Consider the following 47,536-nt stretch of genomic DNA (forward strand, 5'->3'; position numbering starts at 1 on the left):
TTCTGAGATCGGGCGATTTGTATTGAAAAACGGTTTATTATTAGGTGCTTACGTTTAAACTGCTTAGTATATTTAGTCATAGTAAAACCCCCGATATTGGATTCTGGTCCAATACCGGGGGTTCACTTCAAGCTTTAAAATTAGCGCTCTAATTTTTGTAGTTTTTGATTTTCATCTAGTTGGGAAACGCCACCTAAATGAATTTGTTGCAAGATCCGCATCGTCCACCATAACAGCACTAAGCTGACAACTAAAATACCAAGCAACACAGCTGCCGAGCTCCAAACTTGCCCGTTACCTAAGCCTGAAGTAATGGCTTGTCGGAACCCAAGAATTGAATAGGTCATCGGAATATACGGATGGATCGCATTATAAAATGAATTTGTGACTTCCATCGGGAACGTCCCACCAGAACCACCAAGTTGTAGCATTAGCAAGACCATCGCCACAAAACGACCTGGATTATCGAAGGCCATCGACAACAGCATGACTAAGAACATCGATGCTAAGGCAAAAATGATTGCAATCAGGTAGAACGACCCAATATGATCAACTTGCAAGCCGAATAATAACATCAGGCTAGCTTCCAAAACGGCCATCATGATGGCAACAACGCCACCAACGGAAATTTTGCTAAAGAACCAAGCCGTTGCTGACTGGCCCTTCGTTGAAATTTTGCGAATTGGGTAAGAAAAGTTGAAGACAATTGCCCCAACATATAACGCTAATGATAAAACGTACGGTGCTAATGCATGACCATAATTTGGTACATAGCTATAACTCTTATGACTTAACTTCGTTGGACTAGCAAACATATCGGCCGTCTTAGCAGTCGTTTGAATCCCGTTTACTTTCTTACCGCCAGCGGTTAAAGCCACAGCTAAAGTACTGGATCCAGCATTCAATTTATCACCACCAGAGGTCAGCTCTGTTGATTTGCCATTTAACTGACTTGTACCATCAGCTAACTTCGCTACACCTGCCGTCAATGTTGGCACTTGTGCATTCAGTGTCGTTAAACCAGTAGACAATTGCGTTGCGCCTGAATTTAACGTTCCAGAATTAGCATTTAATGTCTGTGAGCCTGTGTATAATTGGCCGACACCTGAAACCAGCGTTGGCACTTGGCTGTTCATTGTGTTCAAGCCTGTCGCTAATTGACCAGTACCATTAGTGTATTGGCCGACACCTGTTGCCAACTGACTAGAGCCAGTTGCAAGTTGGCTGACACCACTAGTTAGGGTTGGAATTTGACTGTTAAGTGTTGTTAAACCACCAGCTAATGTTGAAGCACCAGCAGTTAGGGCTCTGGAATTAGTGGCTAATTTATTAGAGCCTGATGCTGCTGTGTTTACACCACCAACATATTGCTGCAAACCAGCCGATACTTGGTTAATCTGGGATAACATACTTGATTGATCAATTGTAGCTGCTATTGTTTCTTGATCAGTTGTAACGACCCCAGCACCATTCACCTGTGTATTCAACTGATTAGCATAGTCAGTAACTTTATCGGAATTAGTAGTTAATTGTTGAATACCTGTACTTAGTTTGTTCATTTTAGTAATCAAGCCACTCAACTCTGTTTGCGTTTCAGGACTCGTTATATCGCTACTTTCACTTAACAAGCTCTGTGCTGAATCAATCATAGTAGGTAAGCCAGTCATTAATTGTTGTGCAGTTGCAATTGTAGATGCACTTGGCATAGCGTCCATTAATTCATTGATTGAAGTTAAATCAATACCACTCAAAGCTGTATTCAAGGTTGTCCCCACTCCTGCTACAGCTGTTGCATTATTTTTTGCAGAAGTAGCATTGGATCCTGTCGATTGAATTGCCGCATTTAGCTTAGTTTTGTCCGCATCACTTAATTTACTTTGATCGATACTTTGTAGTTGTTGTGCGGTTGTTGAACTACTTTGTGCAATTTGACCATCTGTTGTTGCGATACCGGTCAAGGTTGTTGTTAATTGGCCCTGTAATTTACTCAAATTAGTAATTTGTGTTTTCATATTGGTAATCGTATCTTGTGAATTTGCCAATTTCTGCAGCGTTGGTGCTAATTCTTGCAGTGCGGGTAACGCAGCACTTAATGTGTCCATTTGTGTTGCTACCGACTGTGATTGCTGATTAATTGACTTCATTTGATCGATCTGTGTAGATAGCTTTGATAAGTCAGTTGACTGCAAGCCAGCTTGAACTTCTTGGAGACCTGCATTAATACCCTTGTTGTAGGCATAAATACCAGCAGCAACCATTGGTAATTGTTTTGTACCCGCTACTAATTGATTCACACCACTTGTAATTTGATTTGATTTATCAGATAACGTACCTAAGCCTGTATTCAAATCACTAACACCAGTAGTGTATTGCGCAACACCGTTTTGTAATGTAGATGAGCCCGTCGTTAATTGCCCGACGCCACTGGCTAATGGGCCGACACTACTTTGTAAGGTCGAGATTCCCCCGGCAACCTGAGTAGCGCCGCTGTTTAATTTACTAGACTGCGCGGTTAGCTGGTTACCACCAGTCGCTAACTGCTGCACACCACTTGCCAATGGGCCGACACTGCTTTGTAAGGTACCAATACCGTTAGCTAAGGTGCCGACACCATTTGTATATGCGTTGACACCAGTGGCTAGTTGTGTGCCCCCAGTTGTTAATTGTTGCACGCCACTTGCCAATGGTTTCACACTAACATTCAAGGTTTGGACCCCATCATTGACCTGTGAAACTGCGACTGTATATTGGCCTAAGCCGTCATTTAGCGTAACCAACCCATTATCCAATTGGGTTGCGCCATTAGCTGCCGTGGTCATCCCTTTGCCGACCACATGCAATTGATCAAACATAGCGCTGGCATACGCATTAGTAACTGCTGCACGAATTTCTTTATCCAATGCGGTGGTTCCGACTTGACTGATGACTTCACCGATATAGTTTAGCGAATCATTGGTTTTATAGGATAACTGCATTTTCTTTGGATTCTTATTCAATGCGGTCGTTGCGTGGGCCGAGAAGTTTTTCGGCAATGTGATCACCGTGTAATACTTCTTATCCTTCAACCCCTGCTGAGCCTGCTTTGCGGAAACAAAACGCCAGCCCAATTGATTATTTTTTTTCAATTTCTGCACTGTTTGTTTACCAACATTCAAGGTTTCGCCGTTATATTTAACCGGCTGATCTTGATTGACTACGGCAACTGGTAATTCCTTGGTTTCACCATACGGATCCCAAACTGATTTTAAGAAGAACACGCTATATAGAAACGGAATCAGCGTCATGACGATCACTGATAGGAGAATCAATCGGTTGTGCCGGATGAACCGCCACTCGTTCTTAACCATTTTCATTATTTAAATCCCTTCCCACCTAAAAATTAACTTAAAATGAACCGCTACTTTTAATATCCATAAATTGCTCTAGAGAACATTTTACAAATAAATGAGCAATTTGTAGCCGGACACTTTAATACAAATGTCCGGCTACGTTTAAAAAGCGTTTTCATTTTCAGTTAACACCCAAAACATTTTCCCCCAATAACTTAAATCAAATCGGCCATATAAAGTTGCCCAAATAGCGACATCCGTTCACGTTTACGTTCCTTTTGCGGAATAAACACACCTACTTTTTCCAAATTAAAGCCGGTGATCAAACTATGTTCATCAAAAACAATTGGGTTCTTTAAAATTTGCGGGTGCGCTTGCACCAAATCGACTAATTCGTTGAAAGTTAAATCATCGTTTAACGCTAAGGCTTGAGTTGCTTTGGCCCGCTGCGCTAATAAATCGTCGGTGCCATTATCGGACATCAAAAATAATTTTGTGATTTCGCTTTTGTCCAACGGTTTTTGTAAAATATTACGAATCTGCAAACCGATATGTTGGCGTTTAAACCACCGTACCATTTTATTTTTAGCTGGGTCGCTGGTATGAAAATACATATTGATCATAAGTCTAGCCTCGCTCTCTTTTATATTAATATACGGGAATTATTGAGCAGTTAAATTGATTCAAGTCAAGTAATGCAAAAAACCGTGCAGCCTTTGCACGGTGGCGAAAATAATAACCAAAAACGTGTAGGTTACCAAGTATTCTACAACTAAGCTATGCTAAACGTAACTAAATTGTTCTTTTAATTTATTTTTCATAACATCCTGTAACCAATGCGCACAAAGACGACCAAAAAGTAGGCCGTTATCCATTTAAAAAAAGACAATTGTTGTTAACACACTAGTTTGGCATAATTATTGCCATTAAAGCGTAGAGGATCACCATCGGAAAGCCAATGGTCAAAACGGTCAACGCGGCAAAAATAACTCGTAAAACGGTGGCGTCAATACCATAACGTTCTGCAAAGCCGCCGAGAACTCCGGACACCATGCGGTTAGTCGTTGATTTGCGTAATTTAGTCATTTTTAAGCTCCTTTTTCTTACTTGACTGGTTAAGTTTATTATACGGGCCACAACGTTAACTGGCATCATGCTTTCGACCTAGTTTCATCCAGCGCTACAGGCTGAACTTCTACGAAAAAAGATTTACCTGACGCTAATTTAATGGTAAATTTGAAATGAGGCCTGCTTACCTCGTTTCTTAAGATGATGTGCCTGCTACCTGTAGTGGGCATTTTTTTATCCGTTTTTGCTGAAAAGTTGACCCTAATTAGACTATAATAGTAGTGTTAACTATATTACGAAAGCGGGGGAAGTATGATGTTACAAGAATATCGCAACATTTTAGTGCCCATGGACGGTTCTGACGAAGCTGAATTAGCCTTAGAAAAGGCAATTTCGGTGGCCAAACGAAATCAAGCTCACATTGATTTATTAAATATTCTCGATACTAAGCAATACAGCTATAATTATTCTGGCTTGATCGATGGCGATGTTATCTACAAAATGTCCGAAGATGCCCAAAAATATTTAGAGGATGTTGTCAAAAAGGTTAAGGAAACTGACAACTTTGAAGATATCGCGATTCACGTTCGTTTTGGCAGTCCTAAAACAGTTATTTCACAAGATTTTCCAGCTGAACATCACAATGATTTGATCATGATCGGTGCAACTGGTTTGAACGCTGTTGAGCGTGTGTTAGTCGGTTCAGTAACCGAATACGTTAACCGCCATGCATTACCTGATGTGTTAGTGGTCAAAACTAAGCTAGATAACCACACTGCATTAGAAAAATAATTTACGGGTGCGCAAAAAAGCAAGCCGCTAGCTGCTAAACAGCTGACGACTTGCTTTTTGTATTATTTGCTTTAATTACGTCGAATATTCGACTCGATTACGCCGAAAACGTAAGAGATGATCGCCAAAACGATGCTAGCTAGTAGCAAAGTTGTGACCATGCCGAGTATCGTTATTGCCCAAGCTATCTGCAATGCCGCCAGAAACCCAAGCAAAATGATCAACCCAACACTGGTCACCAGTGCGATCTTCCATTTTGTCTTCATCAGTTAGTTAAGCCACCTTTGCCTTTTTAACGGGCTATCCTGTCACCCCAAAACACCTGCTATCTTAGCATACTCCCTAACTTCTTGCAAAATCATCCTCATTTTCCCCACAGAAATGCGATCAGCGCGCCATCAACTACTGGATTATTTTGGTGTAAGCGACTGTGCTCAGCATTAGGACCAGTAACTTTTTGTGTTTGATAGCTGGCAGCACGCTTTGCGACTAGATAACGCAGTGACGTCGCAGAAACGACGGTCACTACTTTATCCGAAGCGGTGCCGTCTTTTAGATCGCCGTAAATATTCAAGACTTTGGCTTGATGCGGAAATTGGCGCCGCAAGTGTTCTAACCGCAAATATTCCGAGTGCACGATCAGCGGCTCACCACTTGCTTGCAAATGATTTTTGTGCGGTCGATCAGTCCACGTGGTGCCATCTTTGGGGTGTGTTGCTGATTGCTGGCCGACAATCCCATCAAAGGGGCCCGCGATAGCGACTAACTTATTAAGCCGTGGAAAAGCTGGCTGCTTCCCAGCTTGCATAGCATAGGCCACCACGGCGTAAGCGCCCATCGAATGGCCAACTAAATTAATCGCCTTGACGTCATAGCGCTGTTTCAAATCGCGCATTAACTTAACCAACCATTTGGTGTACTGCACCTCGCCAGCATAATTGTTGCTGAAAATTACTTGAATGATTGGATTGCGTTGCCCTTTACGCCAGTAGCCACTATAAATCAACTTTCCCTGTGGACTGACTGTCACCGTCAACACTTTTTTAGCCGCCCCAGCTTCCTCAGCGGCAGTGATCATTTGGTCAGTCGAATGAGCGGTGCCACGCCAACCATGGACGAACACTGTTGCTGTAGTGCTACTCAAATAACGCGAATTTTGTCGCTGCTGATACCACGTTAACAATAGTGCGGCTACACAAAACGTGCCAAATAAGCCGATCACCCAGCGTCGCCACTTTTTCATTGCTCGATCACACCTGTTCTTGCGTATTTAGCGTTACTTCATTGCAGACGTGGTGTCAGCCAGAACAAGCGCTGCTGACTTTCCCTTAACCGCTCGTGTAGCACCATCACCATCAATGGTACCATAATTCCGGCAACAGCCAAAAGTAACCACGAACCATCAGTCAATTGCTGAAAAATAGCAAAAACTAATTTGTGTAAGTACATGATGATCATCGTGTGTTTGCCGATAAACGTTAAGCCATCCACCAGCGGCGTATGCTGTAACCAATAAGCCAGCATAAAAATGGCACTACACAATATTAGCGGCAAGATCAGCGCTAATGATCGACTCGTGATTTCGTGGGACTTTAGATACAAACGCAAATCAAACACACCTGATTGTTGCGCCATGATGCCAACACTACTTAAGCCAATCACCACACCGAGCCACCACTTAGAGTGTAATCGCTGGCGTTGATACCGGAACAATTCACGACCAGCGTACATGTAAAATAGTGCGCACAGTGTCACATCAGCATCCCCTGGCAAGGAAAAGCCGAATAAAGCTGGTGCATTCGAATAGGCCGTTCCGAGCAGAAAAGCTGCAGTAACGATCACCCAGCGCAACCAATTTTGCGGCACAAAAGAGATAATGACCGTCAGTAGGACAAGCGCTAAAATGTAAACGGTCATATACCAAAATGCGCTGAGCACCCCATTTAAATGTGTACCGCCATAAATTAAATCAGCGAGCCCTTGTCCTAAGCCTTGCCAGCGATTCGGCGTAACCCACGCACTGATCAGCGTCAAAAATAAGCCGAAACCAAAATATTCGCGCAACAAGGGAATCAATTTATGCTGAGCAAACGTTTTAAACTGACCCAGTTGTAATGGGCGCAAGAAGAAGCCGCCAATCATAAAAAACAATGGCATGTGCCACCAATATAAAACTTTATAAAAAGTATCATGCTCAGGATAAGCGTGACCAACCACAACGGCAATGATGCCAATTGCTTTAGCAATATCGATCCACGCGATCCGGCGTTTTCCAGCCATTAAGTAACCTCCTCCATACCACAAAATCAGTTGATTCGCACAACTGACTAATTAAACGGCGGCAGTGCTTAGTCGCTATCTATTTTGCTAAGTTGCATATTAAAACTTATCATTTCTATTACTTAATAGTGTAGTGCAAAAATTTGAATGAAGTATGAAAAAAGTACCGTGATTTCCAGACGTTTTTGCTATGGTCGTTACCTCACCAAGTTAAATTATAAAAAGTAATTGACAAACGATAAATTTTAGAATAAACTAACAATCATTAAAAATAAATGAAAATCAAATGTGAATTCAATTGAGGAGTCCCCGTTAGGTAATGTCACCAGAAAGTATCGTTGCTGAGAAGATACCTTGCCTAACGTCAAAAGTCATTGAACATGTATCCCATACGAGGAATACTGGTTTAGCCACCACTATCAAGCATAAGCGTTGTGCAATAACGCTTAGTGAGCAATGTCATGTAAGTGATGTTGATAAGTCAGGTGGTACCGCGTTGATCGCCCTGAGGAGTTACGACTCCCCAGGGCTTTTTTTCATTTAAAATTAATCTTGTCAATAGAAAAGGAGATCTTTGTTATGCATTATGGAATTATTGGTGCCGGCGCCATGGGTTATCGGTTTGGTGTTTTATTACAGGAAAATGCAGGGATCAAAGTTGACTTTATTGATACTTGGCAACCCAATGTAGAAAAGGTTCGCGAACAAGGTGGCGTTTATGCCGCTCGTAACCACGAAAATCGCCATTTAGTCCCAATTGATATTTTCTATCCAGAAGAATACAAAGGTACGCCTGACGTTTGGATCATTTTCGTCAAACAAATGCAATTAGCTGATGTTTTAAAGCGTTGTGCTCCGCTATTTAACGACCAACAAGTCGCCTTTTCCGCGATGAACGGCATGGGGCACATTGACAAAATTCGCCAATACTTCGCCGACGATAAAGTCATCGGTGGTACAGCGATGATCGCCACCGTGTTAAACGGCCCTGGGGATGTGGACTTTATTGGTGAAGCTGGCGCTGGTGAAATGCATATGGCCAACTATACTGAAGAAATCAATCCACAAATTAATGCTGTTGCAGCCGACTTTAAAGCCGCTAATTTGAATCCAATTGTTACCGATAACTTCATGGGGACATTAATGGCAAAAGTCGTTTTCAACGCGGTGGTCAATACGTTGTGCACAATGTTCGAATTAACGATGGGCCAATTTATCGAATATCCTGGTGCTAAGGATATGGCGACCCAATTGATGAACGAGTCCTATGACGCTTGCGAACGAGCTGGTATTCAAATGATTTCTACTCGGCAAGAAGAAATCGACTCTGTTGACTACGTTAGCCGTGTTGGTAATCCTTTACATTACCCATCCATGTATCAAGATTTCTCCAAAGGCCGACCAACCGAAGTTGATTACATCAACGGCTACATTGCTAAATTAGGCCGCGAACACGACTACGTTTGCCGCACGCACGAATTTATCACTCATGAAGTCCATTTAGCAGAAATGATGCGCAAATATAAGAAAGCTTAACCTAGCCACGCTACTATTTTAGTTAGTTAATTAGAAAAACCGTCTCACGCTGTATCTCGCGTAAGACGGTTTTTCGTATACTCAATTTAGTTGCTGCGCCGCTTTTTCCGGCACTTTGGTCACCGCTTGCCAACTAAGCACACGATCCTTACCGCGGACTTTCAGTTCCAAGTACGCATGACGCTTCAGCGGCCGTTCCTTATTGCCGGTAAACTCTAAAACCTGTTTGACACCAGCCTTGTTATACGCGGCTAATTTGTAACGATAATCGACAACCTCACTGCCATCATCTGCCTTTTGTACAATACGTTCACCTTTAGTTGTGATTTCAGTATAGTATAACTGGCTGCCAAACTCGTGCTGGTACAAGCCGTAGCCAGCACCTAAAATCACCAAACCCACTAAAAAATATAGCCATTTACGCATCATGTATAACCTCCCACACTTTTTCATCAGTATACAAAGGCAAGTACAAAATAACCACTAACAATTTTGTAAGCTTAGTGTTCCGACCAGGCTGCTTTCAACATGCTGGCAATCCCCAGACCCAAGCCCAGTAGGATTCCAAGCGCGAGCAGTAACCAAAATAACCAGCCCAGTGCACGATCAGCGTAACGGCTTTCCGCCAGAACACCAAGCATCGCGCCAACAACTGTCCCAATCAACAGCCGGCTGCCAAAAGTAAGCCACAATAATTTAAATGTAACTTGCTCCAATTGAGCGTAATACGTTTGCCACTGCCGATATTCTGGATTGATCACCAATGGATTTTCGGCTGAATCAACTAAGAAAACGATCTCCGCCTGGGCCAACGCAGCAGCTTCATCCATGTCATCCTCCGCTTCACGCGCCTGAATATAATCGATCATATAACCGGCTAACTCATCGGCTTCGACCAAATGTGTTTTCGGTGTAAACCGTAAAATACCGTGATAATGAATATCACGCCCCACCCGCGCACCTAACTGTTCAAAGTAGGTACGTTCATTTTTGACTAAGCGTAACCGTGTCTGTACCCGCGCAAAGTGCTGCAGTTCCGCTTGTGTCGTTTTACTGATCGCCAATTTTACCCATCCCCTTCTCGTAACTATTTAGCTTCCGGCGCATCGGTTTGATACAAACTAGTCGTCGATTGATCTTTATCTTCAGAGTATAAACTAGTCGACCGTTGCCCTAACTTAGTCCGTAACTGAGCCAGCTTGGTGAAACCATCAGTATAATCATAATTTTGTGGCTTGATTGGCGTGAACCCTTTTGGCGTATAGAAACGCAACAAATTACCATTATTCAACTTATCTGATAACCGCAATGCCGTGGTCACTTTATTCTGATTCGTATTGACCTGTGTTTTTTGCTGTTTAGTTAATTTGGTCAACTCTTGACCCGTTTTTTGATCATACACTTTACCATCTGCCTTGGTGTACTGCGGACTGACCCAGTCACCGTCACGAAACGGTACAACTTGATCATGTTGTGGCGAGAAAACATCCGTCCCAAATTGGAGATATTTCTTCGTCTTGATTCCTAACAAATGCTCTAGCGTCGGTAAAACATCAACTTCGCCGGCATATTGCTGCTGGATGCCACCACTTTTTATCCCTGGAATGTGGATCATAAATGGTACCCGCTGCATTTGGGCGTTATCATAGCTATCCCAATCGTCCGCTGATTTACCTAGCAACGGCGCTAAATCAGTATTGCGCGAATTAGAAATACCATAGTGATCGCCATATAAAACGATGATCGACTTTTGATACAAGCCCGATGCCTTCAAATATGCGAAAAACTCTTGCACTGATTGATCCAAATAATGGGCCGACTGGAAATAATTATTGACCGACGCATCAGCTGTGTTAGCCTTCGGAAAATCAGTATCTTCACTATCCATCTCAAACGGAAAATGATTAGTAACGGTAATGAATTTTGCGTAAAATGGCTGCTGCATTTGTTCCAAATATTTAACCGAATCCTTAAATAGCAGCTTATCCTTCAACCCATAACCAATGCTCCGGTCACCGGCAGCGTCAAAATAACTTTTGTCAAAGAAATTCTGATAGCCCATGCTTTTATAAACATTATTCCGATTCCAGAAGCTGGCAACATCACCATGAAAAACCGCTGACGAATAGCCTTGTGTTTGTTGCAGAATTGCTGGTGCTGCTTGGAACGTATTATCACTGCCTAATTGCGTGAACAATGATCCTTCCGGTAACCCGTAAGTGCTGGTTTCCAACAAGTTTTCTGCGTCACTGGTTTTACCTTGTCCAACTTGATGGAAGAAGTTAGCAAACGAATAAGTTTGCTTATCATGATACAAACTATTCAAAAATGGCGTAACTTCCTTGCCGTCTACCTTATCATCGATCAAAAATTGCTCGAAGCTTTCCAAATGAATGACGATCACATTACGGCCCTTAGCTAAACCAAACATTTGTGGATCTGCGGCTGCATAGTGTTGCTTGATATATTGCTGGACACTGGCTAGATCAGAAGTGCTAGCAGCCGCGCGCGTTTGGTCATTGCGTGCTGTTTTTACCGCGTCATTGACGGTGTAAGCATCGATCCCTAAATATTTAACAATGTAATTACGATCAAAGGTCCGCGTCAATAATTGTGGCCGGTCAATTTCACCAAGCGTTAAATTAGCCGCAAATAAAACAACACTCAACGAGGTCAACGCCAACGGCAAGTGCCGCGGTAATGGTTTTTTATCAACTTTGATCAATCTTGCTAACAATAATACAATCAAAATAACGATATCTAGCCAATACAGCACATCATGCGGCTTGGTTAGTGCTAATGAACTACCACTGATTCCGTTGGAGACCTTGGAAAAACCAGTCATCGTGTTGATCGTCATAAAGTCGGTAAATTCCCGGTAATAAATGATATTGAAGTACAACAACGCGGTATTAGCGGTGTGCAAAACTAGCAAAAATAAGTACGACCACCATGGTTTTTTTATGTACAAGGCCAAGCCAAAAAACAATAACGTCGTCGCCAACGGATTAATAATCAAAATAAAATATTGATAAATTCCACTGACGCCTAAAGAAAAATCAAACGTATAGGCTAAAAGTGTCTTTAACCAGAATAAAATCAAAACTAGACTGAAAAAGCCTAATCGACTATTCACGCGTTGCCTAATCACTTTTAACAAAGTATGCCAACTCTCTTAATTAATTGTTTTCAAGGAAACTAAAAACTTGATTCAAAATTATATTTAATCCGCTTTAACTGATTCAGACCGAATAAACTCACTTGACAAAATAAATTTTACCAGTAAACTAAGTTAAGTATTCTGAAAAAGCATCTGCTTACCTTTTAGTATAGCAAATTGGCTCGTTCGAACGCCAAGTATTCCAATAATATTACACTTTTTTAAGGAGAACTGATTGATGATGAAGCAACGCAAACTTTTGACTAGCATCACTTTGCTGGCCAGCCTGTTATTGCTCCTTGTTGGCTGCACAACCAAACCCGCTACTAAAAAAGCTGGCATCACAGTGGTTAGTTCACTGAATTTCTATGGCGAAGTTGCCAAGGCCGTTCTCGGTGATCACGGCACGGTCACGTCGATCATCACCAGCCCAAATACTGATCCTCATGATTTTGAACCGACAACAAAGACGGCACGCACCGTCGCTGAAGCCGATGTTGTCATCGCGAATGGCGTTGGCTATGATGGCTGGATGCAGAAACTGATCAATGCCAATGGAAATGATGCGGTCACTAGTATTCGTGTTGGCGAGGATTTGATGCACACCAAAACTGGTGAGAACGAACACCTTTGGTACAATAAAAATACAATGCCTACTCTAGCACGACACCTAGCTAAAGTTTACGCCAAACGTGACCCTAAGCATAAGGCAGCTTACCAGCATAATGCCGAAAAATACATTAAGTCACTGCAGCCGATCAATACTAAACTTGCACAATTAAAACAAACAAGCAAACATCAAAAAGTTGCCGTCAGTGAGCCAGTTTTTAATTATGCTTTAGCTGAATTAGGCTACAAAATCAGTGATCAACACTTTGCTAACTCGATTGAAGAAGGCACTGACCCATCACCCAGTGATATCAAAGCGTTGCAAAATGTTATTCGCAAGCGTAAAATTGCCTTTTTCGTCCAAAATAGCCAAGCCACTGATAAAGTAGTCGCTAACCTGGTCACCTTGGCGCATAAACACAATGTACCCGTAATCAAGGTCACTGAAACCAAGCCGCACAATTTAACCTATCGGCAATGGATGCTGAAACAATACGAACAGTTAAGCAAAATACAAAGTGCCGCTGAATGAAGCCCGGTAGTACTTAGAGTATGTTTTCAATAGAAGTAGATTAAACGTGTTTGGAAAAGCAGATTCCTGCGCCTAACAAAATTGATTAAACGTGTTAAATAAGACAGATTATTGCATATAGCTACGCTAGGTGAACGAGCCACTGCGTGTCTCTTATCACCTAGCTAGGCTATACTCCATAATCTTAGCGTCTTTTTTAACACTCTCTATAAAAAAAAGGATGGTCCTCATGTCGCAATCACCTCTTTTAGCAGTTGAGCATTTGGCGGTCAATTTTCCTGATCACCAGGTTTTTCAAGATTTAAACTTTACACTCCAGCGTGGTCGTTTTTTGAGTATTGTTGGTGAGAACGGTGCGGGTAAAACGACGCTGATCCGCACGTTATTGCATCAATTGAAGCCTAGTGCTGGTGCAATCCGTTTTTTTCCTGATCGTAAAGCCACACGAATTGGTTATGTGCCACAATTTCGTAACCTAGATGAAGAATACCCGCTATCGATTCGTGATTTTATCAGTTTAAACTTAAGCGGCATTCATTTGCCTTGGCTATCGCGCAAGGAACGGGCCGCTGTAAAGGAAGCTTTGCGCAGTACTAATTTAACTGCGCTAGCCAAACGGCCACTAGGGATGGCTTCCGGCGGCGAGAAGCAACGTGCTTATTTAGCACAAGCTTTAGTTGAGCAACCAAATTTATTAATTTTAGATGAATCAACTGCCAGCCTCGATAATATGATGAAATACGAACTGTTGGACCTAGTTAAAAAATTCAACCATGAACAGAACTTAACCGTAATTTTCGTCACCCATGACCTGCCATTAGCTAAGCAATATGCTGATGAGTATTTGTTATTACGCCGCGATGGCTATGAATTAGGACCAATTGCTGAATTACCAGAGGACGCTTTGATCAGTGAACGAGGAGGTGCCGCCGCGCATGCTTAGTCTACCTTTTATGCAAAATGCCTTCTTGGCCAGTACTTTCATTGCAATTATTAGTGGCGTTGTCGGCGTTTTTGTCATTGCTCGCAACATGTCATTTCTCACCCATACCTTATCTGAAATCGGCTTTGCTGGTGCCGCTTTTGGAATTTTCGCCGGCTGGGCACCGTTGAACGGGATGCTATTGTTCACTATGGTCAGTTCGGTAATTGTTGGTCAAATGAGTGTCAAAGCTTCGCGGCGTGAGGCCTCGATCAGCGCCATCTCTAGTCTATTTATCGGTCTTGGTATTTTGTTCCTTTCCCTGGCCAATAAAACTTCCAGCTATGCCACCAATATTTTATTTGGTAGTATCATTGGTATTAGCCGCGCCAACGTTTTACAAGTTATTTTACTGTCAGCGGTGGTGTTGCTAGTTGTTTTATTCATCTACCGTGACTTGAAATTTGATTCTTTCGATCACATTGGCGCCCGGGTCAAAGGCTTATGGACCAATGTGCTATCAATCGTCTTTCTCGTTTTACTAGCGTTATCAGTCAGCGTTGCGGCGCAAATTGTTGGTTCACTGCTGATTTTCGTTTTACTGACCTTACCCGCCGCTAGCGCCCGCTACTTTGCCCATACGGTCAGTGGCATGATGCTAGTGGCCATCGGTATGTCGTTGATCGGCGTTTGGGGCGGCTTATATCTAGGCTACATCACTAATTGGCCGGTAACGTTCTTCATCGCCTCAATTGAGTGCTTGTTTTACCTAAGCGCCTTAGGGTATAATCATTGGCGGCAGGGATAAACCAAGTGGCTTTTCCAAAGCGCTTTTAAGTAGGATTAAATACGAATTAGACCGCGTTAGCACAAAACTAACGACGGTCTAATTTTTTTGAATTATTTCAACGTAAGGCAAGACTAGTTCAGGAGGACAAGTTTATGAGTAAACGACGGGAATTGTGGTTATTAGTTTTATTGGGAACATTAAGTGCCTTCGGGCCGTTATCGATGGATATGTATTTACCAGCGTTGCCACAGTTGCAGCAGCAATTACACACCAGCGCTTCGCTAACACAATTATCGATCACAACTTGCTTGATTGGCTTAGCAGTTGGCCAAATTTTCATCGGTCCTTGGAGTGATCGCGTAGGTCGTAAGTTGCCAACCTTACTGGGCATGGTCGGCTTCACAGTAGCATCAGTCTTAGCCGGTTTAGCAACCAACGTTTGGTGGCTAATTTTTCTACGCGCAATTCAAGGCTTAGCCGGTGCGGCTGGATTAGTTACTTCACGAGCAATTGCCACCGACTTATTTAGCGGCAAAAAATTGACCAAATTTTACGCACTATTAATGGGCGTCAATGGTATTTTTCCCGTAATCGCACCAATTATTGGCGGTTTCGTACTGACCTTCACAACTTGGCATGGTATTTTTTATATTTTAGCTGGTATCGGCGCCTTACTATTGCTTAGCGTCTGGCTAGGCCTGCCAGAAACGCATCCAACGCAAACTACTGCCGCAGAAAAACCTGTCGCAATACTGATCACTTTACTGCATGATCGTGTCTTCATGGGTTACACCTTAGTCACTGGTCTAGTTTCTGGTGGTTTATTCGCCTATATCTCCGGTTCATCATTTATGCTACAAAATATTTTTGGCCTATCATCACAAGGATTCAGCCTAGTTTATGCACTAAATGGCCTTGGCATCGTCATTATGTCACAACTAGCCGGTTATTTAGCTACTCACTTTAATGAATACCGCGTTCTACAAGGCGGCGTGCTCGTTGCTTTAGCTGGCGCACTAGCACTGTTTGTAACACTCTTTTTACCACACAATCTGATTGCCGTCCTGGTGCCGTTATTTTTAATTGTTTCAATGGTCGGTATCGTCAGTACTGTCGCCGCCTCAATGGCCATACAGCATGCCCACGTTAATGCCGGTAGCGCCTCAGCATTACTCGGGTTAACGCAAAATTTGATTGGTGGAATTCTATCCCCTTTTGTCGGTCTCATGGGGCAAAACTCGTATTTACCAATGGCATTGCTGATTTTAGGCTGTGAAATTGCGGCCTTAGTGGTTTACCAACGTAGCTTAGCCCCGCTCCGCCACTAAAGTACGACTGGCCGCGTGATCTTTTGACTACCCGCAATCACTAAGCCAAAATCCTGATCCGTTAGCGGCTTATCCACACGCAGACCATTTTGCGCCAAAATCGTAAACGGATAATCCATTGCCACCGCTACTTTTAAATAGCGATTGATCAAGGTTTTACCCATCCGTCCGTTAATATAGATCCGCATCCCCGGATAACGCGCCAAAACGTCACGCACCAAACTTTCGGCTTTTGCCGTGCGCAATTGCTTAATTGTTAACGCCAACGCTACCCGCTCACGGAAGTTACCCAGAAACGAACGCTTCTCATCCGGCTTCAATTGCGGCTGCCCGAATACGTGATTTTTTAAATAAGCTTGAATATCATCTGACATTTTCGTAACCTTCCTTCACTGATTTTGTTCTACTGCCATGGTACAATAGACTCATTACAAATCAACCGAATGTTGGCGCCGTCACAAATTTAATCCCAACATTCACAGTTGCACGGCTTTCATCTAAGCGGCACAACTGTAAAGGAGTCTTCATTATGATTATAAAAAAAGCATTACCCAATAATTAATCATAACTCAAGTCAAAGTGGCCGCTATTTGCCACTCATGGAGGAAATATGCAAGAAATCGAATTAACTAAAGTATTGATCGGCGGCGTCAGCCAGAACCAAGCTTACTTTGAAAGCGATATGACTGAATTAGCCGAGTTAGTCAAAGCAAACAAAATGACCGTGGTCGGTGATATTCGGCAAAATTTAGAGCGTTCAGTGGCAGCTACTTATTTTGGTAGCGGCAAGTTGCTGGATATTCGCCAACTAGCTGAAGAAAACGATGCCCACACCTTAGTGGTCAACGACGAACTCAGCCCGTCACAGATTCGTAATCTAGAACAAGAATTAAAAATGACGTTACTGGATCGCACTGGCTTGATTTTAGCAATTTTCGCTAACCGGGCCCAAAGCCGTGAAGCCAAGGCGCAAGTTCAAATCGCGCGTCTGCAATACGAATTACCGCGCTTACGGGTCGGCGAACAAGCCAACTTGATGCAACAAGGCGGCGGCCCTGGCTTCGCCAATCGTGGTAGTGGTGAAACTAAGCTGGAAATGAGCCAACGAACGATCAAAAATAAAATCAGCCAGCTGCGCCATGAATTAAAAACGTTGGAAGTTGCGCAACAAACTAAGCGTGCACAGCGTGAACGGGCTGAAATTCCAACGGTAGCGCTAGTTGGCTACACCAACGCTGGCAAGTCCACAACGATGAACGGACTATTGCGCTTGTTTAACGCTGATACCACCAAAACAGTTTTCGAAAAGGACATGTTGTTTGCGACTTTAGATACTAGTGTCCGCGAGATCCTGTTGCCAGATAATAAGAAATTCCTGCTTAGCGACACAGTTGGTTTTATCAATAAATTACCAACGCAACTGGTCAAAGCTTTCCGTTCGACCTTGGCCGAAGCCGCTAACGCTGACCTTTTGATCCAGGTAATTGACTTTTCTGATCCTAATTATGAAGAGATGATCAAGGTCACCGAAAAAACATTACACGCGATGGGTATCGACGATGTGCCGATGATTTATGCTTATAACAAGGCTGATCGTAAACCAGATACTGAATTTCCAGTGGAAACCAGTGATCACGACTTGGTTTACGCCGCAACTGATTCCGCTTCGCTGCAATTACTGACCCAGATGATCACCAAGGAATTATTTGCAGATCTGACTAAGGTCACTTTCTCGATTCCGTTTGCCGCTGGTAAGTGGGTCGATTACCTCAATGAACGCACTAATGTATTAAAACAAGATTACACCGCTGATGGCACTCAGATCACAGCCGAAGTCGGTCCTGAAGATCGCCAACGCTTGGCCGATTACATCACGACGGTTTAACTGCTAATGCAACGACACTATTCATTTAATGTCGCTGCATTTTTATTTAGTCCACACACGACATCACTTATAATGAGGGTAAAGTATTCGCTGGGGGTGCAGTATAATGGCACTTAAATATTATTTACTACTCATCATCTGTATTGCTATCATTGCCCTAGAAATCTGGTTCAGCACTTGGTTTAGTGTCTGGTGGCTAGTACTACTAGTTCCAACGCTATTAGTCAGCTTGATCAAACTTCACCGACGCAGGTAAAAGAAGTGCTACTGTTAACGCCATGATTCAGCGGGTAACGGTAGCACTTCTTTCATTTGACTAAATTTAGTTCAGGTGTAGTCGCTTTACCGAATAAGACGCGATACCGTAGGCTGATGCCGATGGAAACGATGAAACCTAAGGCCGCGATGATCACATCGACGAGCATGATGCCGTGCATATTAGTTTGCGCTAATGCGCCGGTAATCAGCGGAATCGAAAATGATGCCAGCGCGCCGGCAGTATAGAAGATACCCGTGACCAGCCCTTTGCCGATTGGAAAAAACTTCGCCATTGTGGTTAGGCCTAATTGCATCACACCTCCTGCTGCAAAGAACCCAACACTAAAGCCACCAATACTGAGTACAATTGGCGTAGGAAATTGCCACATTGCAACGATTGCCAATAACGCCATGAACGTGTAGCCCACTTGAATCGTCAGCGGTTTGACTAAGCGATTGACCATCACTGCTGTCAAAATTACACTAGCAATCGAACCGATACTGTAATAACTCAACAAAGCGTGCGCAGCTAAACTACCCATTCCCGCCACAGATGCACCATATTTGGTCAGCCATTGCGCAATCAGATAGAAGGTAGCCATTGATAAGTAGCCGTACATAACGAACAGTACGCCGTCGAGGTACCATTTAGCCGGTGTTTTTTGTGCTGCTTGTTCACTGGCACTTAGCTGTTTAACTGCCGCTTGACTAGGAAAATCTGCGCCCCAAAGCAGGAACGCATTTAACAGGATCACGGCAACGACAAACAGCATTGACCAGCCATACCATAAATGGCCAACTGTTAACAAGCCAATGATCAGCGGAATAAATAATTCGCCTAAGGACATGAAGGCCTTAAGCATCACTGTGGCCGCTCCATCGCGCTGTGGGAACAAATCAATCAGCGTTGGATAAGTTCCCGTATCCAAACAAGAATTGGCGATCCCCGATAAAACACTGAAGCCAAAAGCAATGTAAATATTAGGACTAAGTAAGATGCCAGCGTAGAAAACAACGAAGGCCCCCATTCCCAGCATGACAAATGGTCGCCGCCCAAAGCGGTCAGATAGGAAGCCCGATAATAGATAAACCAATAACCGGCCAACCCCTAACGCCGAGATAACAAAGGCCACGCCAGCAGTTGTTGTGTGCCAGTGTAGCCGTAGAGCATCCATATTTTGCGCTAAAATAATTTGGCTGATCCCAAGTACAAAATAATTTAAATATAGTCCTAGAATAAGTCGCTTAGATTGCATAATGTGACACTTCCTGACCGATTAATTGTTGGATTTGTTGACTTACTTCTTCTGGTGTCCGCGCATCCGTGGTGACCGTATGCGTTGCGACTGATTGATACAGTGGTGCCCGCCGTTGCCATAGCTCACGTAAACCAGACTCACCCAACTGTTGTACTAACGGTCGACCGTCGTCACCTTTAAGCCGCGTAAAAATTGCCGCTGGTTCCGTTTGTAAATAAATCACTGGAATCGTGGTGGTTTGCAACAATTGGCGATTAGCCGCTGATTCAACCACACCGCCACCAGTTGATAAGATGCCGCTTTTAGCAAAGGCCTGCTGCAATACTTGTGTTTCCAACTGACGAAAGGCAGTTTCACCTGCATCCGCAAAAATTTGTTTGATCGACTTGCCAGCACTGGCAATAATTTCATCATCTAAATCAATTTGCGGGCGCTTAAAGTTAGCCGCTAGTACCTCCCCAACTGTTGTTTTGCCGGTGCCCATGAAGCCAACTAAAATCACATCTAACATTCTTTTACGCCCTCCTTAAAATATTGATTTGTTGTGCTGCCAGCAGTTGTTGTGCTTGTTGTTGTGCTGCTTCGCTAGCAAAAGTTATCTGTAAAATACCATTTAATTCTTCCCGTGTCTCCAGCACTTGAATATTGACTAACTGAATTTCCGCCTGCGCCAAAATCGTAGTCACTTCAGCAATAGCGCCAGTTCGATCAGGAATATCAACAAAAACATCGAAGAAACCTGGAATAGCACCCGCTTTTTGCGGGTTGATTGCGTCGCGGGTCACCTTTGCTTGATTAAAAAAGTCTAACAACGCGGTTTGATCACGGGCAGTCATTGCCTGCTCTAAATCAGTTAAGTCCCCAATGTAACGGTGTAAAATTTGCTGAATTGGTGCCGTATTAGTCAGCAGAATATCGGCCCACATTTGTGGATCCGAGGAAGCAATTCGCGTCATGTCACGAAAGCCCCCCGCAGCTAAACGCAAAGCAGTCGGTGAATCTTTAAATTGTTGTGTTGTTTCATTAACTAAGGTGGCGGCTAGCATATGCGGAACATGACTGAGCATACCAACAATATGGTCATGCTCAGTCGGTTCAACCTGCAAGAATTTAGCATTGGTACCAGCTAATAAACGTTGTAACCGCGCAACTTGTAGTGGTGCTGTCTGTTGTCCCGGCACCAAAAAGTAGTAAGCACTCCGAAAAAGATCAGCGTTAGCGGCGTGAACGCCTGATTTGTGTGAACCAGCCATCGGATGACCACCAATCACCGTTACACCCTGCGTCAGTAATGGTGCTGCAGCGGCCATTACAACCTGCTTAGTGCTGCCAGTATCAGTAATGATCACATTTGGTTTTAAAGTTAACGTGGCTAATAATCGTAATGAAGCGGCAATTTTTTCGACCGGCGTGGCTAAAATAATAACGTCTGCTTGTGGCGCAACAGCCGCCAAACCAGTTCCGATTTCATCAATAATGCCTGCTTGTTTAGCAAAACGCAGACTACTTAAATTTTGATCTAAACCAATCAGATAAGTGTCAGCCACCTCCTGTTTAAGCGCAAGCGCGAGTGAACCGCCGATCAAACCCAAGCCTTCAATAATCACTGTTGTCATAACTGACACCTCCTGTTTCGTTTTATTTTATGAAAACATAGTTACCAAGGCCTACTTTTTTATAAAAAAAGGTCCCTGCTGTCTTGTCGACAACAGGGACGATTTACCGTGGTACCACCCAGCTTCAGAATTAATTCTGCACTCATAATTAGATAATGGCTAAGTCCATCGGCGCCACAAAATAATTCATGCTGTTACCCTGCTTGGCTTGCACCGACCGCCAATTCTCTGTTCACTGAGGTAATACACTACTTTTGTCATTGTGGTGACAAAATCGATTATTAAATTATTATGAGAATAGCACATAGAATGAAAACCGTCAAATTATTTTTCAAAACAGTTACGATCAAGCGCGCTTGATAACGCGCTTAATCCTTATTCAGCTTGCTTAGCGCCATATTGATGGTTTTATTTTTATCAGTGACAATCACGATTGTTCCTTGGCCTAGGAAATCAGTTGATCCATTATAATTTAATGTGACTTCTTCAGCCACATCACCATTTTCCTGCATGACTAAAACATAGATATGTTCGGCATCATGGTCATCGCTAAAGGCCATTGCCAGTGGCGATGAAACAATTTTCTTTTTAGTGCGAAAATCACTTACTGTTTGCCATAATAAACTAATGACAGTTGCTGGTACACGTTCTTTTACTTCATCTGCAGTTTGACGCTTTTTTGTTGGTTCAAACATGTCGCTACCTCTTTTTTAGAATTTTTTATACTTCACCACTAAGGCGCGTAGTTGCAAAGTCCGCAACTGCATTTCCTCAACTTAACCCGTTTCGGTCACCGCAAGAAACATGGCTCTACTCCATTAACAGGTTGATTATTAGCTAAGCCCGCTAATAATCTTTGATATTCCGGGCGACGTCCATTCTTGTGGCCAAAATCATGCCGCAAGAAACATGGCTCTACTATACCAAACTTTCACAATTTCTTAAACTAAATCGTCGCCAAAAATGACCAGTTAGGGGTACAATAGACCTATAGAAGCAAATCGCACAGAAAGTGGTGGTGACCATGATGATCCAAGTAAGTATTCTGATGATTCTGTTAATGGCTGGTTTGATCGGTGTTAATTTACGGCAACGGCAAACCGTTAAAGTTCGCGTTGAACGGCCAATGAACCGAGCAATGTTAGCTCGTGAATATGCCGCCGGCCGCTTAACAACCGCTGAATATCAACGGGCCTTACGCCAATATCGTTAATAGATGAACATAGTAAGGGAATTACTTTTGCTATGTTTCCACTAGTTCAGTGATAAGTTTCCGTTAATAATGAGGAGTTGTGCCAAATTATTTTGGTAACAGCTCTATTTTTTTGCCTAAACTTAGTCAGCTTAGGTATAATGAGATTAAATTAAATTCTGGAGGCTATGTTATGACACATGTAACAATTCTCGGCAGTATCAATGTCGATACGATTCTCCAAATTCCCCGCTTACCTAAACCAGGTGAAACGTTGGCCATGAGCGGTAAGCAAGTTGCTGGCGGTGGCAAAGGGGCTAACCAAGCAATCGCTGCGGCGCGCGCAAACGCAGAAACAGCTTTTATCGGTAAAGTTGGCGACGACGCTAACGGTAAGTTGATGTTAAAGGCCTTGAAAACAGCCAATATCGACGTTACCCAAATCAGTACTAGCAACTACGCTGACACCGGTGAAGCGTTTATTTTACTCGATGATAACGGTCAAAACAGTATTCTCGTTGATGGTGGCACCAATCAGGAAATCAAAATTGGGGATATCGAAACGGCGCAAGCAACGATTGAAGCAGCTGATTTCTTAATTGCTCAATTTGAAACGCCGTTGACTACTACCTTAGCTGCTTTCCGTTATGCTAAATCAGTCGGTGTTACGACAATTTTAAACCCGGCGCCGGCCAAAACTAATCTCGACCCAGAATTGTTAGCCTTAACTGATTTAATCGTGCCCAACGAAACTGAAAGTGAGACATTAACTGGTATTAAGGTGACAGATGAAGCTAGCATGACCGCTGCCGCAACAGCCTTACTCAAGCAAGGCGTTAAGGCCGTTATTATTACCGTTGGCGCTAAAGGTGCCTACTATCAGACAAATGCCAACAAAGGCTTTGTGGACGCCTTTAAGGTCACTGCTGTCGATACCACGGCGGCTGGCGATACCTTTATCGGTGCCCTCAGCTCACAACTTGAACCTGATCTGAGTAACTTAGCGGCTGCCGTTCTTTTCGCCAATAAAGCCTCTTCACTGACTGTGCAAAAACTCGGCGCACAGCCTTCGATTCCGTACTTGAATGAAGTTTTAGCTGATGGTGATGTTAAAAAAGCGTGATTCCACGGAATCACGCTTTTTTTCGACGCCAACGTTCCCACCAATCACGGACCTTGCCCGGAATTGGTTGAATTTCACCATAAAAATGTTCCTCAACCAGTCTGTTTATAAAGGCGCTGAGTAGTAAAATCTGTGCAATAAAGACCAGCCAAAACATAATCACAATAAAAGTCCCAATTGCCCCGTAACTACTGACGGAACGGGCAAAGTAGCGCACGTACAAAGCAAAAAATTGCGCCAGCACTAGCCAGCCACTTGCCGTTAGTAACGTTCCAGGTATGACGCAACGTAAATGGAGACGGACGTTAGGTAGAAAATAAAAGAGTAACAGTAAGATAACCAGTAACCCTAGACCAGTAACTGGCAGTTTAAATTGGGCAAAGACACGCGCAATCACAGTTGGCAGATCTAGACGTGGCACGATGTAATTTAAAATATCTTGGCCAAAACCGAACACTAAAACTAATAAGGCCATGATCAATACAAAAAAGAAAGTTAAAACTAACGATAAAATTCGTGTCAATAAGGCATTTTGTGGGGTTTTGATTCCGTAGGCTTGATTAACACTATCGCGTAAACTAACAATACCACGACTAGCCGACCACAGTGTGATCACCGCCCCAATCGATAACAGACTGCCGCTTCCTTGTGTTAAAAAGCCTTTTATTTGAGGGGCTAAGGCCGTATAAATCGAAGTTGGCACCAGCGCTTGAATATAGGACATAACTTCCTTAACCGGAATATTCAAAAACGGCAACAAGTTACCTAGAAAAATCAGCAACGGAAAAATCGATAACAACGCATAGTAAGCTACCACCACCGCATTTTTGCTGATATTGGCTGCTTGATAGGCGTCAACTAACGGTTTACTTTTCTGTTGCCAAATCGATAACTGCTGCCGGATTTTTTTCATCTATGGTGACCTCGCTTTCTAATTTTAGTATAACAAGTTCACCATTAAAAAAGAAAAATCGTGCTAGATTGCTAGCTGGCTCACGAAGGTTGCAAAGTCAGGTGCCACAGTCGTCTGTTGTTGTTGATCGCCACGAACAACACTCGGCGCGCCTGCTTGCGCATAAGAAAAAGCTAAGTAACGTTGTTCACTAGCAGCAAAAATTAGTAACGTTTCAGCTTGCACTGCAGTTAAAAAATCCTGACGGGCAGCTTGATTTAAATAAATTAAGTCAGCGGCAACATTATCCTGACTGATTCCAGCAAAGAAATAGCCAAAGCCTTGTAGTACACCAAGTTCACGCAACATCTGTTGGTACCCACGTGGTAGTGGCAAAGGTAATTCAGTAGCTAAATCAGCTAATTGATCGGTTGTTAGGCGACTGTCTGGCAAAGCGCGCAACTTTTGTTGTGCAATTAATCCCCGCAAGGTAGCTAACAAATCTGGGTGGTGCGCGACTGATACATTTTCAACATCAAGCGGCGTTTCAAGCGCGCTTGAACTTGGCTCATCGTCTGACAACAGCGCTAGATTTTGTGCTAAAGCACTAGTTTGACGCGGTTCTTGCTTAACTAAGCGTTGCTGTCGCTCTTGGGTGGCTCGCTGTAAGTTTTTCAATTTATTTTTCAATTGTTTTTGCCGCTTAACCATAAACTATCGCTCCCTTCAATCGAGTCTGAGGATTTCCCGTTTCTTCGCTTCGAATTCCGCTGCCGTTAACAAGCCTTTTTCCTTCATATCCAAATATTCCATGATCAACTGACCATTAGCAACGAAGTCAGCTTCGCCCCATTCACTATTCTTATCGATCTGCCGTTCTAAAGTCTGCTGTAGCTCCTTAATAAATGGCGCATCTGAATAACCAAACCAGAAATCGACTATTTGCTCTGGCGCCTTTTTATCTAATTGATAAGACAGTTGAAAATGGCCATCATCTTCTTCGGTCGGCAAGTGCATCTCCATCCCAACCAACGCAGTGCGCGGAACAGAAGTGGTCATTGATGTCCGTCTTAAGCCGTGCTTAATTGTTTGCTCAATTACCAACTGTCGTTCGTCCAAAGTCACTTTGACCGCACTAGGCTGCTTCACTTTAATTTCCATCGGCTAGGCTCCCTTAAAACTATTTACCCTAAGTTTACCCTGCTAACCGTTGAAGTACAATAATCACGGCGTAAGTATTTCAAGACAAAAAAACGCCACCAGTCATTGGTGACGTTACATCATGCTTATTGAACTGAATAGTTTGGCGCTTCCTTAGTGATCTGAACATCATGGGGATGCGATTCACGTAATCCTGCTCCGGAAATGCGAACAAATTGTGCGTCGTCAGCTAAACTTTGTAAGTTAGCGGCGCCGACGTAACCCATCCCAGAACGCAAGCCACCGACCATTTGGTAAACGATATCGGCTAAGCTACCTTTGTATGCGACACGACCTTCAATACCTTCTGGCACCAACTTGTTGGCCTCGTTAACACCACTCTGGAAGTAACGATCAGAAGAGCCATGTGAGCTGTCCATTGCGGCCATACTACCCATACCACGGTAAGTCTTAAAGCGGCGGCCTTGATAAATTTCAAATTCGCCAGGTGCTTCATCAGTCCCAGCCAACATTGAGCCCAGCATAACGGCGTTACCACCAGCAGCTAAAGCTTTTACAATATCGCCAGAATACTTGATTCCACCATCAGCAATGATTGTTTTACCATATTCACGGGCAACACTTGCTGCATCATAAATGGCCGTTAACTGCGGTACGCCAACTCCGGCAACGATACGAGTGGTACAAATTGAGCCAGGTCCAATACCGACCTTCACGACATCAACACCAACATCGTATAAAGCGCGCGTTGCGGCGGCTGTAGCGACGTTACCAGCAATCAAAGTTGCTTCTGGGAAGCGGGCACGAATTTCACCGATTTTACGGATCACACCAGCTGAATGGCCATGAGCAGTATCGATAATAATTGCATCTGCACCAGCTTCAAGTAAAGCTTCAGCGCGCTCGGCAGTATCGCTGGTCACGCCAACAGCGGCAGCAACTAACAAACGACCTTGATCGTCTTTGGCAGCGTTAGGAAATTCAACGGCTTTTTCAATATCCTTGATTGTAACCAAGCCACTCAAACGGCCGTCAGCGTCAATCAATGGTAATTTTTCAATTTTATGTTGTTGTAAAATTTGCTCTGCTTTGTCTAAAGGTGTTCCTTCAGGTGCTGTTACTAGCGGTTCCTTAGTCATTACTGTATCAATTGCTACCGTATAATCACTGACAAAACGAATGTCGCGGAAAGTGATGATACCGACTAATAAGCGATTAGACAGTGAATCAACGATTGGTACCCCACTGATGTGATAGCGTTTCATCAAGTCTTCAGCTTCTTGAATCGAATGTTCTGGAGTTAAATAGAATGGATCAACGATAACGCCACTTTCAGAACGTTTAACTTTGCGTACCTCATCGGCCTGTTGTTTGATCGTCATGTTCTTATGGATCACGCCGAGCCCACCTTGGCGCGCCATCGCAATCGCCATTTCTGATTCCGTGACCGTATCCATACTAGCACTCATGATTGGTATGTTCAGATGCAAATTTTTAGCAAGCTGCACACTGACATCAACATCGTGCGGCAAAACATGACTTTCAGCAGGAACTAACAATACATCATCAAACGTGTAACCTTGTTTCGCAAATTTCGTGTCCCAATTAGACATGGCGATTATCCACTCCTTCAGTAGTTGAGTTAAATTTTTGACTAAAATCAAAGCCTAGACCGGTAACTTTTGCACCAAATAAACGCTGTTATCGGTTGTTAAATTGATTTAAGTTTACCGACTAACTTACCAGAGATAAGTAGTATCGTCAAGACTTTTTAATCGTTTTTTCATAAACAAAAAATCACAAATATTATTTTATGTTCGGTTTTTACACATAATAATATTTGTGGTTATATAATTGTTCGTAAATAAAAATGTGGCGACACTGAGGTCGACCACGCTTTTATTTAAAAGACTGTATTTTTAATGTTAAATTTACTCTTGAGATAAATACGAATCCCTAGTGCAGCGGCACCGATAACGATATAAACTACTGCTGGTAAGTTAGCATTCAACGGCCCAGGAATCATCATGACTAACGTATAGGTCCCCGTTAATACGATGAAGAACAGGACACCATAAATTAGCATCCGCCAAATTGGTATTTTGCGTTTACCACCACGTGCCAGAGTCGTTTGCATCATCATGATACCGTAACCAGCTACGATAGCCAGAATAAGTTCTGACAGAATCCCAGCTTGGCCCGTCTGAACTTTCGAACTCTTAGTGAAGAAGAACATGATACCGTACATCAAGTTGAAGACCATGAAGACCATTAATGAGCTGTCCAACATCAACAACCATTTATTTTGGCCGGCATTCGGATCAGCTCTAGGGCCAGCAATAACTGCCGCTACATGCTCTGTGACGGTGCCAAATAACTGCCGCGCCGTTTGGCCTTGTTTTTGACCGGCGATCATTTTTGCAATTGTTTCATCGATTGCCTTTTGCTGCTTTTCCGAACTTAGCTTAGTTTCTGCCAAGGCTTTTTTTAAATGATACAAGTAATCTTGATTCTTTTTGGTTAATTCATCAGGTAAATCGCTGGCTGGACTTTGCTTTTGATGCTGCTGCACGCCAGCATTACGCGCCTGCTTATCTTCGCTCATTTTTTCTCCTCCAAATTAAACGTTGAATCTAAATTCAATGATATCGCCGTCTTGTACGATATATTCCTTACCTTCTGAGCGTAATCGACCAGCTTCCTTGACTTTTTGCATATTGCCAAACTTGTCTAGGTCTGCAAACGATACTGTTTCAGCGCGGATAAATCCACGTTCAAAATCAGAATGGATAATGCCAGCTGCTTGTGGTGCCTTGATACCGCGTTTAAACGTCCACGCCTTGGTTTCTTTGCCGCCAGCAGTGAAGAATGTCCCTAAGCCTAGCAAATGGTATGACGCACGAATCAAGCGATTTAAGCCAGGTTCCTCAACGCCTTCTGCTTCAAGAAAATCAGCCTTATCAGCATCATCTAACTCGGCAATTTCTTCTTCAGTTTCAGCACAGACAGCAATTGTTTCTGCGCCTTCCTTAGCCGCGTAATCAGTGATTTGTTGCACGTAAGGGGACTTCTCAGGTTCAGCCATATCGTCTTCAGCAATGTTAGCCACGTATAAAATTGGTTTTGCCGTCAACAAGAACAAGCCCTTAACGATGGGTTGTTCATCTTCATCGAATTCAATGGAGCGAACGGAACCACCATTTTCCAAAACAGGTTGGATCTTTTCCAAAACTGCTAATTCAGCTAACGCATCCTTATCGCGTGACTTAGCTTCTCGTTCGACTTTGGCCAAACGCTTGTTAACACTATCTAGATCAGCCAAGCCTAATTCAAGATTAATCGTTTCAATATCATCTAATGGCGCAACTTTACCAGTTACGTGGGTAATATTATCGTCATCAAATGCGCGCACAACGTGAACAATAGCGTCGACGCGGCGAATATTTTCCAAGAACTTGTTGCCAAGGCCCTCACCCTTACTAGCACCCTTAACGATACCGGCAATATCAGTAAACTCAAAGGTCGTGGGCACAATTTTCTTAGCGGGAATGATCTCATCGATCCGTGCCAGACGTGCATCTGGTACTTCAACCATGCCGACGTTAGGATCGATAGTGGCAAAAGGATAGTTCGCCATCTCCGCGCCTGCCTTTGTAATTGCGTTAAATAATGTTGATTTGCCGACATTAGGAAGCCCGACAATACCTGCAGTTAAAGCCATTTTATAAACCACTCACTTTCACAAATTTTGAGAGTGTTGCAAAAGGCACCCAGCTATTCAGTATCGCTGGCCTTTTCTAACACTTTTTTCATTTTACGCGTAAAATCACGCCGTGACATCATCACAATGTGTTGACATTGGGTGCATTGAATCTTGATATCCGCACCAACGCGGATGATTTGCCAACGATTAGCGCCACAAGCATGCGGCTTTTTCATTTCAACAATATCATTTAAATCGAACAACGCTATTCCTCCTCTGCCACACCTAGTAGATCTAAAATACGATTCAAATCTGCGGTGGATAAGTAATTGATCTCGATTTTACCCTTGTCACCATGGGTTGCAATATTAACTTTAGTCCCAAAATGCTGCTGTAGTTGCGTTTCGCTAGCAGTTAAATAAGGCGATTTAGCTGGCTGTGGCGCAGGCTTGGTGGGCTTGACAGCATTTAACTGACTAACCAAGCGTTCCAGCTCCCGCACGGTCAATTGTTCCTTGATCGTTTTGTTGGCCACCGCGACCATTTTGCTCTTATCCTTCAGCCCTAACAAGGTCCGCGCTTGGCCCATGGACAACGCACCGGCTTCAACAAAGTTCTTCACTGCATTGGGCAGCGTCAATAACCGCAAATAGTTAGCGATGTATGGTCGACTTTTGCCTAAGCGTTGCGCGACTTGTTCCTGAGTTAAATGGAGCTTCTTCATCAGCATATCATAGGCAGCCGCCTCTTCCAATGGATTCAGGTCTTCGCGCTGTAAATTTTCTAGCACCGCAATTTCCATCATCAATGGCTCGTCAACTTCGCGGACCAACGCCGGAATCTCCGTTTTACTAGCTAGCTTAGACGCCCGAAAGCGTCGCTCACCTGCAATCAATTCGTAACCGTTGATACTTTTGCGCACGATCACGGGCTGAAAAACACCATTTTCCTTGATCGACGCTGCTAATTCTTGCAACGCTGTTTCGTCAAATTGGCGCCGTGGCTGGTATGGATTAGGCCGAATTTCACTTAATGCAATCATGGTCACTTGCTCACTGGCTTGCGGCGTGGTGAAATCATCAAAATTGCTAAATAACGCATCCATGCCGCGACCTAAGCTTTTATTTTGCTTACTCATGGGCAGCTAACACTTCCTTTGCCAATAAATCGTAGACTTCTGCCCCTTTAGACCGTGCATCATAATCAATTACCGGTAGCCCATGGCTGGGCGCTTCTGACAAGCGCACATTCCGGGGAATAATCGTTTGGTAAACCTGTTTTGGAAAATATTTACGCACTTCGGCCACGACTTCAGCACCTAAGTTAGTTCGTGCATCAAACATCGTCAACAAAACACCTTCAATACGCAGATCCGGATTAAAATGTTTCTGAACTAATTTGATTGTGTGCAATAACTGACTTAACCCTTCCAGCGCATAGTATTCGCTTTGTACTGGAATTAGAATGCTATCACTAGCAGTGAAGGCGTTGATGGTCAAGTTGCCTAACGCAGGCGGACAATCAATTAAAATATAATCATAGTGTTCGCGCGCCGGCGCCAAGCTTAACTTCAAACGTGACTCGCGCGCCATTAAATTAGTCAATTCAATTTCTGCACCGGCTAGTTGGATAGTGGCGGGCACGATATCTAAGTTTTGGTGCTGTGTATGCTGAATGGCTTGCAATAACGGATATTCATCAATCAAGACGTTATAAATATCATGTTCAATATGGCCTTTTTCAACCCCAACACCACTAGTGGCATTACCCTGTGCATCAGCATCAACGAGTAAAACATGCGCACCGAGCTCAGCCAGACAAGCGCCTAAATTGATGGCGGTGGTGGTTTTGCCAACACCACCTTTTTGATTGGCGATGGCGATTACTTGTGCCATGAATTCAGTTCCTTTCATATTGAAAACTTAATCGGCGGCAACTAACGGTTCACGATTGGGCACCCCAGCGCGCCGAGGATAGCTTTTTGGCGTTTGCCGCTTCTTATCGATCACAATGATATGCCGCTGATCACCGGTTTCTGGCAATTCAAACGCTGCTGTTGTGTTCAATTTACCACCAAGCTTACTGATGGCGTACTCAGCCTCAGCTAACTCGCCATCCGGTAATTGTCCCTTCAAAGCCACGAAGCGACCACCTTTTTTAACTAACGGCAAGCACAACTCACTTAATACGTTCAGTCGCGCCACTGCCCGCGCCGTCACCAAATCGTACTGTTCACGGTGTTCACTACGTTTGCTACCAAAAGTCTCTGCCCGATCGTGGTAAAAAGCGACCTTATCTAAATTCAATTCGCCAGCTAATTGATTGAGAAAATTGATCCGCTTATTTAAGGAATCCACAATCGTAATTTGCAATTGTGGAAAAACAATTTTTAGTGGGATTGACGGAAAACCAGCGCCAGCACCAATATCGCAAATCGTCAGCGCTTCCGTCCGTAATTCTGGTAAATAAAAACTAGGCGTCAATGAATCATAAAAATGTTTCAAATAAACTTCCGGTTCCGCCGTGATGTTAGTTAAGTTCATCTGCTGATTAACCGTCACCAATACATCAAAATAGCGGTGAAATTGCGCCATCTGCTGCGCTGACAAGTCGATACCTTGCTCAGCTAGAGCCGCTTGAAAAGCAGTTGGAGTCATTGCCGCCATCCTCTCTAAATAAATTAAATTTATAGTCTAATTTCGTGAAACATTTGTGTTTCACGTACCTACTAACTGTACCGAAAATCAAGCGCAAATGCAAGCCGTTTCGCGGAAAATGTCCAGTTCCAAATTGGAAAAGCAGTCAGAGCTTAAGCGCTAGACTTTCCGTGTTGCCTGCAAGGTATAATTAGCCGGCTGTGCACTAGCATTATCTTTAATGATATGGAAACCCAAATGAGCGTAAAAATCCAATGCAGCCTGATTACGCTTAACACATTTTAAACGCAGTGCTTTCCGCCGATGTTGCTGCAATTGATGCAATAAAGTACGGCCAACACCTTGTCTTTGTGCAATTGGTGCAACAATCAGTAAATGTACAAAAGCTGCGACTGGGTTAAATGCCGCAAAGCCACAGATACCAGTCGTATTTTCCGCCACCCACAGCTGCTCGCCCTTGGTTTCATTTTGAAAATCAATCAACTGTGGCGCTGCTAACCAAGTAAAAGTTTGCTGGCGCACAACTAAATAAATTTGTGCTAATTGTGGTAAATCAGCTTTAGTTGCCTGACGAATTAGCATTTACCCACCTCCATGTCCAAGTCATTTCAATCATTAATATAACCTATTATTGGCATCAAAAAAAGCCTACTTATAAGTAGACTTTAATCATGCTGCTATTAACCAATCCCAAAGAAACCGTGCATGAATACAGCTGCGCAGGCTGCGCCAACAAATGGTGCAATTCCGGGCACAATAATGCCGTATTGCCAATCGCTATCAGCTTTATTTTTAATTGGTAACAACGCATGCGCGATCCGTGGTCCCATGTCCCGCGCTAAATTCATCGCGAAACCGGTTGGTCCACCTAGGCCCATCCCAATGGCCCAAACCAATAGACCGACGCCAATGGGTACGATACCAGGAGTTTTAATTTCTGAAATTGCTAAAATACCAGAAATAAAGATGAATGTATCAAAGAATTCGACAAAGAAATTCCGTGGTAAATTGCGAACAGCTGGTGCCGTCGAGAATAAATTGCGGATCGTGATCGGTGAAATTTCACTTTCGGAAGCTTTAAAATGATCGGCGTACATTACCCAAACAATCATCGCCCCAACAACGCCACCTAAAACTTCAGCGACTGAATAAGGAATGAATACGGACCAAGCTAAGTTACCTAAAATACATTGGGCCAATACCATCGCTGGATTAATACAAACATTACCAAAAATAAATAAGGAAATTGTAATCCCAAATCCCCAAGTTGTGATGGCGAAAATATGACCAGAGCCACGATATTTCGTCCCCTTCAAAACTTCACTACAATGCACACCAACACCAAAGATGATCATAAGTGCAGTACCCATGAACTCCGCTAATAACGAATGAACCAAAATTTTTCCTCCTGAATTTAAATAGCGGCGACCATAACGGCCGTTCCGCGTTATTTTTGATGGCTGATTCAGGTATTTTGGCAACAAAAAAGCAGTCGTGGTACCGACTGTCCGCTTAGCCCATTATATGTATAAGTGCTAGAAACTTTATCAGGCTGGATACAGCGCTGTTTACCTCTTTACATGAAACCTATCTGCATAACCATACCATAGTTTAATTGCCGATAATAGATGATTCCGTTTTCAATCTGTAAATTAATTGCTTGTACACAAAAAGAGGCCGTTACATGAGCGAAATCATGTCCCAGTCTCTTTTCTATTGCCGAACATTGTAGGTTAAACGTGTGACCTGAGATAATGCCTTAGTCAATTTTCCGTCCTGGATTCAACAAGTTCATTGGATCAAGTAACGCTTTGATCTGGTGCTGTAATTGGTCGACATTTTCGCCTAATTCTTCATTGTTCCATTGATTCTTAAGCAAACCAACTGCGTGCTCGCCGGAAATTGTACCGCCTAAACGTAGGGCTTCACGGAACATTAATTGTAGCGCTTTAGTTACTTTCGCCGGCACTTCAGTTTCTTCTTTTGGCCAGATCAAGGTTGGATGAACGTTACCATCACCAGCATGACCTGCAGTATAGATTTCAACATCTAATTCTTGCGCGATTTTAGCAATATAATCCATCATATTAGCTAATTGTGACATTGGCACTGCCATATCTTCCATAACGTGATTCCCGTTAGCGAAAACAGCAGGTAACATATCTTGCCGTAGTTTCAAAATTGCTGCTTGTTCATCAGCATCGCTAGTCACACTAATATTTTGTGCCTTGAAATCACCAAGAATTGTTTGTACCTGTTGCAACGCTTCGTCGCCACCGTTATCTAGGTGCAAGATCAATAACGCACCACTGTTTTGTGCATAATGGGTGCCTTCAAATTGATCCAATGCCGCAACCGTTGCGCCATCTAAAGCTTCCAACATTGCCGGATAAACACCTGAAGCACGAATCTCCGTTACTGCTGCTGCTAATGTTTTCATGTCAGGGAAAAAGGCCATCCCAGTGATTGGTTTACCTAACGGAATTGGCATTATTTTGACGGTTACTTCCGTAATGATCCCTAATGTTCCTTCAGCACCAACAAATAATTGCGTCAAATTATAACCAAAAGCTTGCTTTAATGTGCGGTGGCCCAAGGATAATTCACGTCCATCAGCTAAAACGACCTTAACACCTAATACATTATCACGAGTCGCGCCATATTTGACAGTGCTCATACCACCAGCATTAGTTGACACATTCCCACCAATTGCTGAAATTGCTTTAGAACCAGGATCTGGCGCATAGAACATGCCAACCTTGCGTGCCGCATTATCTAAATCCTGATTGATGACACCAGGCTGAACAACAGCAACTTGGTCAGCACGATTAACATCAATAATTTTATTCATTCGCTTAGTCGATAACATCAGGCCATGTTCCAAGCCATCTGAACCAGCGACGGTACTAGTCGCACCTGCCTGCGGAATGACTGGCAAATGGAATTTACGCGCCGTCCGTAAAACGCTTTGAATATCAGCAACATCGGCAACTTCAATATAGGCCAATAAGTGCCCACCAGCACCAAGTCCATATTTACCGGATTGGTGTGCCGTCAGTCCTTCTGTATCAGCTACGATTATTGCATTTGGTGCCTGTGCCTTCAAAAATTCAATTATTTCTGTATCACTATAAGCTGGGAAAAAAGCCATTGTTCAAAACTCCCTTCAGGAAATAAGATTCAATACCATGAGTATAGTCCTTACAAAAAGTAAGTGCAATGTTTTTTATTTATTTTGCGTGCTAAAAAAGTGTGGTTAGCGCGTAAAATGTACGGTTGACCACACTTTTCGAATAGTTGACTAAAGAATAAAGCTTCCAAATAGACCAGCAATGATGCTCATCACAACAACCCCACCGCCGATAATACCTAAATTCTTCCATGAGAAGACAGGCTTCAGTAACGTTAATGACACGATACTAACTGCTGGTAAAGCAATCAATAACGTTGCCGCTGGGCCGGCTGATAAGCCTAAAGCCATTAATGCTTGAATAATTGGAATTTCGCCAGCAGTGGGTAGTACAAATAAAGTACCAACAACAGCAAAAAGTAAAATAGCTAATATGCCGCCGTTTAAACCATTATGAATAGCTGGGAATAGCACGCCGGAAAAAGTACCTAAGATATAAACAATAACCACGTAGGCAGGAATACTTTCAATCACTAAACGTGCCAAAGCTTTGATCCAGCGAACAATCAGTGCTTCGTTAGATTCAACAATTGGATCAAACATCTTATTATCAGGCAGTTCAACACTCTTTTGGGTGCCGAATTTTGCCACAAGTGTTGCAATACCTAAAACAGTGATCAAGCCGAAAACAATTCTAAAAATCGTAAAATTCCAGCCCAGGACAAAACCCATGAAAACAAGTGTTGCTGGATTCAGCACTGGATTAGCCAAGAAGAAAGCCACTACACTGTTGGTTGATGCCTTTGACCGCTTCATGCCAACTGCAACTGGCGCACTGCAACAGGTACACATCATTGTTGGCACACCAGCTAAGGCAGCCACTAATGAATCTTGGAAACGCGTACCGCCAAGATGACGCTTGATCCAACTGGTTGGAATCAAAACTTGAATCAAGGAACCCACCAATAAACCTAAAACAACGGCCTTCCAAACAGATGTAAAATAGGCCACTGTAAACGACCAACCGGCCTGTAATGATGGGCCACTGGCCTTAGCGCCAATATCAGCAATAATCGCGGTTCCAATTGAATGCGTCGAACCAGCCAACAAAGCCTTTTGCCAGTATGGTGACCACTTAACGTACCATAATCCCCCAAGTAAAACGGCTAAAAAAATCACTACCAAAATGACGCGCCGTGCAGTTCTATGATTGCTTGGTGCCCTATACTCAACATTATTCATGTCTACCAACCCCTAAGAATTAAAATATAATTATAAAAGCGCTTTCTTAAATTTTAGCACGAATGCAGCGGTCTTTAACCAAATTTTTAGTTAGAGCTTATCTTTTTTATTTAGCTACCACCAGCGCTTGACCATGTATCTAGTAAGGCTCATACTTAACTTACACAAGTATTAGGGGATGACTATCAATGAACACAAACACAAATAACGCAATTCATCGCGGCTGGAACAAACGCATTGTCACCGGTGAAACATTAGCCGAATGCGATGAGAAATTAGTAACCTACTTAAATCAGCAAGATTACGGCACCGGCGAATTCGTCGTTCTACACGAAGATGATGGTAGTAATATCAACACCGGCTACACTCTGCCTAATGACGATGTTTGCTATATTAGTTTCATGATTTATTCTGGTCGCTTATAATCAGTCCAGCGTGTGGCAGCCTGCCATGCGCTTTTTTTGTCGCTGGTGGTATAATTAAACCAATAATTTAGTCAGAGAGGAACAATTGTCATGAAACCACAACGCGTACTCAATTTAGAAGGCGGTATTAATTTTCGTGAACTCGGTGGCTATCGCACCACCGACGGCCGCAAAGTGAAGTGGCAAAAGCTGCTCCGCGCTGGTGGGCTCGATGAATTGACACCTAGCGATATTGCAGCACTAGGTAATTATGGCCTACGTTATGATGTTGATTTGCGTTCCGAACATGAAATGGCTTCTTTTCCCGACCGTTTACCAGCTGCCACCAAAATGATTCCAGCGCCAGTCTATCCTTTCAGCGAACGCGATTCGCTTAGTGGCCTGGATATCAAATTAAAAGATCAAAACTGGGCAATGTTTTCTCAGGTCTACCAACAAATGATTGCTGATCCTCATCCACAACAAGCTTGGCGCGCTATTTTTCAGGCTATGCTGGACGCTACTGGTGAAAAGGAAAGTGTCGTTTTTCACTGTGCTGCGGGTAAAGATCGTACCGGTATCGGCGCGATGCTAGTTTTAAGCGCGCTTAACGTGGCGCCAGAAACGATCAAGCGCGATTATTTGCTCACAAATCAAATTTTTGGTGCCGGCAATCGTGCCAGCATTGAACAAGTTGTTGCGCAAAATGAAAGCGAAGATTTAACTAACCGAATGAACCAAACGCTGTCCGTTGAGGATGCCAATTTTGACGCCGTTTTTGCGACGCTGGCCGCATTTGGCGGGATTGAGCGTTATCTAATCGATCAACTTGGTTTTACTGCCGCGGATATCACTACATTACGCGCTAACTATTTAGAATGAGGTCAACTATGTCACCTAAAATGAAACAGTTGCAAAATCAACTTATCGCCGCCGCTCGAGAATCACCACTATTAATTTTTGAAGCGACCAGTCATAAAGATGGGAGTCGTTTCCGCGAAATCTCAAATCGACGCCGGTATAAGGAACTAACCGCGATGTTAGCGGCCAATTATGATTTTCAAATATTAACCGATGAACTACGTGTAACGGAAAATATTGTCCACTGGGCGATTGCCGAGGCGCGTTTACATGATGAGCCTGAAGACACTGCTAATCAAGCCGCTTTTAAGGCGACAACGAATGCTGTTTTGCGCGAACAACATCTTACCGAAAATAAGTGAGTTTTTTTACCATGGTGAATTTGCGCTTTTCACCAATACAAAGTCGTTGTGCTCAGGTATTTAGCACAAAAAAAGGTAAACTTTACTAAATTTCTTATTGTAATTGTATACAAATTTTGCTATGCTTATGCGCAGATTAAAAGAGAATAAGTATTCTGAATCTTATATTGTCACTAAACACGTCCCTCATCAGAGCGCGACGTGTTTTTATCTTTCATGGAGGATTTGCCTATGTTATGCTTCTGGGGTCAGCCACGGTACTCACGGGAACCATTTGCACCGTTTGGCTATGAACTATTTTTACGTGAAGGCGAGCCTGATCATTGGCGCGTTCCGACTGATTTTAGTCAATTTACGGCGCAACAAATTATCGACCTGCTGATCAGAACTGCGCCACAATTACCAAAATCAACGCCCAATCTATCGATCAATGCCGATATCGACCAATTTGTTGATCCCAAGTTTTACTTACGCTTTGCCCAGATCAAGCAACAATTACCAACAGTCAATCTGGCGGTGGAACTAACTGAACACCCAGCTAAGCATCCGATCGCTGATACACAATTATTAGCAGCCGCTAGAAGCTTTGATCAGTTTGGTATGCGTGTGATTTTAGATGATGTCGGTTCCGGCGATAATAATTTAGCCCGAATCGAGCTGATGGATCCTTATGTCCATGAATACAAATTTGCCGTTCAAAATTTTCGTCCTGCCCAAACGTTAGAAGCAATCTTACCGAAATTAACTTATTGGCACGCCATGGCTAAACAACATCACAAATTGTTGACGATCGAAGGCGTTGAATCGGTTGCTGATATCGCTGTTCTTTCTCATTATCAAGTTGAGATGTTACAGGGCTATTTTCTTGGTCGGCCAGAATACTTACCTGCAGAAGCTTAACAAAAATAACAGCTTGATCTGAATTCAGATCAAGCTGTTATTTTTATTACTAGTATTCTGGTTGTTCTGGACTGCCGTCGCCTAAATTATAGCCCATTACGGGACGCTGATTTAGCGGTTGTAATTCGCGATTGTTATCCTGCGGGAATAACTCACGGTACTGTGCTAATTGAGCGGCGGAAATTGTCACTGGTTCAGCGGCAACGAACCATTCGACCCCTTCACTAAGTGGTGGTGTGGTTAGCGAGCCCACATAACGGTAAATCAGCCCGCGTGTCGGTAATAATGAAGTCAGTAAAATAGTTTCTGGTAGCGGTACTGCTGTTTTAGGGACAAATGCCGCTAAAATTTGGTTCAGCTGTGGATTTTCTTTACCAAGTACTGCTGTCACCGCGACCACTGCTTTTTGGCCTAATGAGTTTTCGTGGACAAAATGCCATTCCATCGCTGGTTGTTGGCCCTCAATTGTATGTTCAGCTGGTGTGTGCAGGTGCATTTGGACGAAGCGATAGTTGCGGTGATCCAACTTGGCGAAACCGCGGCCCGCCAACTGCAAGTTGTTGCCTTCATCGCTAAGCGTTTCGCCATAATACGGCACTTGCCATTCTAATAGGTCAGCGGCTTCGATCTCTTGTCCTGCCTTAACTGTCAATGCAATCGGCGACTGCTGTTGACCACTTGTTTGCGGCCACTTAGCTTGTTGCGCATAATCTAACTTTTCTACCATAAACAAACCACTCCTTTATTAATCATTTTCGCGTCATTCGGTGCTGCTGTAGGCGGGTAGCTAAGTCATGACGAATTCGTTTGCGGCGGCGACTCATTAACGGACCAAATTTCAAATGTGGATATTGCGCCAATAATTGTTGAATTCGATTCAATGCTTGTAGTTCAGCTGGCACCGTGTGCGGTGTCCATTTATGAATGGCACTGTCATTACGCGTGACATAGTGATACTGCGGTGTAGCCGTGTAGTAAAAATATTGCGTATGCACCACGTAGGCCACATTAAATAATTGATCCTCTAGCAATGTAATTTCCTCGTCGAATGTTAGTTGGTGCCGCTGTATCACATCTAGGCGGTAACATTTATTCCACAAGAACCCCCGAACATCACCACTAGGCTTCAACACTGCCGCTAACATTTTTTGTTGATCCAACAACCGTTGCGCTGTATCGCCTAACAAAACTTTCAAGCTAGGCCAATCCGTATAGTAACCACAAAGCGCCATGTCCGCATCTGGTTGGGCCATTTGCTTCGCGAAATTAGCTAAATACGTTGGCTCGCACCAATCATCACCATCCACGAAACAAACATAGTCGCCGCGTGCCTGCTGCAAACCGACGTTGCGTGCTGCGGATACGCCACGATTAGCTTGTTGCAATAAGTGAAAGCGCGAATCTTTGTTGGCCCAAGCTGCAGCCACAGTTGCTGAAGCATCGGTTGAACCATCATCAATTAACCACACAGTAAAATTTGGGTATGTTTGCGCCTGTAAACTCACCAAGCATTGATCCAAATAAGCTGCTACGTTATAAATTGGTACGATTACCGTAAATTCTTTTGTCACGCCGCACTCACCCGCCCTCAATGACCAGTATACCAAAATCTAGCAATTCTGTTAGAGCTGTTGCAGTTTAGTTTATATGACTATTCATACTTACACCCTAAATGTTCAGCTTTAATAAACAAATATCGTTAAGATTTTTATTGAAATTAACGAACAAGTATAGTAATATAGGTCTCGTAATCAAGTTAAACACGAACTATTTCCATCAGCACTTATAAATTATACTTGTTAAGGGGTAATCATCGTGAAAGAAAGTCTAGTTCATTATTTTGATCTCACCAATCTACATACCACGATTAGACGTGAAGTCTTAGCTGGTTTCACCACCTTTATTTCCATGGCCTACATTTTATTCGTTAACCCTAGCGTGCTAGGCGCTGCAGGGATGAACAAAGGTGCCGTTTTCACCGCTACTGCTTTGGCTAGTGCATTGGGTTGTATTTTAATGGGCGTTTTGGCCAAATACCCCATCGCTATTGCCCCTGGTTTAGGCGTTAACGCCTTCTTCACCTACTCAGTCGTTATCGGCATGAAAATTCCGTGGGAAACCGCTCTGGCTGGCGTATTTGTCGCTTCGTTGATTTTTATGTTGATCACCGTTCTCAAGTTGCGTGAAGCAATCATCAACGCGATTCCCAGAAATTTAAAATTAGCTATTGCCGCCGGAATTGGATTGTTTATCGCCTTTCTGGGTTTACACGATGGCGGCTTAATTGTTGCTAACAAATCAACGGTGGTGGGCTTAGGTTCATTTGGTGTTGGTACAACATGGCTAACCATTTTCGGCTTGATCATCACTGCCATTTTAATGGTCCGCAAAGTACCTGGCGCCATTTTTATCGGGATGGTGGCGACTGCTATTTTAGGCTTAGTTACTGGCTTGATTTCCGCACCAAGTGCTATTTTAGCCGGTGCGCCAAGCATCAAATCAACTTTCTTAGTTGGTGCCATTCATATTAGTGACATCAATTCAATGCAACTGGTGGTCGTCGTGTTGACCTTCCTACTGGTCACATTCTTTGACACCGCCGGCACCTTAGTTGGCTTAGCTGAACAAGCTGGCTTCATGGTCAACAATAAAATGCCGCGTGTCGGCCGTGCTTTATTAGCTGATTCCACGTCAATGTTAGCTGGGTCCTTGCTTGGTACCTCACCAACCTCAGCTTACGTCGAATCTTCCGCTGGGATCGCTGTTGGTGGCCGCTCCGGCTTAACTGCCGTTACTACTGGCTTATTGTTTATCGTTGGCTTATTCTTCTCGCCACTATTGGCCGTTGTCACGACCCAGGTTACCGCGCCTGCACTGATTATCGTTGGCGTACTGATGGCCCAATCATTACGTGAAATCGAATGGGATAAGTTAGAAGTCGCTATTCCTGCTTTTTTGATTGTGCTGGGGATGCCGCTAACTTACAGCATTTCTGATGGTATCGCGTTGGGTTTCATTGTTTATCCAATTACTATGATTGCTGCTAAACGAGGTAAAGAAGTGCACCCGCTGATGTACGCGCTATTCTTCGTCTTCGTCCTGTTCATTTGGATTTTAAATCAATAACAACCAAAGCCGCTAATTAAGCGGCTTTTTTTCTACCTATAGTTAATCGACATAATCAGTGGAAATAGTTGCTGCAACAATGCTGACAAGGTATGATGAAGAAGAATTAATTCGCTTACAAAAGGAGGCTACCAGTTAATGAAAGTTATTGTTATTGGTGGCGTCGCTGGTGGGCCTTCATTTGCCACTCGCTTACGCCGTTTAAATGAAAATATTGAAATTCTCATGGTTGAGCGCGGCGCTTATATTTCCTACGCTAGTTGTGCTTTGCCCTATTATTTAGGTGATGTTATTACTGAATTAGAGCCCTTGATCGAACGGACACCAGAAATTTTAAAGCAGAAAAATAATATCGATGTATTAGTGCGCCACGAAGTCATCGCCATTGATCCACAAGCTAAAGAAGTCACAATTGAAGATTTGACGACACACGCCACTGTACAAGCTGCCTATGATGTTCTAGTTCTAGCCACTGGTACTCGTGCTACTTTGCCGCCAATTCCAGGCATTGATACTGTGAAAAATGGCTGCGTTTTGCGCAACGTAACTGACGCGGCCACAATCAAGACGTTCATTAATGACCAACAGCCAAAAACAGCGACCGTCATCGGCGCTGGTGCCGCTGGTTTAGAAATCGCCGAAAACTTCCGCCACCGTGGTATGGCCGTCACCGTGATCGATCAATTACCAACGGTTGCCTACCCTTACGATGCCGAGATCACTAAAATTGTTGCCGCTGAATTAGCGGCTAATGACGTGCAAGTACACCTGAACACCACTGTGACTAAAATCCAAGCTGCTGGTAAAGAATTAGTCCTGTCTGACGGCACAACTTTAGCCACGGATCTATTGATTTTTGCTACTGGAGTCCAGCCAAATAGCGAATTAGCCGCTGCAGCTGGCGTTGAATTAGCGGCAGACCAGCATATTATCGTCGATGACCAAATGGCCACCTCACTACCCGATATTTATGCCATCGGCGACGTCGTTGAAACCACTAGCTACATTACTGGTCTGCCAACGCCTAGCATGTTATCCAGTGCCGCCAATCGTCAGGGCCATTTGCTCGCCGATATTATTCACGGTAACCCACTGCACTATCGGGGCTTCATCGGCACTGGTGTCGCTAAAATATTTAATCTGACCGTCAGTTTTGTCGGCTACACCGAGCACATGCTAGAAGCTGTAGGTATTACCAACTACAAAACGATTTTCATCACACCGTTTGATCACGCTGGCTTCTACCCCGGCGCTAAGCGACTAAACTTAAAACTAATTTTTGAAGAGAAAACCGGTAAGCTTCTCGGCGGCCAAGCTGTCGGCGAACGCGGTGTGGATAAACGAATCGGTGAACTATCAGCGGCAATCACCGGTAAATTAACGGTTTTTGACTTGCCTGATTTAGAACTACCTTACTCACCACCTTATTCAACTACCCGTGATCCGCTAAATACTGCAGGTTATGTAGCCATCAATCAGCTCAATAAAACGGCTAAAACAATTAAGGCCGCTGCCATTCCGCAAACTGACTTAGATCACGCCTTTTTCCTCGATGTACGTGAAGCTGACAAACCAGCAGATGGGAGCATTAAGGCAACCAAGAATATTCCCTTTAGCGTACTGCGTGACCATCTAGCTGAAATTCCAACTGACCGCAAAGTTTACATCACTTTTCGTAAAGGTCTGAACCCGTATCAGGCGGCGCGAATCTTAGCCGGCAATGGCATCAACGCAATTCTAATTGAAGAGTAACGCAAAAAGCCAATCAACTCCCTGATTAAAGGGTTGACTGGCTTTTTTATTGCCCCCACGTAATCACTATTTTGTTAAGTGTTGCTTCAATTGTGCATAGCCGACATCGAAAACAGTCGTCGCCTCACCGACTAGATGCACCCGCCACGTACTATCTTCATCCGGTACGGACACATCCACTTTTTCGATATACGTGATTTGGTTCTCGTTGAGATAAAAAATTTCATTGCCAGTTGTTTCCACTTTGAGTAACATTTGTCGCCCTCCTGGTGAAGAATTATTGGTTACAAATCCAGTTTACCAGCCACTGCACGGCAAATATAGAAATATGCTAGTGCGCGCTTGAAACCAAATCAAGCGCGCTTAACGCTTCATAAAAAAACAGCACTTTAACGGTAATAATGCCGTTGAAGTGCCGTTTTTCAGCTACTCTGTTTTATTAGGTGCTTCGATGATCACAATATCTTTCATTGCGCGAATTTTATGGTGGCGTGCGGTTTCAATTTCATCTTTGCTGAAGCGTGTTGTTTCACTGTCAGGTTGCTCAGGTAACAGCCGCTCGCAAACGAATTTAATTTCTTCTTCGCGAATCCGGCGGTTGCTATTGGTCAATATCACATCGATATGGTCAAAATTATCGACATAATGGACACTGGTATTACCTAGTGAATACTTGCGGAAATAGCGGATCGCTTTATTACCGTACAAATACGCAATTGTGTTAGGAATCATTTTGCGTAAGCTAGCATTAACTTTAACTGGTACTTCGATTAATTTCATAATGTGACCTCCTGTAATCTTGTTGGACAGTGTCCTAGCTGGCTTTATTTTAAATAACTTCAGTCCAAATTACCAGCTTTTTACTCAACATGAAGCTTAGGCGCTAGGCGTTATACAAACACTTTTGGTGCCACTTCAAAACTGAACATAGGCAAACCTTCTTCGAGTAAGATAGTTAAATTATCGCGCAAGCGCTTGTTTCCATTATATAACTTTCCCAGCTGTTATTTTTATGAAAAAAGTTTACAATGTAAATTGATTACTACTATGGAGGCTACTATTTTGATTACATTAAAATCAGCACGTGAAATTGAGGGTATGCGCAAGTCTGGCGCCGTTTTAGCTGGTGTTCATTTGGGCTTACGTAATTTGATCAGGCCTGGTTTGTCAACTTGGGACATTGAAAAATTCTCTCGTGAATACATTGAATCCCATGGCGCGATCGCTTCAGAAATCGGCTTTGATGGCTACAAATACGCCACTTGTGTCAGCATCAATGATGAAGTTGCTCACGGCATTCCACGGCGCGGGTTAGATCTAAAAAAAGGTGATATCGTGAAAGTTGATATGTGCGTCAACTTAGACGGCTACGAAAGTGATTCTTGCTGGACCTATGCGGTTGGTAAAATTTCACCAGAAAATCAGCGTTTGATGGATGTTACCAAAAAGGCCTTATATTTGGGTATTGACCAAGCTATTATTGGCAACCGTATCGGTGATATCGGCCATGCGATCCAACAATACACCGAGGTTGAAAATAACTACGGTGACATCCGCGAATTAATTGGTCATGGTATCCAACCGACGATCCATGAAGAACCTAATGTGCCTCATTATGGCGAAGCTGGTAAGGGCCTGCGTTTACGCGAAGGCATGACCATTACCATCGAACCAATGATCACCCGTGGTACATGGCGGTTAAACACGCGCGTTACCCCACATGATAATTGGGAATATTACGTTACTGAAGATGGTTCTATGGCTGCACAATATGAACACACCTTAGCAATCACAAAAGATGGTCCTAAAATCTTAACCTCACAAGATCCTGAATTTGATGCTAAATATTTATAACCTTTATAAAGTGCGCTGGCTACCGGCTGGCGCGCTTTTTTACTACTTTATTTTATTCTTTGACGCACAATTAGCGCCATTTTTAGCATAGTATGACGCTGAAAAGGTAGTACGCTATTTAAGTCTACAATGTATCACGATTAAGTTTCATCGATTCTTAAGCGAAAGTCCTTGACAAACTAGAACGTATGTTTGTATGATGGAGCTATCACTTGGAAAGAAGTTGAGCCGTTATGCCAATTACTGACACCAATATTGAAGCAATTCCGCTATCTACCGATACATATATTATTCTCCACCCGGAAGCCAATTACGATTTAGAAGTCTGCCGCCAAGCAACTACAAGTACTTATACGATTGGTAAAATGAATTACAAGTACCACCACGACACCTTTGCGTCGTTTGTCTTCAAACTCTTTCCAGAAATCACATTACTAGAAATCCATAACTTACAAAAGGTGATCAATCGCTACATCCCTTGAAAATTTAGCTAGGCTGCGCTAAGTTTGGTTGTAGAAAGTAGGTCAGATCATTGTTAGAAAATACTGCCACCAGTAAGTTAGCACCAGAAACTGAATTATCACCGCAGCAAAAGAAATTAACCCAGCAGGCACTTACATTTTGTGCTGAACATCTCGCTAGTCAGCAACCAGGCGTGTTCGTCATCAAAGGTGCTGCCGGAACTGGTAAAAGTGTCGTGCTTAGTGCGTTGATGGCTACGCTGCAACAAGCGCGTACCGCTGCGCAAAGCCCCTTTTACCAGACAAATAACTATTTGCTCGTCAATCACCCTGAAATGCTAAAAACTTATAAACAAATCGCCGCGGATCAACCTAATTTACGCAAAAAAGATTTCATGAAGCCAACGCCTTTTATCAATCAAATGGCTAAGCAAGCAACGACTGCGGATATTGTGCTCGTCGATGAAGCCCATCTCCTATTAACTAAAAGCGATCGTTATAACCGTTTCAACCAAGAAAATCAGTTAACCGAGATTTGCAACCATAGTCGTATCGTGATTCTAGTCTTCGATGAGCACCAAGTCTTAAAAATGAAAAGCTACTGGAATCAAACGAAGTTAATGGCCTTACTCGCTAAACGTTCCTATAAAATAGTTCAACTTGATCAACAATTTCGTGTTCACGCTAATTCAGCAACACAACACTGGCTGACGGCACTAGGCACTAAAGGCCAATTATTACCCCGACCAGCTGATTCTACCTTTGATCTACGAATCTTCGCTGATGCTAGTCAGATGTATCAACAACTCCGCCACCGTGATCACGAATTTGGCCTTTCACGGCTAGTTGCCACCGCTGACTTTCCATATAAGCTTGATGGCCAGACTTATTACGTGATCGCACCAAGCTTCAAACTACCATGGGATAAGAACATGGATCCAAATATTACTTGGGCGGAACGGCCAGAAACATTAAATGAAGTCGGTTCGATCTATACGATTCAAGGCTTTGATTTAAATTATGTTGCCGTTATTTTAGGCCCTTCCGTTACCTATGACCCTACCGCACAGCGCCTAAAGTTACTGCCAGATAATTATCAGGATCATGAAGCTTTTAAACGCCGCGCAGATCTTACCGAACCACAAGCTTGGCAGGCCAAACAGCAAATTATTTTAAATTCGATCAATGTCCTTTTACAGCGCGGTCGCTATGGACTGTACCTTTATGCAACTGACCCACAATTACGCGCAAAGTTACTGACACTTTGATGCTGCTGTAATCAATCAAAAAAGCGATGACATGAAGTGAACCCCAAATATTGGACGAAACTTTAAGCGACTTTCTGGGTGGTA

At 43.4% G+C, this 47,536-nt stretch carries 50 protein-coding genes; 18 read left to right on the forward strand and 32 right to left on the reverse strand.

From position 1 onward, the window contains the following. Positions 1 to 140: 140 nt before the first annotated feature. From EKM80_RS08905 to EKM80_RS08915, 3 genes are all read right to left on the reverse strand, one after another. Positions 141 to 3,347 carry a YhgE/Pip domain-containing protein gene (locus EKM80_RS08905; protein ID WP_164509541.1) on the reverse strand — a complete coding sequence of 1,069 codons (3,207 nt, stop codon included), beginning with the start codon at positions 3,345 to 3,347 and terminating at the stop codon, positions 141 to 143. 197 nt (positions 3,348 to 3,544) lie between these two features. Further along, a complete protein-coding gene (locus EKM80_RS08910; RefSeq protein ID WP_125552773.1) occupies positions 3,545 to 3,952 on the reverse strand; it encodes an ArsC/Spx/MgsR family protein in 408 nt (135 codons plus the stop codon). Positions 3,953 to 4,232: 280 nt separating this feature from the next. After that, positions 4,233 to 4,415 (reverse strand): PspC domain-containing protein, encoded by a 183-nt coding sequence (locus EKM80_RS08915; RefSeq protein WP_125552774.1) that lies wholly within the window; start codon positions 4,413 to 4,415, stop codon positions 4,233 to 4,235. A 297-nt stretch (positions 4,416 to 4,712) separates the two neighbouring features. On the opposite strand from EKM80_RS08915, the gene EKM80_RS08920 reads away from it, so the two are divergent. Continuing rightward, positions 4,713 to 5,189, forward strand: coding sequence for a universal stress protein (locus EKM80_RS08920; RefSeq protein ID WP_125552817.1), 477 nt, complete (start codon positions 4,713 to 4,715; stop codon positions 5,187 to 5,189). Positions 5,190 to 5,260: 71 nt separating this feature from the next. Here EKM80_RS08920 and EKM80_RS08925 read toward each other — a convergent pair whose 3' ends face one another. The 3 genes from EKM80_RS08925 to EKM80_RS08935 all read right to left on the reverse strand — a co-directional run bounded on the left by EKM80_RS08925 (position 5,261) and on the right by EKM80_RS08935 (position 7,469). Beyond that, positions 5,261 to 5,455, reverse strand: coding sequence for a hypothetical protein (locus EKM80_RS08925; protein ID WP_125552775.1), 195 nt, complete (start codon positions 5,453 to 5,455; stop codon positions 5,261 to 5,263). Positions 5,456 to 5,553: 98 nt separating this feature from the next. Then, entirely contained in the window at positions 5,554 to 6,432 is an 879-nt protein-coding gene (locus EKM80_RS08930) for an alpha/beta fold hydrolase (RefSeq protein ID WP_125552776.1), read from the reverse strand. A gap of 38 nt (positions 6,433 to 6,470) precedes the next feature. Beyond that, positions 6,471 to 7,469 (reverse strand): acyltransferase family protein, encoded by a 999-nt coding sequence (locus EKM80_RS08935; protein ID WP_125552777.1) that lies wholly within the window; start codon positions 7,467 to 7,469, stop codon positions 6,471 to 6,473. Between the two features lie 579 nt (positions 7,470 to 8,048). On the opposite strand from EKM80_RS08935, the gene EKM80_RS08940 reads away from it, so the two are divergent. Continuing rightward, positions 8,049 to 9,005: a ketopantoate reductase family protein gene (locus tag EKM80_RS08940; protein ID WP_125552778.1), complete on the forward strand. Its 957-nt coding sequence runs from the start codon at positions 8,049 to 8,051 to the stop codon at positions 9,003 to 9,005. Positions 9,006 to 9,086: 81 nt separating this feature from the next. Here the strand turns inward: EKM80_RS08940 and EKM80_RS08945 are convergent, their stop codons facing one another. The 3 genes from EKM80_RS08945 to EKM80_RS08955 form a co-directional block, all read right to left on the reverse strand. Continuing rightward, positions 9,087 to 9,434, reverse strand: a complete 348-nt coding sequence (locus EKM80_RS08945; protein WP_225418850.1) for a YxeA family protein — start codon at positions 9,432 to 9,434, stop codon at positions 9,087 to 9,089. Positions 9,435 to 9,505: 71 nt separating this feature from the next. After that, positions 9,506 to 10,069, reverse strand: coding sequence for a hypothetical protein (locus tag EKM80_RS08950; RefSeq protein WP_125552779.1), 564 nt, complete (start codon positions 10,067 to 10,069; stop codon positions 9,506 to 9,508). A 23-nt stretch (positions 10,070 to 10,092) separates the two neighbouring features. Further along, the gene (locus EKM80_RS08955) at positions 10,093 to 12,141 is read right to left on the reverse strand and encodes an LTA synthase family protein (protein ID WP_318531443.1); all 2,049 of its coding nucleotides are present in this window, start codon (positions 12,139 to 12,141) and stop codon (positions 10,093 to 10,095) included. A gap of 262 nt (positions 12,142 to 12,403) precedes the next feature. Here EKM80_RS08955 and EKM80_RS08960 point away from each other — a divergent pair, with 262 nt between their 5' ends. From EKM80_RS08960 to EKM80_RS08975, 4 genes are all read left to right on the forward strand, one after another. Continuing rightward, a complete protein-coding gene (locus tag EKM80_RS08960; protein WP_386699692.1) occupies positions 12,404 to 13,306 on the forward strand; it encodes a metal ABC transporter solute-binding protein in 903 nt (300 codons plus the stop codon). Between the two features lie 229 nt (positions 13,307 to 13,535). Then, entirely contained in the window at positions 13,536 to 14,249 is a 714-nt protein-coding gene (locus EKM80_RS08965; RefSeq protein ID WP_125552781.1) for a metal ABC transporter ATP-binding protein, read from the forward strand. After that, positions 14,242 to 15,036 (forward strand): metal ABC transporter permease, encoded by a 795-nt coding sequence (locus EKM80_RS08970; protein WP_125552782.1) that lies wholly within the window; start codon positions 14,242 to 14,244, stop codon positions 15,034 to 15,036. Before EKM80_RS08965 ends, EKM80_RS08970 begins: the two co-directional genes overlap by 8 nt. Positions 15,037 to 15,170: 134 nt before the next feature. Beyond that, positions 15,171 to 16,346 (forward strand): multidrug effflux MFS transporter, encoded by a 1,176-nt coding sequence (locus tag EKM80_RS08975; RefSeq protein ID WP_125552783.1) that lies wholly within the window; start codon positions 15,171 to 15,173, stop codon positions 16,344 to 16,346. On the opposite strand, the gene EKM80_RS08980 is transcribed toward EKM80_RS08975, so the two are convergent. Next, positions 16,343 to 16,720, reverse strand: coding sequence for a DUF1694 domain-containing protein (locus EKM80_RS08980; RefSeq protein ID WP_125552784.1), 378 nt, complete (start codon positions 16,718 to 16,720; stop codon positions 16,343 to 16,345). The two genes, EKM80_RS08975 and EKM80_RS08980, sit on opposite strands and share 4 nt — an antisense overlap. 236 nt (positions 16,721 to 16,956) lie before the next feature. Between EKM80_RS08980 and hflX the strand changes: the two genes are divergently transcribed. After that, positions 16,957 to 18,231 carry a GTPase HflX gene (hflX, locus tag EKM80_RS08985; protein WP_125552785.1) on the forward strand — a complete coding sequence of 425 codons (1,275 nt, stop codon included), beginning with the start codon at positions 16,957 to 16,959 and terminating at the stop codon, positions 18,229 to 18,231. A 308-nt stretch (positions 18,232 to 18,539) separates the two neighbouring features. On the opposite strand, the gene EKM80_RS08990 is transcribed toward hflX, so the two are convergent. From EKM80_RS08990 to EKM80_RS09005, 4 genes are all read right to left on the reverse strand, one after another. Next, a complete protein-coding gene (locus tag EKM80_RS08990) occupies positions 18,540 to 19,745 on the reverse strand; it encodes an MFS transporter (protein ID WP_125552786.1) in 1,206 nt (401 codons plus the stop codon). Next, positions 19,735 to 20,259, reverse strand: coding sequence for a shikimate kinase (locus EKM80_RS08995; protein ID WP_125552787.1), 525 nt, complete (start codon positions 20,257 to 20,259; stop codon positions 19,735 to 19,737). Before EKM80_RS08995 ends, EKM80_RS08990 begins: the two co-directional genes overlap by 11 nt. Before the next feature lie 4 nt (positions 20,260 to 20,263). Then, entirely contained in the window at positions 20,264 to 21,364 is a 1,101-nt protein-coding gene (locus tag EKM80_RS09000) for a prephenate dehydrogenase (RefSeq protein ID WP_125552788.1), read from the reverse strand. Between the two features lie 368 nt (positions 21,365 to 21,732). Continuing rightward, positions 21,733 to 22,059, reverse strand: a complete 327-nt coding sequence (locus EKM80_RS09005) for a hypothetical protein (protein ID WP_125552789.1) — start codon at positions 22,057 to 22,059, stop codon at positions 21,733 to 21,735. A gap of 329 nt (positions 22,060 to 22,388) precedes the next feature. On the opposite strand from EKM80_RS09005, the gene EKM80_RS09010 reads away from it, so the two are divergent. Both EKM80_RS09010 and rbsK read left to right on the forward strand, forming a co-directional pair. Next, positions 22,389 to 22,577, forward strand: a complete 189-nt coding sequence (locus tag EKM80_RS09010; RefSeq protein WP_225418851.1) for a hypothetical protein — start codon at positions 22,389 to 22,391, stop codon at positions 22,575 to 22,577. A 172-nt stretch (positions 22,578 to 22,749) separates the two neighbouring features. Beyond that, positions 22,750 to 23,679, forward strand: a complete 930-nt coding sequence (gene rbsK, locus EKM80_RS09015; RefSeq protein WP_125552790.1) for a ribokinase — start codon at positions 22,750 to 22,752, stop codon at positions 23,677 to 23,679. A 10-nt stretch (positions 23,680 to 23,689) separates the two neighbouring features. Here the strand turns inward: rbsK and EKM80_RS09020 are convergent, their stop codons facing one another. The 14 genes from EKM80_RS09020 to EKM80_RS09085 form a co-directional block, all read right to left on the reverse strand. After that, positions 23,690 to 24,592: a YihY/virulence factor BrkB family protein gene (locus tag EKM80_RS09020; RefSeq protein WP_125552791.1), complete on the reverse strand. Its 903-nt coding sequence runs from the start codon at positions 24,590 to 24,592 to the stop codon at positions 23,690 to 23,692. Between the two features lie 63 nt (positions 24,593 to 24,655). Beyond that, positions 24,656 to 25,282, reverse strand: a complete 627-nt coding sequence (locus EKM80_RS09025) for a hypothetical protein (protein ID WP_125552792.1) — start codon at positions 25,280 to 25,282, stop codon at positions 24,656 to 24,658. A 15-nt stretch (positions 25,283 to 25,297) separates the two neighbouring features. Continuing rightward, positions 25,298 to 25,732 (reverse strand): SHOCT domain-containing protein, encoded by a 435-nt coding sequence (locus EKM80_RS09030; protein WP_125552793.1) that lies wholly within the window; start codon positions 25,730 to 25,732, stop codon positions 25,298 to 25,300. Between the two features lie 125 nt (positions 25,733 to 25,857). Next, positions 25,858 to 27,345, reverse strand: a complete 1,488-nt coding sequence (gene guaB / locus EKM80_RS09035) for an IMP dehydrogenase (protein ID WP_125552794.1) — start codon at positions 27,343 to 27,345, stop codon at positions 25,858 to 25,860. A gap of 290 nt (positions 27,346 to 27,635) precedes the next feature. After that, positions 27,636 to 28,337 carry a DUF1129 domain-containing protein gene (locus EKM80_RS09040; RefSeq protein ID WP_125552795.1) on the reverse strand — a complete coding sequence of 234 codons (702 nt, stop codon included), beginning with the start codon at positions 28,335 to 28,337 and terminating at the stop codon, positions 27,636 to 27,638. 15 nt (positions 28,338 to 28,352) lie between these two features. Further along, positions 28,353 to 29,453 carry a redox-regulated ATPase YchF gene (ychF, locus tag EKM80_RS09045; protein ID WP_125552796.1) on the reverse strand — a complete coding sequence of 367 codons (1,101 nt, stop codon included), beginning with the start codon at positions 29,451 to 29,453 and terminating at the stop codon, positions 28,353 to 28,355. Positions 29,454 to 29,506: 53 nt separating this feature from the next. Continuing rightward, on the reverse strand, positions 29,507 to 29,698 hold the full coding sequence (locus tag EKM80_RS09050; RefSeq protein WP_125552797.1) for a DUF951 domain-containing protein: 192 nt from the start codon (positions 29,696 to 29,698) through the stop codon (positions 29,507 to 29,509). Positions 29,699 to 29,700: 2 nt separating this feature from the next. Next, the gene (locus EKM80_RS09055; RefSeq protein WP_125552798.1) at positions 29,701 to 30,573 is read right to left on the reverse strand and encodes a ParB/RepB/Spo0J family partition protein; all 873 of its coding nucleotides are present in this window, start codon (positions 30,571 to 30,573) and stop codon (positions 29,701 to 29,703) included. Then, positions 30,566 to 31,330 (reverse strand): ParA family protein, encoded by a 765-nt coding sequence (locus tag EKM80_RS09060; protein ID WP_125552799.1) that lies wholly within the window; start codon positions 31,328 to 31,330, stop codon positions 30,566 to 30,568. Before EKM80_RS09060 ends, EKM80_RS09055 begins: the two co-directional genes overlap by 8 nt. A 27-nt stretch (positions 31,331 to 31,357) precedes the next feature. Then, positions 31,358 to 32,092: a 16S rRNA (guanine(527)-N(7))-methyltransferase RsmG gene (gene rsmG / locus EKM80_RS09065; RefSeq protein WP_125552821.1), complete on the reverse strand. Its 735-nt coding sequence runs from the start codon at positions 32,090 to 32,092 to the stop codon at positions 31,358 to 31,360. Between the two features lie 159 nt (positions 32,093 to 32,251). Beyond that, positions 32,252 to 32,674 (reverse strand): GNAT family N-acetyltransferase, encoded by a 423-nt coding sequence (locus EKM80_RS09070; RefSeq protein WP_125552800.1) that lies wholly within the window; start codon positions 32,672 to 32,674, stop codon positions 32,252 to 32,254. Positions 32,675 to 32,772: 98 nt separating this feature from the next. Next, complete coding sequence (gene larD / locus EKM80_RS09075; protein WP_125552801.1) at positions 32,773 to 33,489, reverse strand: D/L-lactic acid transporter LarD; 717 nt, start codon at positions 33,487 to 33,489, stop codon at positions 32,773 to 32,775. A gap of 362 nt (positions 33,490 to 33,851) precedes the next feature. After that, the gene (locus EKM80_RS09080; protein WP_125552802.1) at positions 33,852 to 35,243 is read right to left on the reverse strand and encodes an FAD-binding oxidoreductase; all 1,392 of its coding nucleotides are present in this window, start codon (positions 35,241 to 35,243) and stop codon (positions 33,852 to 33,854) included. 150 nt (positions 35,244 to 35,393) lie between these two features. Further along, positions 35,394 to 36,464: a permease gene (locus EKM80_RS09085; protein ID WP_125552803.1), complete on the reverse strand. Its 1,071-nt coding sequence runs from the start codon at positions 36,462 to 36,464 to the stop codon at positions 35,394 to 35,396. Positions 36,465 to 36,652: 188 nt separating this feature from the next. Here EKM80_RS09085 and EKM80_RS09090 point away from each other — a divergent pair, with 188 nt between their 5' ends. From EKM80_RS09090 to EKM80_RS09105, 4 genes are all read left to right on the forward strand, one after another. After that, positions 36,653 to 36,889, forward strand: a complete 237-nt coding sequence (locus tag EKM80_RS09090) for a hypothetical protein (RefSeq protein WP_125552804.1) — start codon at positions 36,653 to 36,655, stop codon at positions 36,887 to 36,889. A gap of 90 nt (positions 36,890 to 36,979) precedes the next feature. Then, positions 36,980 to 37,750 carry a tyrosine-protein phosphatase gene (locus EKM80_RS09095; protein ID WP_125552805.1) on the forward strand — a complete coding sequence of 257 codons (771 nt, stop codon included), beginning with the start codon at positions 36,980 to 36,982 and terminating at the stop codon, positions 37,748 to 37,750. A gap of 8 nt (positions 37,751 to 37,758) precedes the next feature. Beyond that, positions 37,759 to 38,091 carry a hypothetical protein gene (locus EKM80_RS09100; RefSeq protein WP_125552806.1) on the forward strand — a complete coding sequence of 111 codons (333 nt, stop codon included), beginning with the start codon at positions 37,759 to 37,761 and terminating at the stop codon, positions 38,089 to 38,091. A 231-nt stretch (positions 38,092 to 38,322) separates the two neighbouring features. Beyond that, positions 38,323 to 38,991 (forward strand): EAL domain-containing protein, encoded by a 669-nt coding sequence (locus tag EKM80_RS09105; protein ID WP_125552807.1) that lies wholly within the window; start codon positions 38,323 to 38,325, stop codon positions 38,989 to 38,991. Between the two features lie 49 nt (positions 38,992 to 39,040). Here the strand turns inward: EKM80_RS09105 and EKM80_RS09110 are convergent, their stop codons facing one another. Next, positions 39,041 to 39,718 carry a carbonic anhydrase family protein gene (locus EKM80_RS09110; RefSeq protein WP_125552808.1) on the reverse strand — a complete coding sequence of 226 codons (678 nt, stop codon included), beginning with the start codon at positions 39,716 to 39,718 and terminating at the stop codon, positions 39,041 to 39,043. Between the two features lie 22 nt (positions 39,719 to 39,740). Then, positions 39,741 to 40,562 carry a glycosyltransferase family 2 protein gene (locus EKM80_RS09115; RefSeq protein ID WP_125552809.1) on the reverse strand — a complete coding sequence of 274 codons (822 nt, stop codon included), beginning with the start codon at positions 40,560 to 40,562 and terminating at the stop codon, positions 39,741 to 39,743. Positions 40,563 to 40,806: 244 nt separating this feature from the next. Between EKM80_RS09115 and EKM80_RS09120 the strand changes: the two genes are divergently transcribed. Together EKM80_RS09120 and EKM80_RS09125 are read left to right on the forward strand one after the other, a co-directional pair. After that, entirely contained in the window at positions 40,807 to 42,117 is a 1,311-nt protein-coding gene (locus EKM80_RS09120) for an NCS2 family permease (RefSeq protein ID WP_125552810.1), read from the forward strand. A 138-nt stretch (positions 42,118 to 42,255) separates the two neighbouring features. Next, a complete protein-coding gene (locus tag EKM80_RS09125; RefSeq protein ID WP_125552811.1) occupies positions 42,256 to 43,869 on the forward strand; it encodes an FAD-dependent oxidoreductase in 1,614 nt (537 codons plus the stop codon). Positions 43,870 to 43,935: 66 nt separating this feature from the next. Here EKM80_RS09125 and EKM80_RS09130 read toward each other — a convergent pair whose 3' ends face one another. Next, positions 43,936 to 44,124 carry a hypothetical protein gene (locus EKM80_RS09130; RefSeq protein ID WP_125552812.1) on the reverse strand — a complete coding sequence of 63 codons (189 nt, stop codon included), beginning with the start codon at positions 44,122 to 44,124 and terminating at the stop codon, positions 43,936 to 43,938. Between the two features lie 171 nt (positions 44,125 to 44,295). Then, positions 44,296 to 44,649, reverse strand: a complete 354-nt coding sequence (locus EKM80_RS09135) for a DUF1827 family protein (protein ID WP_125552813.1) — start codon at positions 44,647 to 44,649, stop codon at positions 44,296 to 44,298. A 282-nt stretch (positions 44,650 to 44,931) separates the two neighbouring features. On the opposite strand from EKM80_RS09135, the gene map reads away from it, so the two are divergent. The 3 genes from map (at position 44,932) to EKM80_RS09150 (ending at position 47,452) form a co-directional block, all read left to right on the forward strand. After that, on the forward strand, positions 44,932 to 45,723 hold the full coding sequence (gene map / locus EKM80_RS09140) for a type I methionyl aminopeptidase (protein WP_125552814.1): 792 nt from the start codon (positions 44,932 to 44,934) through the stop codon (positions 45,721 to 45,723). Between the two features lie 233 nt (positions 45,724 to 45,956). Next, positions 45,957 to 46,205: a hypothetical protein gene (locus tag EKM80_RS09145; protein ID WP_125552815.1), complete on the forward strand. Its 249-nt coding sequence runs from the start codon at positions 45,957 to 45,959 to the stop codon at positions 46,203 to 46,205. Positions 46,206 to 46,255: 50 nt separating this feature from the next. Continuing rightward, a complete protein-coding gene (locus EKM80_RS09150) occupies positions 46,256 to 47,452 on the forward strand; it encodes a DUF2075 domain-containing protein (RefSeq protein WP_125552816.1) in 1,197 nt (398 codons plus the stop codon). Positions 47,453 to 47,536 lie beyond the last annotated feature (84 nt).

Origin of the sequence: Loigolactobacillus jiayinensis (assembly GCF_003946445.1) — a bacterium.
Lineage (GTDB): Bacteria > Bacillota > Bacilli > Lactobacillales > Lactobacillaceae > Loigolactobacillus > Loigolactobacillus jiayinensis.

Bases quoted from the DNA above. Each gene is read 5' to 3' on its own strand.
- EKM80_RS08975 (WP_125552783.1), top strand. From the start codon at position 15,171: ATGAGTAAACGACGGGAATTGTGGTTATTAGTTTTATTGGGAACATTA.
- EKM80_RS09000 (WP_125552788.1), bottom strand. From the start codon at position 21,364: ATGACAACAGTGATTATTGAAGGCTTGGGTTTGATCGGCGGTTCACTC.
- EKM80_RS09105 (WP_125552807.1), top strand. From the start codon at position 38,323: ATGTTATGCTTCTGGGGTCAGCCACGGTACTCACGGGAACCATTTGCA.
- EKM80_RS09060 (WP_125552799.1), bottom strand. From the start codon at position 31,330: ATGGCACAAGTAATCGCCATCGCCAATCAAAAAGGTGGTGTTGGCAAA.
- EKM80_RS08965 (WP_125552781.1), top strand. From the start codon at position 13,536: ATGTCGCAATCACCTCTTTTAGCAGTTGAGCATTTGGCGGTCAATTTT.
- EKM80_RS09080 (WP_125552802.1), bottom strand. From the start codon at position 35,243: ATGGCTTTTTTCCCAGCTTATAGTGATACAGAAATAATTGAATTTTTG.
- EKM80_RS09005 (WP_125552789.1), bottom strand. From the start codon at position 22,059: ATGTTTGAACCAACAAAAAAGCGTCAAACTGCAGATGAAGTAAAAGAA.
- EKM80_RS09010 (WP_225418851.1), top strand. From the start codon at position 22,389: ATGATGATCCAAGTAAGTATTCTGATGATTCTGTTAATGGCTGGTTTG.
- EKM80_RS08935 (WP_125552777.1), bottom strand. From the start codon at position 7,469: ATGGCTGGAAAACGCCGGATCGCGTGGATCGATATTGCTAAAGCAATT.
- EKM80_RS09130 (WP_125552812.1), bottom strand. From the start codon at position 44,124: ATGTTACTCAAAGTGGAAACAACTGGCAATGAAATTTTTTATCTCAAC.
- EKM80_RS09125 (WP_125552811.1), top strand. From the start codon at position 42,256: ATGAAAGTTATTGTTATTGGTGGCGTCGCTGGTGGGCCTTCATTTGCC.
- EKM80_RS08910 (WP_125552773.1), bottom strand. From the start codon at position 3,952: ATGATCAATATGTATTTTCATACCAGCGACCCAGCTAAAAATAAAATG.
- EKM80_RS08915 (WP_125552774.1), bottom strand. From the start codon at position 4,415: ATGACTAAATTACGCAAATCAACGACTAACCGCATGGTGTCCGGAGTT.
- EKM80_RS09100 (WP_125552806.1), top strand. From the start codon at position 37,759: ATGTCACCTAAAATGAAACAGTTGCAAAATCAACTTATCGCCGCCGCT.
- hflX (WP_125552785.1), top strand. From the start codon at position 16,957: ATGCAAGAAATCGAATTAACTAAAGTATTGATCGGCGGCGTCAGCCAG.
- EKM80_RS09040 (WP_125552795.1), bottom strand. From the start codon at position 28,337: ATGAGCGAAGATAAGCAGGCGCGTAATGCTGGCGTGCAGCAGCATCAA.
- EKM80_RS09020 (WP_125552791.1), bottom strand. From the start codon at position 24,592: ATGAAAAAAATCCGGCAGCAGTTATCGATTTGGCAACAGAAAAGTAAA.
- EKM80_RS08940 (WP_125552778.1), top strand. From the start codon at position 8,049: ATGCATTATGGAATTATTGGTGCCGGCGCCATGGGTTATCGGTTTGGT.
- EKM80_RS09145 (WP_125552815.1), top strand. From the start codon at position 45,957: ATGCCAATTACTGACACCAATATTGAAGCAATTCCGCTATCTACCGAT.
- EKM80_RS08995 (WP_125552787.1), bottom strand. From the start codon at position 20,259: ATGTTAGATGTGATTTTAGTTGGCTTCATGGGCACCGGCAAAACAACA.
- guaB (WP_125552794.1), bottom strand. From the start codon at position 27,345: ATGTCTAATTGGGACACGAAATTTGCGAAACAAGGTTACACGTTTGAT.
- EKM80_RS08925 (WP_125552775.1), bottom strand. From the start codon at position 5,455: ATGAAGACAAAATGGAAGATCGCACTGGTGACCAGTGTTGGGTTGATC.
- ychF (WP_125552796.1), bottom strand. From the start codon at position 29,453: ATGGCTTTAACTGCAGGTATTGTCGGGCTTCCTAATGTCGGCAAATCA.
- EKM80_RS09135 (WP_125552813.1), bottom strand. From the start codon at position 44,649: ATGAAATTAATCGAAGTACCAGTTAAAGTTAATGCTAGCTTACGCAAA.
- EKM80_RS08930 (WP_125552776.1), bottom strand. From the start codon at position 6,432: ATGAAAAAGTGGCGACGCTGGGTGATCGGCTTATTTGGCACGTTTTGT.
- EKM80_RS08945 (WP_225418850.1), bottom strand. From the start codon at position 9,434: ATGATGCGTAAATGGCTATATTTTTTAGTGGGTTTGGTGATTTTAGGT.
- EKM80_RS09055 (WP_125552798.1), bottom strand. From the start codon at position 30,573: ATGAGTAAGCAAAATAAAAGCTTAGGTCGCGGCATGGATGCGTTATTT.
- EKM80_RS09070 (WP_125552800.1), bottom strand. From the start codon at position 32,674: ATGCTAATTCGTCAGGCAACTAAAGCTGATTTACCACAATTAGCACAA.
- rbsK (WP_125552790.1), top strand. From the start codon at position 22,750: ATGACACATGTAACAATTCTCGGCAGTATCAATGTCGATACGATTCTC.
- EKM80_RS09095 (WP_125552805.1), top strand. From the start codon at position 36,980: ATGAAACCACAACGCGTACTCAATTTAGAAGGCGGTATTAATTTTCGT.
- EKM80_RS09085 (WP_125552803.1), bottom strand. From the start codon at position 36,464: ATGAATAATGTTGAGTATAGGGCACCAAGCAATCATAGAACTGCACGG.
- EKM80_RS09110 (WP_125552808.1), bottom strand. From the start codon at position 39,718: ATGGTAGAAAAGTTAGATTATGCGCAACAAGCTAAGTGGCCGCAAACA.
- EKM80_RS08990 (WP_125552786.1), bottom strand. From the start codon at position 19,745: ATGCAATCTAAGCGACTTATTCTAGGACTATATTTAAATTATTTTGTA.
- EKM80_RS08905 (WP_164509541.1), bottom strand. From the start codon at position 3,347: ATGGTTAAGAACGAGTGGCGGTTCATCCGGCACAACCGATTGATTCTC.
- EKM80_RS09030 (WP_125552793.1), bottom strand. From the start codon at position 25,732: ATGGAAATTAAAGTGAAGCAGCCTAGTGCGGTCAAAGTGACTTTGGAC.
- EKM80_RS08970 (WP_125552782.1), top strand. From the start codon at position 14,242: ATGCTTAGTCTACCTTTTATGCAAAATGCCTTCTTGGCCAGTACTTTC.
- EKM80_RS08920 (WP_125552817.1), top strand. From the start codon at position 4,713: ATGTTACAAGAATATCGCAACATTTTAGTGCCCATGGACGGTTCTGAC.
- EKM80_RS09025 (WP_125552792.1), bottom strand. From the start codon at position 25,282: ATGGTTAAGCGGCAAAAACAATTGAAAAATAAATTGAAAAACTTACAG.
- EKM80_RS08980 (WP_125552784.1), bottom strand. From the start codon at position 16,720: ATGTCAGATGATATTCAAGCTTATTTAAAAAATCACGTATTCGGGCAG.
- EKM80_RS08960 (WP_386699692.1), top strand. From the start codon at position 12,404: ATGATGAAGCAACGCAAACTTTTGACTAGCATCACTTTGCTGGCCAGC.
- rsmG (WP_125552821.1), bottom strand. From the start codon at position 32,092: ATGACTCCAACTGCTTTTCAAGCGGCTCTAGCTGAGCAAGGTATCGAC.
- EKM80_RS09090 (WP_125552804.1), top strand. From the start codon at position 36,653: ATGAACACAAACACAAATAACGCAATTCATCGCGGCTGGAACAAACGC.